The following is a 55,893-nucleotide window of genomic DNA, read 5'->3' on the forward strand; positions in this document are numbered from 1 at the left end:
CCTTCTCCTGGCCGACGTAGTGCGCCCAGCCGCCGCCGTTGACACCCTGGCAGCCGGTCAGCGTGACCAGCGAGATGAACGCGCGGTACGTCATGTCGGAGTGGAACCACTGGTTGGCGCCGGCCCCGAGGACGATCATCGAACGGCCGTGGCTGCGTTCGGCGTTGCGGGCGAACTCCCGGCCGATCCGGGCGGCCAGCTTCGCGTCGACGCCGGTGATCTTCTCCTGCCAGGCCGGGGTGTTCGGCGAGGCCGCGTCGTCGTAGCCCGCGGGCCACTCGCCGGGCAGGTCGCCGCGCTTGACCCCGTACGTCGCCATGACCAGGTCGAAGACCGTGGTGACCAGGTGCTCGCCGATCCGCCGGACCCGGACGCCGCGACGGATCGTGGCGCCGCCCTCGGTGTCACCGACGTCGAAACGGGCCATCTCGATCTCGACCGCCTCGTCACCGTCGATGCCGAGCGCCGGGACGACGTCACCGAGGTCGAGGTTCCACCTGCCCGGCTCGCCGTACCGGTAGCCGAGCGAGCCGTTGGGCACGACCGGCTCGCCCGTCGCCTGGTCGATCAGCACCGTCTTGTGCTCGCCGTCCTCGTGCCCGAGGTCGGCGGCGGTCAGGAAGCGGTCCGCTTTCCCGTCCACGACGGTGACCAGGAACGGGAGGTCAGTATATTTACGGACATAATCAGTGAAGTACGGGGTCTCCCGGTCCCGGAAGAACTCGGTCAGGATCACGTGGCCCATCGCCATCGCCAGCGCGCCGTCCGTCCCCGGATGCGGCGCCAGCCAGTCGTCGGCGAACTTGACGTTGTCCGCGTAGTCCGGGCTCACCGCCACGACCTTCGTGCCCTTGTACCGGGCCTCGGCCAGGAAGTGCGCGTCCGGGGTGCGCGTCACCGGGATGTTCGAGCCCCACATCATCAGGTAGGTGGCGTTCCACCAGTCGCCCGCCTCCGGCACGTCCGTCTGGTCGCCCCAGATCTGCGGCGACGCGATCGGCAGGTCCGCGTACCAGTCGTAGAAGCTGAGCAGCGTGCCGCCGAGCAGCGCGTGATAGCGGGTCCCGGCCGCGAACGACGCCATCGACATCGCCGGGATCGGCGAGAACCCGACGACCCGGTCCGGCCCGTACACCTTGGTGGTGTAGACGTGCGCCGCCGCCATCAGCTCGATCGCCTCGTCCCACGACGCGCGCACGAACCCGCCCCGCCCGCGCTGGGTCTTGTAGGCCATCGCCTTCAGCGGCGTCTCCACGATCTCGGCCCACGCGGCGACCGGGTCACCCAGGCGCTGCCGCGCCTCACGGAACATCTCGGCCAGGACCCCGCGGAGGTACGGGTGACGTACACGGCTCGGCGAATACTCGTACCAGGAGAAGCTCGCCCCTCGCGGGCAGCCCCGCGGCTCGTAGTCGGGCGCGTCCGGCCCGCTCTCCGGATAGTCGGTGGCCTGGTGCTCCCAGGTGATCAGGTCGTCCTTGACGAACACGTTCCACGAGCAGGAGCCGGTGCAGTTGACCCCGTGGGTGGAGCGGACCACCCGGTCGTAACTCCAGCGGTCACGGTAGAACGCGTCCCACTCGCTGTCGTCGATCCGGTGCAGGGTACGGCCGTGGTCGCCGACCGTCGCACGGGTGAGGAAGCGTCGTGCGCCCAGCAGAGGGGCGGGCCCGGGATCCAGTGACACGGTGGTTTCCTTCGCCGTGGAGCAGCCGCCCGGGCGGTCGCCCGGTGCTCCTTCACCCTTGCCGATCTTCGCCCCGGCCCACCTGAGCCGGCGGTCCCGCATGTCCCGGGACTTTGGTCCCGCCCTGACGAGCGCCCCGGGCATAGAGCGCGACCAGTTCGGCGCCGATGCGGGCGAGTTCCGCCCGTACCTCCGGCGGGTCGAGGACCTCGACGGCCGCGCCCCACCCGGAGAGGGTGCGGGCGAGATCGCGGGCGTTCGGGGCGCCCACCCGGACCCGGGCCCGGCCGCCGGTGAGCGGCTCCACCACGTGGCAGTGCCGGCCGAAGTGGTCCCGCAGCACCCAGACGAACCGTTCCTCGATCAGCACTGTCGCCCAGGTCCGGGCACGCCGGGCCTCGACCTCGCCGACGACCTGCTCCCAGGCTTCGTCGAGGGAGAAGTCCACCGGCCGTTCGAAGCCCCGGCCGGTGATCGTCACCTCGGCCATCCGGTCCACCCGGAAGGTCCGCTGCCCTCGCGGCGTGCCGGCGACCAGGTAGAACACGTCGTCCTTGCCGACCACACCCCACGGATCGGCCTCCCGATCCGCCTCCCGGTAGGTGAAGCGGATCCGGCGCCGCCGGACCACCGCGTCCTGGAGCACGCCGACGATCGCGGGTGGCCGCCGTTCCCGTTCACCCCAGCCGGACGGGTCGATCAGCGTCGCCTCGGCAGCCGCCCGCGCGTCGGTGCGAAACGGCTCGGGCAGCGCCCGGAGCAGTTTGCGCAGCGCCGTCCGCGCCTGGACGGAGACCGCGGCCGGACCGGCGAGCAGGAACAACGCCTGTGCTTCGGCCTCCGACAGCCCGGTCAGGTCGGTTCGTGCCCCGCCGACCAGCGACCAGCCGCCATGCCGGCCCGGCTGCGGATAGACCGGCACCCCCGCCGCGGACAGGGCCTCCAGGTCCCGGCGTGCGGTCGCCACCGAGACCTCCAGCTCGGCGGCGACCTCCGCGGCGGTGACCCGGCCACGGGACTGCATGAACAGGAGGGTGGCGACGAGCCGGTCCGCGCGCATGCCCTCAGATTGGCAGGGAAAGTGCTCAGAAGGTGAGCACTTAACGCGGAAACATGGGTTCCCTCAGGTCGGCAACGAGAGGGATGACGACGATGCTTCGCGGATTCACCACTGTCACGTTCTTCGCCGGCGACATGGCCGCGGCCCGGGAGTGGTACACGGCCGTCTTCGGCGCCGAGCCGTACTTCGTCCGGGAGGCCGGCGGCGAGCTCGCCTACCTGGAGTGGCGGGCGGGCGATCACCAGCACGAGCTCGGGGTGCTCAGCAGCCGTTTCGCACCGCATCAGCCGGCCGGGCGGCCGGCCGGGGCGGTGATCTACTGGGCGGTCGACGACGTCGAGGCCGCGTACCGGCGCCTGCTCTCGCTCGGCGCCACCCCGCACGACGAGCCGACCGAGCGTGGCCCCGGGTACGTCACCGCCTCGGTCACCGACCCGTTCGGCAACATCCTCGGCGTGATGTTCAACCAGCACTACCTCGACGTGCTGGCCGGGGCCTGACCGGGCGGGCTTGCGATGGGGGCGGTGGCGGCGCATAACGTTCGGGCATGCCTGAGATCCGCCAGTACCGGCGTGCCGACCGTGCCGCCCTCTACGACATCTGTGTGCGCACCGCCGACGCCGGAGCCGACGCCCGCGGGCTGTACTCCAGCGACGATCTGATGGGCGACCTGTTCGCCGGGCCGTACGCCCAGCTGGAGCCGGAGCTGGCCTTCGTGCTCGACGACGGTGGCGACGTCGCCGGGTACGTGGTCGGGACGGCGGACACCGCCCGGTTCGCCCGGCGGTACCGCGACGAGTGGATCCCGCTGCTCGGCGACCGTTATCCGGTGCCGCCGCCCCCGCCGCGCAGCCCCGAGCAGGACATGATCGCGTTGCACCACGACCCGGAGCGGATGCTGGTGCCCGGCCTGGACGGCCATCCGGCGCACCTGCACATCGACCTGCTGCCGCCGTGGCAGGGCCGCGGTTTCGGCCGCCGGCTGATCGGGCGTTTCCTGGCGGTGGTGGACGCGCCGGGCGTCCACGTCGGCATGGTCACCGCGAACGTGAAGGCCCGCGGCTTCTACGACCGGCTGGGTTTCACCGAGCTGCCGGTCCCGGACCCGGGGCCGCTCACCTACCTCGGCATCCGGACGGAGGGCCGCGCGCCTCACTGAGCGTCGCGACGGCCGGGCTCCGGCAGCAGCGCACGGGCCAGCCGGTCGAGCGCCGCCGCGATCTGCCGCCGGTCCAGGCCGTGGCGGCGCTGATGCTGGTACAGCTCGGGGGCCAGCGGCGCCAGCAGGATGTCGACGAGGGGTTCCGGGTCGGGCACGCCGGCGGCGCGCAGGAGCACACGGACGTGCAGGCGCCAGAACTCGTACGCCCCGGTGCGGAACCGGGCCGCGCCGGTCTCGCCGCTGAGCGCCAGCGGCAGATGCTCGTCGAGCAGGTCCAGCATGGCCGCGTAGAAGGCGGCCAGCCGGTCCGCCGGCGCCGCGCCGGGGCCGAGCGGCGGCGGGCCGCTGATCAGCTGCTCCTGAAGGCTACGGTCGTGCTCGTCGAGCAGGGCGACCGCGACGGCGGCCGGATCACGGTAGCGCCGGTAGAGGGTCGCCCGGCCGACTCCGGCGGCGGCCGCGATGTCCTCCATCGTGACGGTCCGCGGGTCCCGTTCCCGGTACAGCCGCCGGGCCGCGTCGAGCACCCGCTCCCGGTTGCGGGCGGCGTCGGCGCGCTCCCGGACCGGCCGGCCGGCGTGCGGCACGACGACCGTGAGCGTCGCCGAGTCTCCTTCACCGGTCCGGTTCGTACCGTCGTCCCCCATGCCGACACCCTACCTTCCCGGCCCACAAGCGAGACTCCATCTCACCTCTGTCCGGAGGTCGTGGGGTCGACGGCGGCGTCGGCGCGGGAGGTGGTCTAGCGTGTCAGCCACTCGCCCATCGTTCGCCCATCCGTTCGCCCATCCGTTCGCGCGGGAGGAACCCATGTCCGGAGCCGGACTCGCCCGACTGAGCTCGATCTACCGCCAGGGTGTGCTGGGCCGGCGGCCCGTGGTGCCGGCCGACTTCGCCGAACTGGAACGGCGTGCCCGGCGGGCCAGCAGCGCACGGGCCTGGGCGTACGTCGCCGGCGGCGCCGGTGAGGGCCGGACCATGCGGCGCAACCGGGAGGCGTTCGGCAGATGGGCGATCGTGCCGCGGATGGCGTCCGGCGCGGTGGACCGGGACCTGTCGGTGCGGTTGCTGGGCGCCCGGCACGGCACGCCGCTGCTGCTCGCGCCGGTGGGGGCGGGCGCGCTGATGGGGGCGGACAGCGACGTGAAGATCGCCCGGGCGGCCGCCGCGACCGGCACCACGTACGTCTTCTCCAATCAGGGCTGCAATCCGATGGAGGAGTGCGCGGCGGCGATGGGCGACGCGTCCCGGTGGTTCCAGCTGTACTGGAGCAAGGACGAGGGCCTGGTCGACAGCCTGATCGCGCGAGCCGAGGCGGCCGGCGCGGGCGCGCTCGTCGTCACCCTGGACACGACGGTGCTGGGCTGGCGGCCGCAGGATCTGAACCTGGGATCGCTGCCGTTCAGCCGGGGTGAGGGGATCGCGCAGTACACGTCGGACCCGCGGTTCCGGGAGATCGCGGCGGCCCGCCCGGCGCAGCCGGCCGGGGAGGTGACCCTGGGCGCGATCCGCACCCTGCTGGCGATGACCCGCAACCATCCCGGCGGGTTCTGGAACAACCTGCGCTCCCCCGCCCCGCGGGCGTCGGTGGAGACGTTCCTCGACATCTACTCCAACCCCGGCCTGAGCTGGGATCATCTGGCGACGCTGCGGGACCGGACCCGACTCCCGGTGGTGCTCAAGGGCATCCTGCACCCGGACGACGCCCGCCGCGCCTTCGACCTGGGCGCCGACGCGGTGGTGGTGTCCAATCACGGCGGCCGCCAGATCGACAACGCGATCGCCTCCCTCGACGCCCTGGTCACCATCCGGGACGCGCTCGGCCCGGATCCGGTGCTGCTGTTCGACAGCGGCATCCGCACCGGCGCCGACGTCTTCACCGCCCTCGCGCTGGGCGCGAACGCGGTACTGCTGGGCCGCCCCTACATGTACGGCCTGGCGCTCGCCGGTCAGCGCGGCGTCGAGGACGTGATCACCAACGTGGTCGCCGAACTGGATCTGACCATGGCGCTGGCCGGCACCCCGGACATCGCCGCGATCACCCGGAGTGCACTGGCCGCCGCCTGACCAGCCCGATCGCGCCCGCGGCGGCCGCGACGAAGACGGCCAGCGCCACCGGGATCCACAGCGCGGCGGACAGCCCGACCGCCGTGGCCGCCGCCCCGATGGCGACCGGCCCGAGCAGGAACCCGGCATAGCCGATGCTCACCACGGTGGACAGCGCACGCCCGGCCCGCTGCGGATCCGCGGCCGCCGCGGCCGAGAAGAACTGCGGAGCGACGCACGACAGGCCCAGCCCGAGCAGCCCGAACCCGAGGACGCCCGCCACCGGGTGCCCGATCAGCAGGGCGACGCCGAGCCCGGCCGCCGCGATCAGACCGCTGGCCCGGACCAGCGGCACCGGGCCGAACCTGACGGCGGCCCGGTCGCCGAACACCCGGCCGGCGGTCATCATGATCGCGAAGGCGGCGTAACCCCATGCCGCGAACGCCTCGGACGTGCCCAGCCCGTCGCGCAGGTAGACGGCGCTCCAGTCGGCCGCGGCCCCCTCGCCCACCAGCGTGCAGAGCACCACCATCCCGAAGAAGACCAGCAGCAGCGACCGGCCGCCCGGCCCCGCCCCGGCCGGTGCGGCCGGGGCCGGCGCCGACGGCAGCACCCACCGGGCGGCCAGGCCGGCCAGCACGAACACCGCGAGCCCCACCGTGGCCAGGGTGGCGCCGACGCTCACGCCGGAGTGCGCGAACAGGCTGCCGATGACGGCCCCGAGGAAGCCGCCGATGCTGTAGATCGCGTGGAACGACGACATCACCGGCCGCTCCATGGCCCGCTCGATCTCGGCGGCGTTCGCGTTCATCGCGATGTTGAGCGTGCCGTGCACGGCGCCGAACACGAACAACGCCACGCAGAGCGTCACCAGGCCGCCGGCCAGCCCGGGCGGCACCAGCAGCAGGCCCTCCAGCAGCGCGGCCGGCACGAGCACCCGCGAACTGCCGAACCGGTCGGTGAGGCGGCCGATCAGCGCCATCCCGGTGATGCAGCCGGCGGCGAAGGCCAGCAGCGCGACGCTGAGCCGCCCGTCGCTGAGAGCGAGGCCCTCTTTCACCGCGGGGATGCGCGCGGTCCACACCCCGAGGACGGCGCCGAACACGGCGAAGACGAGGGAGGTGGCGATCCGGCCACGGCGCACGGGATCCATACCGGGCACAGTAGACGGAATCTCTGACACTTTCGGCCCGCGAGGTGCTCTTGTACGATCGTACTTGTACATCCGTACAAGAAAAGATCGAAGGCTCTCCGTGCATTACCTCTTCCTGGCCGGTGCCATCGCCGCCGAGCTGTTCGCCACCAGCCTGATGAAATCCACCGAGGGTTTCACCCGCCTCTGGCCGACGCTGACCGTGCTGGCCGCCTACGGCACGTCGTTCGTGCTGCTCAGTCAGGCGGTCAAGCAGATCGAGGTGGGTGTCGCCTACGCGATCTGGTCCGGGGTGGGCACCGCCGCGATCGTCGCGATCGGCGCGGCCTTCCTCGGCGAGCCGCTGACCGCCGTCAAGGTCGGCGGGATCGCCCTCATCATCGCCGGAGTGGTCGTGCTCAACCTGACCGGCGGCGGATCCCATTGACCGCACGCCGCCCTCAGCGGGCCCGCGATCCGGAGGCCCGCCGCGCCGCCCTGGCCTCGGCCGCCATGGAGGTCATCGCCGAGTGCGGCGTCGGCCGCACCACGCACCGGGCCGTCGCCGCCCGCGCGGGCCTGCCGCTCGGTGCGACCACCTACTACTTCCCCACCCTCGACGATCTGATCGCGGCCGGCCTGCGGCACGCGCTGGACACCATGCGGGCCGACATGCAGGCGTGGGACGTGCGGTTGCGGGCCGCCCCGGACATGCCGGAGGCGCTCACCACGCTGGTCCAGGAGTACCTGACCGACCGCCGCCAGGTCCGCCTGGAGTACGAGCTGTTCGTCGCCGCCGCCCGCGACACCACGCTGCGCCCCATCGCCGAGGCGTGGATGGCCGGCCTCCCCGCGATCGTCGAGGACACCTACGGCCACGAGGCGGCCCACGACATCTGCGCTCTGCTCGACGGCGTCATCCTGCAGGCCATGGTCACCGGCAGCGAGCTGGACGCGCCCCGGCTCACCGCCGCCCTCCGCAAGCTGACCTCCTCCAGACCCTTCGTCCGCGGTACGCCGTGAGTCGCCCCCGCCGCCAGATCGCCCTGCTCGACGAGGTCTGCGCCGGGCGGGAACCGGGACCCGGGAACGCTCGCCCGCCTGGTCGTCCTCGGGTACGGGGCGAACGCCCGCTCGACTCGATCGAGGCCTTCCACGACTGCGCCGGCCGCTACGCCGCACTCGGCGTCACCACCCTCGCCGTCCTGTGGCCCCGCGGTGCACACGCCGCCCGGCGGCTCGCCGTCCTGGAGGAGGCCGCCGGCGGCTACGGCTCGATCAGTCCGGCGCGGATCCCGGTGGCGTGAGATTTCCCGCCCGGCCGCGACTTGAAGATCGAACAGGTGATCGACTACCGTCTCGCTCTGTGAATCTTGTGAAGGTTGCTTCCGCCGTCCTGCTCGGCGTTTCGATGATGGGCCTGGCCGCCTGTGGCGAGGAGGAGAAGTCGTCCTCGACCGCCACCGGCGCGGGCGCCACCTCCGCCGCCGCTCCGGCCGCCGAGGCCACCTCGGCCGCTCCCGCCGCCACCGCCGTGGCCGCCGGCCCGGCCCCGTCCGACAAGGACCTCTGCACGGCCGCCGAGAAGGCCAACGTCGCCTTCAAGAAGTCCGCCATGGACCTCATTCAGAAGACCGGCGGGGAGATCCCGCCCGCCCAGGCCGGGAAGATGCTCACCGACCTCGCCGCCGGCCTGACCGAGGCCGCCGGAAGCTCGACGACGAAGGCGGCCGCCACCGTCAAGGTCATCGCGACTCAGATGACCACCGCCGCCGGCGCCGCCGACCCGATCACCGCCGGCGACACCCCGGAGGCGACTAAGACCGGCAAGGAGTTCAACGCGGCCTGCAAGGCGGCCGGCGTCACGACCCACTTCTGATCCGTTCGGTGATGTCCCCGGTGCGTCGCACGCACCGGGGACGCCACCCGTTCAGGGGTTCGCGAACAGCGGAGTGCTCAGATACCGCTCGCCGGTGTCCGGCAGGACCACCACGACGGTGCGCCCGACGTTCTCCGCCCGCCAGGCCAGCTCCCGCGCGGCGTGCAGCGCGGCGCCGCTGGACACCCCGGCGAGGATCCCCTCGGTGCGGGCCAGCTGCCGCGCCGCCTCCCGGGCCTGCTCCACGGTCACCCGGACGACCTCGTCGTAGATGGTCGGGTCGAGCACCTCGGGCACGAACCCGGCCCCGATGCCCTGGATCCCGTGCGGCCCCGACACCCCGCCGGACAGCACCGGCGACTCGTCCGGCTCGACCGCGTAGACCCGCAGCTCCGGCTGTTTCTCCTTGAGGATCTGGCCGACCCCGGTGAGGGTGCCGCCGGTGCCGACGCCGCCGACGAACAGGTCGATCCGGCCGTCCGTGTCGTTCCAGATCTCCAGGGCGGTGGTACGCCGGTGCATGTCCGGGTTGGCCGGGTTGTCGAACTGCATCGGCAGCCACGCCCGCTGCTCCTCGGCGATCTCCAGGGCCTTCGCCACGGCGCCCTTCATGCCCTCCGCCGCGGGGGTGAGGACCAGCTTCGCGCCGTACGCCAGCAGCAGCGCCCGCCGCTCCGCGCTCATGCTGTCCGGCATCGTGAGGGTCAGGCGGTAGCCGCGCGCCGCCGCCACCAGGGCCAGCCCGATGCCGGTGTTCCCGCTGGTCGCCTCGACGATGGCGGAACCGGGGCGGAGTTCCTCGGTGGCCTCGGCGGCCTCGATCATGGCGAGGGCGATCCGGTCCTTGACGCTGCCGCCCGGGTTGGCGGACTCGAGTTTGGCGACCAGCTTGGCCGGCAGACCGGGCTCGAACCGGGACAACCGCACCATCGGGGTCCGGCCGATCAACTCGGTGACGTCGTTGTAGATCATGTCCTCGCTCCAGGGTTGGCGCCGGCGGTTGCTGTGAGAGTCGGCATATCAGAGGTCGTCGGGGAGTTCTCGGGCGGGCCGGAGGCGGGGACGGGCTCGGCGGCCGGAGCGCGGAGGCGGGCTCCGGCCGGAACGTCGGACACGACCAGAGCGAGCGCGCCGATCTCGGCGTCGTCGCCGATGCGCACCGGGCCGAGGACGGTGGCCCCGACGCCCAGCATGACGCGATCACCCACCTCGGGGTGCCGGCGGCTGCCCTTGGCGTCCCGCTGCCAGCCGCGCCCGCCGAGGGTGACCTGGTGGTACATGGTGACGTCGTCACCGATCCGGGCCGTCTCACCGATGACGACACCGGATCCGTGGTCGATGAACAGCCGCCTGCCGATCACCGCACCGGGGTGGATCTCGATGCCGGTGAGGAACCGCGTCACCTGGGACAGGAACCGGGGCAGGAACGGGATGCGGGCCCGGTGCAGCAGATGGGCCACCCGATGGCCCCAGAGCGCCCACAGGCCGGGATAGAGCAGCACCTCGGCCACCTTCATCCCGTACAGGGCGGGGTCACGCCGGCAGTAGGCGCGGATGTCTTCCAGCACGGGTCTTCCTCGGGTGATGAGCGGGGACGGCGCCGGCCCGGGGCGGGCCGACCGTGCCACCCACGGGCCGGTGGCGGCGGGGCGTCAGCCGCTCGGACAGCGCTCGTCGAAGACCCGGCGCACGTGCGGGCCCGCCATCGGCACGGCGAACCGGTAACCGGCCATCCGCCGCTGGGCCTCCCGCTCGTTCATGACGGCAAGGTTAGCCGATCCCGTGACAGGTGTTCAGGGGCTGAAGGGCCCGGCCACCACCGGCGAAAGGACGGGACCTCCGGCCCTGTCCGCGCCACCGGCCGGTCGTGTCATGGTGGCCTGGTGACCACCGTGACAGCCCGCCGCCGTACGGTCCGGCGGTTCGTCCCGCCGCAGCACGGCGCATGGGCGATGCTGCTGCTGCCGTACCTGGCCGGGTTGCTGGTGTCCGGCCCCCGCCGGCTGGATCTGCCGCTGCTGGGCGCCTGGCTGGCCGGTTACCTGCTGTCGTACTACGTGTTCCAGGCGGTCAAGACCCGGCGGTTCACCCGCTTCCGGGCCCAGATCCAGCTGTACGGGCCGATCACCGTGGCGCTGGCGTTCCCCGTCGTCATGGCCGTTCCGGAACTGCTGTGGTTCGCGCCCGCCTACGCCGTCCTGCTCGCCGTCAACGCCTGGTTCGCCTGGCGGCGCAGCGAGCGGGCCCTGCTCAACGACCTCGCCTCGGTCGTGCAGAGCTGCCTCATGGTGCCGATCGTCGCGGTGGTCGCCGGCACCGGGCCGCGCTGGGAGCCGTTCCTGATCGTCCTGCTGTATCTCACCGGGACGGTGCTCTACGTCAAGACCATGATCAGGGAGCGCGGCAGTGTGCCGTACCGTCGCGCCTCGGTCCTCTATCACCTGGCCGCCGTCGCCGCCGCGGCCACAGCCGGTGTCCTCCCCGCGCTGGTCTTCGCTCTGCTGCTGGTCCGGGCGTGGGCGCTGCCGGGCCGCCCACTGACCCCGAAGAGGGTCGGCTTCGTCGAGATCGGGGCGAGCATCCTGGTCCTGGCGGCCGCCGTGCCGGGCTGAGAAGGGCGCCGCCGTCTCAGGCGAGCAGGGCGCGGATGCCGTTCATGTAGAGCTGCCGGTCGACCGTGCCGAGCAGGATGCGCTGCAGGATGTAACCCTGCACCAGGCCGAAGAACGCCGCTCCGACACCGGCCGGATCGGCGTCCGGCGGGAGCTCACCGGCGGCCCGGGCACGCTCGGCCATGCGCACCGCCCGCTCCCGGACCCGCCCGTAGATCTCCGCGACCAGCAGCCCGACCTCGGGATCGTGCACCGCCTCGCCCCACACCTGAACGGCGATCCGCACCGGGCCGTCCTCGTCCACCGAGACGTCCACGATCTCGAGGATCCGCTCGATCACCGTCACGATCGGCGGCATCGGCTCCTGCTCGAGCAGCTGGTCCAGCACCCCGGTGACCGCCGAGATCTTCTCCGTCGCGATCGCGGTGATCAGCTCGTTCTTGCTCTTGAAGTAGCGATAGAAGGCGCCGACCGACAGCCCCGCCTCCTTGATCACGTCCTGCATCGACGTCTGATGGAACCCGTTGCGCACGAAACACCGTGCCGCCGCGTCGAGGATCTGCTGGCGGCGGGCGGCGAGGTGGGCTTCGGAGACGCGTGGCACGCCCAAACCTTAACCAGAGGGGCGCTACGGCTCTCCTGTCCACCCGGCCGACAGCGCGGGCGCCCCCTCGCCCGGGGCGCCGCGCTGTCGGCCGGGGTGTGGGTCAGCGGCCGAGGAGACGGACGATCGAGGCACGCCGCTCCCAGGCGATCCAGGCGAAGACGAGGCACAGGATCACCGGCGTGAGGACCAGCGCGCCGCCGTGCAGGATGAACGCCTGGGTGATCGCCGCACCCACCATGAGCAGCGCCAGTCCGGCGGCGGCGGGACCGGCGAGCCGGGCGACGAGCAGCCCGATGCCGCCGGCCAGTTCCACCACGCCGACGAACAGGCGGAACCAGGTGCCGCCGCCCATGTCGTCGAAGATCTGGACCGCGGTCGCCTCGCCCCACAGCTTGGGGGCGGCCGAGGCGACGATCATGAAGAGGCCGAGGACGATCTGGAAACCCCAGAGGGTACGGTCCAGGACACGGCTCTGCGGGACGGTCACGGTGTGGCTGCTGGTCATGATCTCGATCCTTCGCTCGTACGGGGAAGTAGGCGCGCCGACCTGTCCCGATCGGCTACACCCACTCAGACCTGCGAGCGCCCCGGAACTCATCGGTCCCGCCGCGTGATCCTGAAAAAGGTCTTGCCGACAGCGGCCGGTCTCCGGCTGAGGTCAGGTGGCGGCGATGGCGACGCGGCCCAGGTCGTCGGCGCGCAGTGCGGTGATGTGGCCGGGCGGGGCGGGCCGCGAGTACAGGTAGCCCTGGCCGTACTGGTAGCCCAGGGACCGCAGCACCTCCTGCTGCTCCTCCGTCTCGATGCCCTCGGCGACCGAGGAGAACTCCAGCGCCGCCGCCATCTGGCTGACCGCCGTGGCCACCGCCGCCTGCCGCCCCACCGTGGTGATCGACTCGACGAACGAGCGGTCCAGCTTCAGCGTGTTGACCGGGCAGGTGAGCAACAGGCCCAGCGACGACGCGGCCGTGCCGAAATCGTCGAGGGCGAGTTTCACGCCGAGCCCGCGCAGCGCCAGCATGGTGGCGTGGGACTCCTCGTCGTCCAGGACGGCGGTCTCGGTGACCTCGATGGTGAGGCTGGCGGCGGGCAGCCCGGAGGCGGCGAGTGCCGCGGTCACGTCGGCGACCAGCCCGGGGTCGCGCAGCTGACGGCCGGCCACGTTGACGCCGACGGACAGCGGGACGGCGCCGGGGAACTCCCGCATCCAGGCGGCGCCCTGCCGGCAGGCCTCCTGCAGCGCCCAGCGGCCGATGGCGACGATCTGCCCGGTCCGTTCGGCGACCGGGATGAACTCGACCGGCGGCACCGTGCCACGGGTCGGATGGTTCCACCGGATCAGCGCTTCCACGCTGGTCAGAACCCCGTCGGCGAGCCGCACGATGGGCTGGTAGACGAGGGTGAACTCGCCCGCCTCGATGGCCTGTCCCATCTCCCGGATGAGGACCGCTTCGGCGCTGATCCGGGCGCCCATCTCGTCGGTGTACGCGACCCACATGCCCTTGCCGCGCCGTTTCGCCTCGTACATGGCGATGTCGGCGTTGCTGAGCAGCGTGGACGGGTCGTCGCCGGCGCGGGCGGCGGTGAGGCCGACGCTGGCCCGGGCGACGACGGTGTGCTGCAGCAGCTCGATCGGCTCGGCGAGACCGCGCAGGATGTTCTCGGCGACGGTGCCGGCGCCGTCCGGGCCGGTACGGGGCAGCAGCACGGCGAACTCGTCGCCGCCGAGCCGGCACACCAGGTCGTCGGCGCGGACCGCGGCCCGCAGCCGGTTCGCGACGATGATCAGCAGCGCGTCACCGGCCGCGTGGCCCATCGTGTCGTTGATCGTCTTGAAGTCGTCCAGGTCGATCAGGAGAAGGGACGCGCCGCAGTCCAGGTCGCAGGCGTCGGCGAGCCGCATCGAGGCGCTGCCGGAGCCGGCCGGCGCGTCGAGCAGCCGGACCATCTCGGCGCTGAAGTGGGTGCGATTGGCCAGGCCGGTGAGCCCGTCCGTGCTCGCCTGTTCGCGGAGCAGGATCTCCTGGTCGCGCAGTTCGCCGAGGGCGACGTCGAGGCGGCCGATCAGGTTCATGTTGTCGTGGAAGGCGACCAGCTGCCGGCCGGCGACCAGGCAGACGATCACGACGACGCCGATGGTGGCGCCGACGAGCTGGGACGACGCGTTCACCGGCAGCATCATGAAGAACACCACGAAGGTGATCGCGATCATGCCGTACGGCAGCAGGCTGTAAGGGCGCCGCTTGGCGGTGTACCGCGGGTCGCCCACGCGCAGCACGATCACCTGGATCCACGGGCCGAGCGCGATCAGCACGGAGGGCAGGAGCCGGATCGCGTACACGTACGCGTGGTCGAGGGTCTGGAAATGACCCGGCAGGAACGTGCTGACCCCCTGCACCATCGCTGCGGACACCATCGGCCAGGCCGCGATCCGCGCCATCGGCGGGTCCTTGATCAACGCCACCTTGGTCGCGGAGAACGTGGCGACCAGCACGAGCGCCGCGGTGAGGCTGGCGTTGATCCGGTCGCCGTGCGCGCCGCCGAGCGGGTTGACCGCGAAGCACCAGGCCACCACGCCGCCGCCGACCAGGACGGTGGTGGCGTCGAGCCAGAAGATGAAGCGTTCCCGGGCGGTCCGCAGACCCTGCGGGAAGATCAGGCAGGCGATGACGTTGCTGCTCATCCCGATGGTGAAGAACACCGTCTGGACCAGGCCGCCGTTCAGGGACGGCTCGCCCGGGGAGATCAACACCGACAGGAAGTGGTACGTGTCACCGACGGTGAACGAACCCCCCGCGAAGCCGATCATCGTCCAGAACCGGCGATAGCGCTCGTGCGCGAGCCGGCGCAGCCGCCACCCGCCGAGCGCGAGCGCCGCGTCGAGCGGCACCTGGAACGCCCAGTAGATCTGCACCTGCAGGGTCTGCCGCCCGGCGAAGAGGAAGAACAGCGCGCACCCGAGCAGCGTGATGCCGGCCAGGATACGCAGCGCCGGATCCCGGCGCAGGTGGTCGACCGGCCGCCCGGCCGTTCCCGTGCTGCTCAACTGTCGTCCTCTCCGCTGGTCCTCCCCCGATAGATCGGACGGAAGCCGGAGAATCCGAGGCTTAGCGGCCGCCCCGCTGGGAGGAAGGGCGGCCGCGGCCCGGTCAGTCGCGCATCTCGTAAGCGCCGGCCAGCGCGAGGACCTGCTGCCAGACGGCGTCGTCGCGGGTGGGGTCGGCAACCGGGCGGCGGACGTGCGCGAGCGCCCACGCCGCCTGCTCCTCGGTGGTGGCGGTCTTGCCGTGCAGCTCGGTGGCGTACGCGGAGAAGTCCCGCACCAGGATCGCGAAGATCTCGTCGACCAACTCCGCGCCGATGCCCGCGAGCGACGCCTGCTCCAGGATCAGCTGACCGTAGACGATCAGCGCGAACAGGTGCCCGACGGCGAGCAGGAAGTCCAGGTCCTTCTGCTGCTCCTCGCTCGGCGCGTGGTTCCGCAGCAGCGCGCAGAACCCGTCGGCCTGCTCCCGGAACCGGGCGACGTTCGCGATGCCGGCGGCGCCGTCGTAGGCGGTGCGCCAGTCGTGGAACCGGATGGCGCCGAGACCCCGGGCCGGTCCCTGCCGGAACAGGAACTCGTCGTCGGCCGGGTCGTGCCGGGTGGGGACGGGCTCGTACGTCGCCGGGTCGAACAGGTAGTTCGGCATGAACTTCAAGATCAGGGCCAGATTGACGTGTACGGTCCCCTCGAGCTTGGGCAGCCCGCGGATGTCCATGGCCGCCTTGTCGAAGTAGGTGTCCGCCTCGAAGCCCTTGGCCGCGATCACGTCCCACATCAGGTCGACGACCTTCTCGCCCTCGGTGGTGACCTTCATCTTCGTCATCGGGTTGAACAGCAGATAGCGGCGGTCGTCCGGGCCGGCGCTGCGGAAGTAGTCGACGGCCCGGTCGCTGAAGAGCTTCATGGCGACCAGGCGGGCGTACGCGTCGGTCAGCTCCCGGCGCACGTGCGGGAACGCGGTGACCGGCCGCCCGTACAGCATCCGCTGGTGGGCGTGGGTGACCGCCTCGTACATGGCATGCTCGCAGATGCCGATCGCCGCGGTGCACAGGTTGAACTTGCCGACGTTGACCGTGTTGAGCGCGGCGTCGAACGCGGCCTTGCCGGTGTGCAGGACGTCCTCCTCGCGCACCGGGTAGTCGGTGAGCTCGAAGGTGCTCACGTACATCTGCTTGTTCACGACGTTCTTGATCAGGTGGTAGTTCTCGTGCCGGCTGTCGGCGGCGAAGAACACGTACCCAGCCGGGCCGTCGACGTCCGCCCGGCGGCCGAAGACGGACACCAGCCCGGCGACGTTGCCGTTGCCGATGTAGTACTTGGTGCCGCTGGCCGTGAATCCGCCGTCACCGGCCGGCGTGAGGATCATGTCGGTGGCGTAGATGTCGGCGCCGTGACTGCGCTCGGACAGCGCGAACGCCATCACGTGCCCCTCGTCGAGCAGCTCGGCCGCCCGCGTGCGCTGGATCCGGTTGGCACTCTGCCAGACCGGCCCGAGACCGAGAACGGTCACCTGCCACGTGTACCAGTAGTCGAGCCCGTAGAAGCCGAGGATCTCGCTGAGCGCGGCGTTGCGGGCGGTGTCCCAGCGCTTGTCCTTGTTCGGTGCGGCGTCCGCAGACGGCGTCAGGAACGTGGCGAACAGTCCCTCCTTGGCCGAGAACTCCAGGAAGTCGCTGTACCACGCCCGGTCGATGTAGCTCTTGACCAGGGCTTTCTTGCCGCGTTGCTCGAAGAAGGCGACGAGTGCCCGCAGCAGCCGCCGGCTCTCCGGGTCGAGATGCGCGGGGTCGTAGGTGTTGGGGTTGAAGAGCACGAAGCGTTCCTTTCAGAGTGCTCGAAGGCCATTCAGAGTGCTCGAAGGGTGCCGAGGACGTCGTCGAGCCAGTCGAGCAGCATCCGCTCGTAGGCGATGCCGCCACGCAGCACGACGTGCTGCAGGCGCTGCCCGTCGTCGTTGATCTCGGCGAAGTCCCGTTTCTCGCCGTTGAGGTAGCGGGCCAGCAGCGCCTCGTGCTCCGCGCGATAACGCTCGACCTCGCCGATCAGTGCGGCCCGCCCGGCCGCGTCGGTGAAGGCCGCCCCGCGGATCTTCACGGCCAGCTCGTGCCGCACCGCCTCCGGCTGCACCGGCGCGCGCAGCCACTCGACCAGCAGGGACCGGCCCGGTTCGGTGACCGAGAAGCTGCGTTTGTCCGGCCTGCCGTCCTGGCCGATCTCCTCGGCGGTCACCCAGCCGTCCGCCTCCATCCGCTTGAGCACGCGGTAGATCTGCTGGTGGGTGGCGGTCCAGAACCGGCCGATCGATCGCTCGAACCGCCGGGCCAGCTCATATCCGGATCCGGGCTGCTCCAGCAGGGAGACCAGGATCGCGTGTTCGAGGGCCATGCCCCGCATCTTGCTATGCAACGAGTTGCATAGCAAGCGGCCGCTGCTGCCGGGCGAGGGGTTCGGCGACCGGCCACGGGCCCCCTCCGCTCACCCCGGGCGACCGCATCGTGGCGGACACCCCGATCTCAGGATGCCGCCCGCCGCGACGCGGTGCCTGCCGACGGCGAAATCCGCCGGTCGCTCCCTAACGCCCGTCAGTGGTCAGCGGGTTACGCCGGCGGGCCAGCCGGCGGCGCAGGTCGCCGAGGTAGTGGTCCTTCGCCACGTCGCGCAGTCGCGCGGGCAGCCGCGGACAGGTCACCGCGGCGGCCCTGAAGAACGCGTCGAAGGCCCGCTGCCGGCCCGGCGACCAGGTGTACCCGAAACCGGCCCGGATCGGTTCCGGCAGCAGCCCGACGGTGACCAGGCGGTTCAGGGGTGTGGCCGGGCGCAGCACGAGCGGGATGTTCCGCGGTCTCATCAGCGCGGCGGCGATCTCCCGCGCCTCGTCGCCGACCCGGAGCGTGCCGACGGTGTGATCCCAGTAGGCGGTGAAGGCGGCCCGGTCCACCGGCCACGCCTCCTCGGGACAGCCGATCGACGTGGCGAGCACCCGGTACTGCCGGAAGCACTCGTCCAGCTCCGCCGCACCGAGCCGGCCGAAGACCCGCTCGTAGATCAGGACCGCGGTGTCGTAGAGGGTGGCGTTGACCCAGACCTGCAGATCGGGGTCGTCGGCGCGGTAGCCGGGGCCGGTCACCGTGCGATGCCTCGCCGCGACGGCCCGGCTGATCGCCCGGCCCTCCTCGACGGTGCCGAAGAGCACACCGAAGACGTAACTCATCGTGGTCCGCAGCCGGTCGAGGGGACGTTCGGCGAAGTCGCTGTGCTCGTAGACGCCCCGCGCGACGCCCGGGTGTGCGATCTGCAGCAGCGTTGCGCGGCCACCACCGGCCAGCAGGAACCCTTCCCGGGCCACCCGCCGGATGACCGCGGCATCATCGAAAAGACCGTCATCCATGCCCCGACCGTAAACCCGCGCCGACTTCCCCACGACCATCGTTTACGGCGGCCGGTCCGCTTCCGGTCCGCCGCGCTTCTCCCACACCGTGCCTCAGTACGGGCCACGCAACGTCCCGTGCCTCGCGGCGCCCCCGGCAGGCGTCCCCTCCCGACCGCCCGCGGGTGCGAGTCATGCATGCCCGTCCCGGTCACCCCCGGCTGGTTCTCACGGCTGTCTCCAGCAGCCCGAGACAGCGGTGGGAGCCAGCGACGTGCAGACGGCGACGTTCGGGCGTGTCCGTCACCTCGCGGAGCGCCGTGAGACAGCCGTGACCCTGCTGGCCAATCGCTTGCCCGCCGGCTGTCGATCTTGTGCGGTCGTGGTGAATCGGTTCGCCCGAAACTCACGAGATCTCGCGCGTAAGGGTGTCTCCGTCGCGGGGGGCGGGTTTTCGTCCGCCGGGTTGGATCCGGCGAGCGCGTGGCGGTGCGGACAGCGCATTTCCCACGATCAACAAGGGTGCGGCGAATCGGCCGACAGGGTCAGCGGTGAGAGCCGGCCGGGCAGAACCGCGACGGGCACGGAACCGCTCCACGCGGGGATCCGCCGTCGCAGTGCTATCGACCGGTCGCCGCGCCGAGGGGGATGTGGATGGACTCGATCCAGGAGGGCGGCTCCGGCGCGTGGTCGCCGACCAGGCCGGCGACGACGCGGACGCTGCCGGGGCTCGTGTCGGGCCACGGGGTGTGACCGTCGGTCAGGACGATGATGATGTGCGGACGTTCCGGGCCGCCTAGCGCCTGGTCGATGCCGACGCGCATGTCGGTGCCGCCACCGCCTTCGAGGGTCACCTCACCGACGGTGTTGACGCGCCGGACGGTGTGCACGTCGGCGTCGCACGACAGGACCGTCACCCGGTTCCGGCCGATGCCGACCGCACGCAGCACCCCGGCCACCTCGCCGAGGACCGCGCCCAGTTCGTCGGGGCCCATCGAACCGGAGGTGTCGACGACCACGGCGACCCGCGGCATCGGCCGGCGCAGGCTGGGGAAGACCACCCGGGGTACGGCGGCGCCGCGGCGCGACGGGCGCTGGTAGGTGTAGTCGACGGCGCCGGAGGCCCACGACGCGGCCTCGCGGACGGCGCCGGTGAGGGCGCGCCGCCAGTCGACGGTGGGTTCCAGGATCTCGTCGGCCCAGCGTTTCCAGCTGCCCGGAAGCCGTCCCCGGCTCTTGGCGTGGTTCCGCATCTCCTGGGCGATCTGCCGGCGGATCGCGGCGGCCTCGACCGGACTGACCTTGGCGCCGTCGGATCTCTCCCACGGCATCGCCCGGCCGTGCGCACCGGATCCGCACTCGGCGCGCCTTCGGTGTCCCCGGCGCCGGACCCGTCACAACCGCACGTACCGGTTCCCTCCGCTCCGGTCCCCCCTGCTCCGCCGGAACACTGCCGGCACAGATTCCGGGTCGCCGGGATACCCGGAAGGTACTGCTCGAACAGTTGCCCGTCGGGCAGGCCGAACCGGTCCGGCCGCATCGCGCCGGACGGCAGCGACGACAGATCGTCGTTGATCTCGCAGTCCTGGGCGATGTTGACCCGGCGATGATCGTCGCGCATGCCCGGTGGGAGCAGTTCGGCACGCGCGTGGTGGTCGCGCAGGAGATGCGCGACCTCGTGCACCCAGACCGCCGCCAGCTCCCGCACCGGGGTCGCGTCGACGAACCCCGCATTGACGTAGACCCGCCAGTGCCGGTCCACGCCCATCGTGGGTACGCCGTCGCTGGGCACCACGGTCAGGCTGTACAGCGCCGACGCCAGGTAGGGCTGGGTGCCGGCCGCTTTCAGCCGGGCCGCCAGCAGCTTCGTCCGGTCCAGCCGCGCCGCCGCACCCGGCCCCGACGGCTGGGCCGGGACCACGCCGCTCCCCGCCGCCGCTGCGGTTGCGGGTGGCGGTGCGGGCGCGGCCGCGGGAGGCGGCGGCGCGGGTGCTGGTGCCGACGCGGATGCCGGTGGCGACGCGGGAGCCGCTGCCGACGCAGATGCCGGTGCCGACGCGGGAGCCGCTGCCGACGCAGATGCCGGTGCCGACGCAGATGCCGGTGCCGACGCAGATGCCGGTGCCGACGCAGATTCCGGTGCCGACGCAGATGCCGATGATGGCACGGGAGCCGGCGGCGGTGGTGGGGAGCCGGCCGGTGGAGCCGGGGTCAGGTCAGGCGCCACCGGTCAGCAGCCCGGATGCGGTGAGGACGTCGAGGAAGGCGTCGATCGACGGCGGAACCGGCCACTTCGGATCGCGCATGCGGGCCAGGTCGAACGCGGCGCGGGCCGCCACGTCGGGGACTCCGGCGTCGACGGCCTTGGCCAGGACCACCCAGCCGGCCTCCCAGCGTTCGCGGGTGACCGACGCCTCGATCGCGGCGACCACCGCGGTCAGGAAGGCCAGCTGGCGGTCGCCGCGTTCGGGCAGGGCGAAGGCGGACGGGTTGGCCAGCACCCGCTCCGGGTCGGGCAGGTCCAGCTCGTCGAGGTAGGTGGTGAGCTCCAGCCCGGCGCCGTCACCGACCGCACCGACGACCGCGGTGGCGAGGGCCTCCCGGCTGGTGCCCGCGCAGAAGTGGAAGACGAGCAGCCGCAGCACCATGTCCCAGGTGCGCGGGGACGGCCAGGCGCCACCGCGGGCCTCGGCGTCCGACGGCAGGCTGTGGGTGAGGCCGGGCCGGGCGGTGAGGAAACCGGCGATCACACCGCGGGCCCGGGCCAGCGCGCTCGCCGCCCGGCCGGTGTCGACCGACGGGACGCCGATCCGCGGCCACACCCCGGCGAGGCCGCGGGCCACCACCCGGGGGTCGTGGGTCCAGTGCAGGTGGACGAACCGGTTGGCCAGCGGCGGGCTCAGATGCCAGCCGTCGGCGGCGCTGGCCGGCGGGTTCGCGGCGGCCACGATCCGCACCTCGTCGGGGAGGGTGAGGCTGCCGACCCGGCGTTCCAGGACGACCCGCAGCAGGGCGGCCTGCACGGCCGGCGGCGCGGACGACAGCTCGTCGAAGAAGAGGAGGCCACGGCCGCGGCGGGCGAGACGGACGGCCCAGTCGGGTGGGGCCATCGGCACGCCCTGCACGGCCGGGTCGTCGCCGACGATCGGCAGGCCGGCGAAGTCGGACGGCTCGTGCACGCTGGCGATGACCGTTTCGAGGGGCACGCCGAGGCCGTCGGCGAGCTGGGCGAGGGTCGCCGACTTGCCGATGCCGGGCTCGCCCCAGAGCAGCACCGGCAGGTTCGCGGCGACGCACAGCGCGAGCGCGGCGGCCCGGTGGTCGGTGACCGGTTCGGTCCGGGTGAGACGGATCTGCCGCAGCAGGGTGTCGGCGGCGTCGAGCCCGGTGGTCATGCGCACTCCCGCAGGTAGTCGATCAGTTTCTGAATCCCGGGGTCCTCGGTGTGTTCCTGGGACCGGAGGTAGTGGAGGGCGGACGACTCCCGCACCGGCAGGCCGGGGTCGGCGCCGGCGTCGAGCAACGCGATGATCAGCTCGACGGGCCAGTGCCGGTGCAGCGGGAACACCGCCTCGTACAGCGGGGTGACGCCCAGCTTGTCGCGGGCGTTCACGTCGAGCCCAGCCGCCAGCAGGCGCGGCAGCAGCCGGGCGTCACCGAGCTCGCCGAGCAGGTGCAGGAAGGTCCGGCCCAGCCCGTCACGCAGGAACGGGTCGAGACCCGCGTCGAGCAGCTCGTGCAGGAGACCGGCCCCGCCGTGCCGGAGCTGCTGGAAGAGGTCGCTGCGGTGGTGACGCAGGCGTTTGGGCAGGTGGCCGGTGCCGCCGAGCCACGCGGAACGGGCTTGGAAGCAGCCGCCCACCTGGCCGCCGAACGCGCCGAGAGCCTGCTCGCGGCGCTGTTCCTCCGGCGGGTGCTCGGGCGTCTCGATCCGCCCGGCACGAACCGTGACCGGATGCCACACCGCACGGCAGCGCACCCGGACCACCCGCTCCGCGACCAGCTCCGCGACGACATTCGCACGCCGGGACGAACCCGTGACGACGGCCGAACGAGCCGGCCGGCCGCCGTCGGGCGCCGGGACCGGCGCCACGGCGGAGGCGGGCGGCACGGCGGAGGCGGCTGGCGGGCCGGGAAAGAGGGCGGCGCGGACCAGCGGGTGCAGGTCGCGGGGGTCGACTCGCTGATCCGCGACCAGAGTCAGGTCGATGGGCCGGGACACGAAATGCGGATGCAATCGGAGCGAGGCCCGACACCAGCCGGCCAGTTCCGCGTCGGCGGAGAACGGGGCGACTTCCGGATGGCCGCCGTCGGTCACCAGGTGCATCGTCCGCTCGATGCCGGCGGCGGCGATCGCCCAGACCCGGCGGCGGAACTGGACGGCGAGCCGCCGCACCTCATGCGCCAGCAGCAGGGGATCCACACCGTACGGAAGCTGATAGGCCGCCAGGCTGGTCCGCTGCACGGCCGTCCACCCGGCCGTCTCCCACGCCTCGGCCGCGCCGGGCGCCACGAGGATCCGCTCCGCCAGCGCCGGCCCGTCGTCACCGACGCCGAGCAGCTCGGCCGGCAGCGGCTCGCCGCCCGGGGTGAAGCCGGGCACGCGGGCCTCCGATCCGTTCGCCGCGGCGCGCAGGTCACCGGCCCGGCGGGCGTCCCACAGGTACGACGGAACCGGATGGATCGGGCCCTCCCCGAGATCGCCGGCGCGGATCGCCTCCAGGGTGAGACGGTCCGACGGAATCGTTCCCGGCGTCCGGGCGACGAGCACGGCGGTGTCCGGTTCGACCGGACCGTCCGGGGCCAGCAGGTATCGCCGGCCCCGATCGAGGGTGGTCGAGCCGTCGAGGGCACGCGGCAGATGCCAGCGCAGCAGATCGGGCGCGAACCCGGCGAGCAGATCGGCCACCGGCCCGTCCGCGTCGATCGCGACGTCGATGACGGCTGCCTCGCAGGCGGCCCGCCAGTCGCCGCGCTCGCGCGCCGCGGCGCACTCCTCGATCATCCACGTGGGCACCGCGTATCGCCGGATGCGTTTCCAGTCGTGGAGGGAGCGCCACGGCCGGTCGCGGATCATCGGCCCGCCTCCGAACCACCGTGGCCGGATGTGATCATCCCGGCACCTCCCCCATGTCGCATTACGGCGGCGAGCCCGGCCGGAGCCGCACCGGCGTCCTCCCGATCCGCGGTCCGGCACGACGACCTCTGCGCCTCGACTTCGCCGCAACCTCTGCGCTTCGATCTCGCCGCGCCGGAGCATACGGGAGCCCTACGACATTTCTCGCGGGCGTTTCAGGCGTACCGCTCGAAGAACTCGATCACTGCGAGGGTTGCCGGGTCGGCGCCGCGCCAGCGCATCCGGCGGCGGATGTGGTCGCAGCGGTGGATCGGCACGTCCGGGTCGTCGGCGGACGGGGCGTACGGGTCCGCGCCGGCCGCGATCAAGCCCTCGATGAGGTCGAGGGACCAGGGGTACGACACCGCCCGCGCCAGTGGCGTGCATCCTTCCCGGTCACGGGCGTCGACCTCGACACCGGCCGCCAGGAGCACCGGCAGCACCCGGCGATGGTCGAACCAGCCGAGCGCGTGCATCAGGTTGCGCCCGCGGCTGTCGCGCAGGTCGGGGTCCATGCCGGCGGCGAGCGCGTCCAGCGCCGCCCGGGTGCCGCCGTGCTGGATGCGCAGCCACAGCGCGTCGCGGTCCGCGCGGAGCCGCCGCGGTAGTCGGCCGACCGGGCCGGTCCAGGCCTGTTCGACGGCGAAGCATCCGTGGGCGGCGCCGCCGAGAACCTGGAGGGCACGTTCCCGGCGGTGCTCGGTGGCGGTGTGGTCGAGCAGGTCGAGTCGTCCGGACCGGTTCAGCACCTCGTGCCAGCCGGAACCACAGCGGACCCGCACCGGTTCGCTGACCGGAGGGGTCGCCGGGACGGCGGCTGGTGCGGTCGGGAACAGCGACGACCGTACCAGGGGATGAAGGTCGTGGGGTTGCAGGAGACCGTGCCGGACCAGGTCGAGGTCGACCGACGGGTCCGGAAGGCCGCCCCGCTCCGGCCCGAAGCCGTCCCGGCGGTCCACGTGCCTGCGTTCGGCGCGTGCCGGGGCGTCGTCGCCGATCCCGAGCTCCGAGGGTGGCAGCGGTGACCCGCCGGGATCGAAATAGGGGACCCGCCGCGCGGAACCGCCGACCATGGTCCGCAACCGGTCGGCCTCGCGGGCGTCCCACAGGGGGCGGGGCAGGCGGACATGTCGCTGCCGGGTGATGTCGGCGCGGCGCATCAGGTCCAGGGTCAGCCGCTGGGAGCCGAGGAACGACACGGGCGAGCGCAGGACGAGGACGGGGTCCCCCTCGGTCAGCACGTAGGTCGTGCCGTTGAGCAGCGTGGTGTGCCCGCCGGCATGCCGCGGGAGGTGCCAGCGGAGCAGATCGGGTGCGAAGCCGGCGAGGTCGTCCAGCGGCGCGTCCCGCTCGTCGAAGGCGATCTCGACCTCGCCGATCGCGCAGGCCAGCCGCCAGTCGCCGCGTTCCCGGGCGGCCGTGCACTCCTCGATCATCCAGTCCGGGACCGTGTGGCGCCGGATCCGCAGCCAGTCGCTCAGTTCGAGCGGGTCGGCGCCACTCATGCCCGCCGGCGCAGGAAGTCCACGGCGGCCCGGAAGTCGGGGCCGAGCTGGCCCTCGCGGTAGGACAGGACGTCGTCGAGGTAGTCCATCACCGACATGTCGCCCTGGTTGGTGGCGTGCGGGTCGGCGCCCGCCTCGGCCAGCGCCCGGATCAGGGCGGCCGGGGCCTGGTAGACCACGGCCAGGTAGAGCGGGGTGTTGCCTTCCAGGTCGCGGGCGTTGACGTCGGCACCGTCGGCCAGCAGCCGGGGCAGCAGCACCTCGTGATCGAAGGACCGGAGCCGGTGCAGGAGGGTCTGCCCACGGCCGTCGCGCAGGTTCGGATCCATGCCGGCGTCGAGCAGTTCCAGCACGACCCGGGTGCCGCCGTGCAGCATCCGCTGCCACAGGTCGCGCCGGTGCGCCCGCAGCCGCCGGGGCAGGCGGCCGGCCGTGCCGTTCCACGTCTGCTCGACGGCGAAGCAGCCGGTGACGACCCCGCCGAACGCGCGCATGGCGCGTTCGCGCTGCTGCTCGGCGGCACTGTGGGCGATCAGCCCCAGCCGTCCCGACCGGACCTCGATCTCGTGCCAGTCCCCCCGGCAGCGCACCCGGACGGGGCCGGTGAGCCCGGCGACCGGCGCGGCGGTCATCTCCGCGGCGGACGGGAACAGGGCGGCGGACGGGAACAGTGCCGCGCGGACCAGCGGATGCAGATCGCCGGGGGTGAGCCGGCCGTCCCGCACCAGATCGAGGTCGACGTTGTAGCGCAGCAGCTGATGGTGCAGCCGGGGCAGGTCGCGCAGCTCGTCGCCGCGGGTGCTGAGCTGGGAGACCCGCACCTCGTCGCCGTCCACGTCGAACCGCAGGACCCGTTCCCAGTCGAACCAGAGGGCCCACGACGGCTCGCCGAACCACTCCGCCACCTGCCGCACCTCGCCGGCCAGCAGCACCGGGTCGATGTGCCACAGCCGATCGGCGGAGCCGGGCCACCACTGCTTGCCGACGATCGTGACGGGCAGGCCGGCGTCGGTCCAGGACGTGGGTTCACGGCTCGCGGCGGCGGCCAGGCCGGCGGATTGTCGGGCGTCCCAGAGGTACGGCGGCACGGGGTGCAGACGCCGCAACTGCTCGACGTCGACAGCCGGCACGGCACGCAGGGTGAGCCGCTGGGAGCCGTAGATCGACGGTGGCGCGTCGACGGCCAGCACGACCGAGTCCTCGGTGAGCGGCTCGACGGTGCGCAGCGCGTAACCGGTCGCGTCGATGGCCAGGGTGGTGTTGCCGCCGAGCGCGCGGGGCAGGTGCCAGCGCAGCAGGTCCGGCGCGAACCCGGCGAGCGCGTCGGCGGCCGCCGCGGCCTGGGTGTCGGTGAGGGCGACGTCGAACCGGGCGGCGGCGCAGGCGGCCCGCCAGTCGCCGCGTTCCCGCGCCGCGGTGGCCTCGGTGATCATCCGGGCCGGGACGGCGTAGCGGCGGATGCGCTGCCATTCGGCGAGCGCGAGACGGTCGTGGCCACTCACCGGTACACACTCACGATCGCGTTGATGTCCTCGTGCGGCGGGGTGTCCGCACGCGGCGCGAGCCGGCGCATCCGGCGCGGCACGCCACCGTTGATGCCCAGGTGGTCGAGGTCGCCGCCGGCGTCCAGCAGCAGCCGCGCGCCCCGGCCGCGGATCCCGGTGAACCGCACGTCGAGCCGTTTCAGGGCGCTGCCCGGCAGAGCCGCGGCGAGCAGCGCCGCCCCGGTGTCGCCGACGACGTTGGCGCGGCCGCCGAGGGCCCGCTCGGACGGCGGCCGGGAGAGGTCGAGGGCCGTCCAGGAGCGCAGGTTCGCGGCGAGGGCGGTGACGTCGGTGATGCCGTTGCCGCCCAGGCCGAGGGTCATCGGGAAGCCCGAGAGGTTCTCCGCGAGGGCGGCGGCTCCCTCGTCGCCGAGATGGTTGACGGCGAGGAAGAGCTCCCGCACGCCACCGTCGCGGACCAGGCGGGTGAGCACCGGCACCGCGTCGGGACGCAGGCCGTTGCCGCCGAGGAAGAGGCGCTCCATGACCGGCGGGCGGGCGGCGAGGGCGTCGGCGAGCGCTTCCAGCCCGGCGGTGGAGAGGCCGGTGTTGACCAGGTCGAGGGTACGCAGGGTGGTGTTGCCGGCGAGTGCCCCGGCGATCCGCCGGACCCCGGCATCCCCGATCGGATTCCGTTTGAGCCACAGCGCCCGGATCGCGCCGTCGGTGGCGAGCCGGTCGGCGAGAGCCCCGGCGCCGTCCGCGTCGATCCGGTTGCAGCCGAGGTAGACGGTGCTGATCCGGTGGCCGGGGATCAACTCCCCGGCGACCGCGCGGGCCCCGTCGGCGCCGAGGCCGTTGGTGCCGAGCAGCAGATGCGCGACGTGCGGCGATCCGGCCGCGACCCGCACCACGCGGGCCGCCACGTCCGGGCCGAGTCCCTGCTTGCACAGGTCGACCCGGCCGTCGGGGCGCAGCAGGCCGCGGGCGAACTCCTGCGGCGCGGTGACCGGTTCCGGCGCGGCGAGCCGGCCGAGGATGCCGTCGAAATCGGCGGGGTCGGCGAGCCCGCGGTCCGGGTCGCTGATCGCGGGGCAGCGCACGACGATCTCGTCAGCCACCGCCGCCACCTCCCCCGGACGTCACAGAAAGGGGCGAAGCCGACCGGATTCGAACCGGCGTCCTCCTGCTCGATGCCAAGGCGCGACGACCTCTGCGCTACGACTCCGCCGCGCCGGAGCATACGGCACCCCACCGACGGAGATATCAACCGGTCTCGACGGACACGACGTGGAGTTCGCGGCCGGTGGTGACGGTGACGTCGGCGCTGCCGCACGGGCAGAGCGGGATCCGGTCGGGCAGTCGCTGGTCGATCTTGCAGACCCGGCAGAACACCATGGCCGGGCGCAGGTCGAGGTCCAGGGCGGCGCCGTGCGCGGCCGTGCCCATGGCCGCCAGGTCGAAACAGAACCGCATGTCGTCGGGCACCACCGCGGTGAGCGCGCCGATCCGGACGGTGACGCGCCGGACCGGGCGGCCGGCGGCGCGCGTGCAGACCGTGTCGACGAGGTTCTCCGCTATCGCCAGCTCGTGCATCAGCGACCTCCCGCATCGGTGACATGCGCAGTCTCACACGCACGGAAGGCCGCTGTTACCGCTGTCACACCATGGGGCGTAATCAGGCACGTGCCGCGATCGCGGCGAGCGGAAGCCCCGGATCCAGCGCGCCGTACTCGAGGCCGCGGCCGGCGCCGAGCCGCGCGGCCACGAAACCGTCGGCCACGACGGACGGCGCCTCCTTGATCAGGACGGCGCCCTGCAGCGCCAGCGCCAGCGCCTCGACCACCCGGCGGGCCGAGCCGGCGGTGGCCGACCCGATCAGCGCGCGGGTGGCGGCGACGTGCGCGTCGAACTCCGGGTACACCCCCAGCGCGGACGCGATCTCGGCGTCGACGGCCTGCACCGAGTCGGGTTCGCGGGACATCGCGCGCAGCACGTCCAGGGCGATGACGTTGCCGGAGCCCTCCCAGACCGCCATCACCGGCTGCTCCCGGTAGCGGCGGGCGAGCGGGAAACTCTCCGTGTACCCGTTGCCGCCCAGGCATTCCAGCGCCTCGTAGGCGTGGTTCGGGCCGCGCTTGCACACCCAGTACTTGCCGACCGCCGTGGCCAGCCGGCGGAAGGCGACCGACTCGGCGCCGTCGTCGTCGTACGCCGCTGCCAGCCGCACCCCCAGCCAGGTCGCCGCCTCCGCCTCCAGCTGGAGGTCGGCGATGACCGCGGTCATCGCCGGCGCGTCGATCAGCACCGAGCCGAACGCGCTGCGGTGCCGCACGTGCCACGCCGCCTCGGCCACCGACTGGCGCATCCCGGCGGCGCTGCCGAGCACGCAGTCGAGCCGGGTCTGCGCGACCATCTCGATGATGGTCCGGACGCCGCGGCCCTCCTCGCCGAGCAGCCACCCGGCCGTACCGTCCAGTTCGATCTCGGAGGAGGCGTTGGACCTGTTGCCGAGCTTGTCCTTGAGCCGCTGGATCCGGAAGACGTTGCGCCCGGAATCCGGCAGCACCCGCGGCACCAGGAAGCAGGACAGCCCGCCGGGGGCCTGCGCGAGCACCAGGAACGCGTCCGACTGCGGGGCCGAGCAGAACCACTTGTGCCCGGTCAGCCGCCAGGTGCCGTCGCCTGCGGGGACGGCCCTGGTGGTGTTGGCCCGGACGTCCGAACCGCCCTGCTTCTCGGTCATCGCCATGCCGAACAGGGCGGACGCCTTGGGCTCCGCGAGCACCGGATCGTAGTCCCGGGAATAGACCCGCGGCAGCCATTCCTCCGCCAGGCCGGGCGTGAACCGCAGCGACGGCACCACCGCGTGCGTCATGCTCACCGGGCAGGCGTGCCCCGGTTCGATCTGCGCGAACAGCATGAACGTCGCCGCCCGCGCCACGTGTGCGCCGGGGCCCGGCGCGGACCAGCAGGCGGTGTGCGCGCCGTGCTCGATCGCCGCCCCGATCACCCGGTGGTACGCCGGATGGAACTCGACCTCGTCGACCCGGTTCCCCCACCGGTCGTGGGAGGCCAGGACCGGCGGATGGACGTTCGCGAGCTCCGCGTCCCGCTGGAAGCCCGCGGTCCCGACCAGCTCGCCGACCTCGGCCAGGCCGGGCCGGGAACCGCCGAACCGCTCGACCGCCTCCACCATCGCCGGGTTGATCAGGTACTCGTTGAGCCCGGCACGCGGCGGCGCCTGGTTGAACACCTCGTGGGTCATCGCAGCTCCCGCAGGAGAGAACGGGCGACGTCACCGGCGGCCTGCCGGGCGGCCCGCAACGCGACCTGGTCGCGTTCCAGGCGCGACGGCAGCGGATCGCCCAGGCCCGGGGTCAGCGCGACGGTGCTCATGCCGTGCGACCACCCGTCCCGGACCTGCTGCAACGTCTCCCGGTAGCGGTGCGGGCGGCCCCGGTACGCCGCCGCGAGCTCCGGGTTGAGCCGGCGCAGATAACGCTCGACCACCACATCGGCCGCCCCGTACGCCGGCTGGGTCCCGGCCGGCCGGGTCGCCAGCACGATCGCGTGGGTCGCCCCGCGCGCCGCCGCGGTCACCACCGGCACCGCCTCGACGATCCCGCCGTCCAGCCACCGCCGGTCCCGCCACACCACCGGATCGCCGGCCAGCAGCGGCAGCAGCCCGGACGCGTGCAGGCAGTTGATCAGGTCGTCCCGGTCGCGGAAGTCGGTGAGCGCCTCGGCCCGCCCGGTCTCCACGTCGGTGGCGACCATGGCGAGCCGCCCCGCCCAGTCGGTGCCGGCCGCCGCGCCGATGTCGAGCAGGTGGTCGACGTGGCCGACGATCCGCTCGCCGTCGATCACCGGCCGCCCACGGGCGATCCGGCGCACGTCGATGAACTCCGGCGAGGCGAACACCTCGGCGTACGACTCGGCCATCGCGCCGGCCGCCCCGACGGCCAGAGCCGCGGCGTTGACCGCGCCCGCCGACGTGCCCACGATCATGTCGACCGACTCGAGGAGTCCCTCCTCCTCGAGGACGGCCGCCATCGCCGCGCTCACGATGCCGCGCATGCCGCCGCCCTCGATGACCAGCGCGACGGTGGCGCCGTCGTCGTTGTCGCGGGTGCGGCGGCGTTCGGTGAGCACCTGCTGGACGGTCGGCGTGCCGATCCGCCCGAGCCGGAGCGCGGCCTTGCGGGTGGCCCGTTCCTCCTTGCGCTCCTGCGCCGGAGTCTGCCCGTCGGCCCGCTCCGGCGCCGGGGTGGTCTGCTCGGTGGTCCGCTCCGGCGCCACGATCGTGCCCTGCGCCACCGCGACGAGCGTCTCGGTCCCGTCGTCGGCGATGGCGTGCAGCTCGCAGCGGCAGGCCGCGCGGCGCCCCGCCGCCCGCATCACCACGCCGCTGGCCCGCAGGGTGCGCCCGACCGCCGGAGCGATGTAGTCGATGGTCAGCCCGGAGGTGACCACGTCCGGGCCGAGCGCCGCGCCACCCGCGAACGCCAGCGCGGTGTCCGCGGCGTACGCCAGGATCCCGCCGTGCACCGCCCCGTGGTGGTTGCTGATCTCCGCCCGGATGTCTAGCTCGACGACGGCGCTCTCCGCCCCGAAGGCGACGAGGCGGGTGCCGAACATGCGGCTGACGTTCTGGTCGGCCAGGAACCGCTGTGCGGTGGCCAGGGTGGGCGTCACGCTCACGGTCTTCCTCCGGTTCTCGGTTGTACGCTCGTCGCGCCCCCGCCGCCGAAAGAGGCCGCGAGGTCGCGCACGCCCAGGGCGCGGAAGCAGAAGTCCTGGATGCCGTCCATGACGCGCCGCTGCTCCTCCGCCGACGGCTCCGCGCTGTCCGGCCGGATCCACCCGACCAGCGCCTCGGACACCGCTCCCATCACCGCCGACGACGCGAGCCGGGCGTCCTGCGGCACGAACGTCCCGGCCGCCAGCCCGTCGGAGATGATCCGCTCGCCGACGTCGGTGTAGAACCGCCGGTACTCCAGCCGTTCCGCTTCCACGACCGGGCTGACCGGCTCGAACAGCAGCGCCCACGCCATCCGCCGGCCCGCCAGCGCCCGCCCGCTGAAGATCCGGATCAGCTCGCCGAGTCGCTGCGACGCCTGCTGTCCCGCATCGGCGACCGCCTCCCGCACGAGGTCGATCTCGTGGCCGGCCGCGCTGCGGAACACCTCGGCGAGCAGCCGGTCCCGGCTGTCGAAATACGAGTACACCGAGCCGACGCTGGCCTGGCACCGAGCGGCGATCGCCGCGACGGTCGCTGCCCGGAACCCGTCCGCGGCCACCAGCGTCCGCGCCGCGCGCAGGAACCCGTCTCGCTTGTCTTCCGCGTTCTTCCTGGTCAACGCGGTCGGCCGATAAGGCACCGGGATCCTCCAAGCTCTGAATCCGGATTCAACTGAAGGCAAGGAGTGAACCACGGTTCAATCCAACGCCACAACCGGGATCGCCGGCACATCGGTTGAGCCCGCTCCGGACCGGGCATGAAGACGAGCCATGAGTCCGGCGAAGAAGCGAACCAGGCTGATCACCGTGGACGGCGTCGTCTACCGCTGGCGGGTCCGTCGTCGCCCCGCCCACCAGGGCCCACTGTCCTTCGCGATCGAACGGGCCGACCGCCGCGGCACCATCCTGATCGCCACCACCCCCGGCACCCGCCCCACCGAGTGGATGGGCACCGCCACCCCGCCGGCGGTCCCGGACCTGGTGGCCACCCTGATCCGGCAGGCCCGCGACCGCGGCTGGCACCCCGACGACCCGGGCCCCGCCTTGCCCCTCACCCTGGACCCCACCACCGAACCCGCGTGTTGACCTCAGCCGTCATGGCCGCCCGAATCCACACGCCGTCCCGTCACTGCCGCACGGTCGCCTGAAGCAGAGCGGCATCGGCTCTCGTCCAGCACTCCGTCGTTCGGCCGATCCTGCGGCGTTCGCACCCACGATCGGATGAATCTCGGGACCTTCGCCGGCACCGGCTTCACGAGCCCGGCCGGACCGGCCACTGTACCGACGACGACGAAGGAGTGCGATGTTCACACCAGAGGTGATGACCGCGGGCGTGGCCCTGCTCGGCGCGGTGGTGTCCCTGACCGGGCTGTGGCTGCGGTTACGGTTCCGCTTGCAGGCCGAACGCGAGCGCCGGCACTATCTGACGGCCGCCGCCACCCTGCCTTTCGGCAGCAGGGTCCAGGAGCAACGCGGCGACGGCACACGGATCACCCTGGCGGTCGGTCAGCGGGACGAACCCTGATGGCCGGCCCGCCCGAGCCTCCCGGGGGCCCAGCCGTACGGACCAGCGGCGCCCGCAGCACCACGGAGACCGCGGCCTTCAGCGCCTTCTACCGCGCCGAAGCGGCCGGGCTGGTCAACTTTCTGCTCTGGATGGGCGCCGGTCTCGCCGACGCCGCCGACCTCACGCAGGAAACCATGATCGACGCCTTCCGCAGCTGGCCGGACATCGGCCACCCCGGAGCCTGGGTACGCCGGGTCGCGTCCCGCAAGTTCTTCCGGCGAACGTCCGACGCCGAACGACCCACCGATCCGGACCTGCTCAACCCCCTGCTGCCACCGCACCACGACGCCGCCGAATGGGAACAGCGGCACGACGTCCTGCGGTTGCTGGCGCTGCTCCCGTGGCGACAGCGGCAGGTGATGGCCTGGTCCTTCGACGGATACCAGCCGCAGGAGATCGCGGCGGAACTGGACATCTCACCGGAGACGGTCCGCTCCAACCTCAAACTCGCGCGGCGTGCCCTCGCTCTGCAGGTGGAACCGCCCGGCGGTGACGCGGAATGATCGCCGAGAACCCGCACAGCGCGATGTCCGAGGATCTGGCCCGCCGGCTACGCGTGGAGGCCGGGTTGCGGGAGATCCTGGTGACGGCGGCACATACCGATTCGGCGACGCGGCTGGGATCGGTCCTCGACATCGAGACCGGACTGCGTGCGATCGTCGGCCACGGTGCGGCCCCGGCAACCGGGCCCCTCCCGGACCGGACCGGCGAACACCGGTCCGTGATCGATGTGGTGATGGCCGCCGACATCGGGTTCCGGATCGCCGTCCGCGATCACCCGTTCTTCGGCACCTTCGCCGAGGCGCTGACTCTCGCCGGGGAGATCGGCGAGGTCGCCGGCCTCCTCGTATCCCTCGAGAGCGCCGCCGAGACCGCTGCCTTGATCGCTGATCATCTCGGGAGGTGCGCATGTGATCCACACCTGCACGGCTCCGACCACGATCTCATGAAGGGCCGCGTCATCAATCTCTCCAACGTCCTACGGCAGACGAGCGCCGTGGGGGCGCTGGGCGTGAAACACCGCAGACGCCTGGAATCGCCGCCTTTCCGGACCGCGGAGGCGAGCTTCACGCGGCACCTGGGCTACCTGTGGGCGGCCGTTCAAGGAGATCCGCAGCCCCGGCCGGGAATCCAGCATGCACATGCTCTGCAGCAGATCTTCGAAGGCGACCTGCCCACCTCGATCTCGTCACTCGAGGAGCAGATGACGGACGCCATGGCGCACATCCGCCTTCGTGTCGACAGAGACCTCGGCCTGCTCACGCCCTTGCCCGTACGTGCACTGCTCGAGCAAGCGGTCGCCCACGACGTCCGGGAGACCACCTCGCTCAAACATGCCAATGCCGGTATCGCTCGTCTCAACTCCCGGCACGACTTCACCGAAGCGGACCTCAGCGGCGTCGATCTCACTCGAACGACGCTCGAAGGCCTCCGCTGGTCGAAGCTGACTCAGTGGCCGTCGCCGGAATGGCACACGCACGTCGCAGCCAACTCGGTGGAGGTGGGCCCGGGAATCTTCGAGATCCGCCCCGGCTCGGCGTACGAACCCGTTCAGGTGCGGTAGGCGAGGACGAGCTGGAGCTCGAAGCGGATGCGGGGGTCGTCGAGGTCGTCGCCGAGGAGTTCACGGAGGCGGTTGAGGCGGTAACTGACGGTCTGCGGGTGGACGAACAACTCGGCGGCGACGGACGTACGCGACCCCCAATGCCGCAACCAGCTGGCGAGGGTGACCAGGAACGCCTCCCGCCGGCTCGCCCGCAGCCCCGCCAGGGGCGCCAGCCGGCGGGCGGTGAGCACCGCGAGCGCGCCGGGTTCGCCGCGCAGCGCCAGCGCCGCGAAGTGGTCCTCGACGAAGACCGGTTCCGGGCCCGGGGTGACCAGCTCGGCGGTCCGTTCCGCCAGCCGGACGGCCTGCGGCACCTCGGTCCAGTGCGAGGCGGGCCCGACCACCGCGGCCCGGTCCCGCAGCGCCTCCTCGAGGGCGGGCCGGGCGCCGGCTTGCAGCAGCAGGACCGCGTCCCGGCCGCGTTCGGCGACGATGCCCTCGGCGGAGAACCGGAACCGGGCGTCCCGCGCCTGGTCGGCCGGCAGCAGCACCGGCACGATCCGGTCGATCGCCGGCCACCCGATCGCGGCCGCCGCCTCCCGCACCACCTCGGCCGAACTGCCGCCGCTGAGCAGCAGATCCGCGAGCTGGCGGCGCCGCCGGTCACCTTCGCCGGCCTGTTCGCGCAGCTGCCGGGCGAGGCCGTCGGTGCAGGCCGCGGCGAGTTCGTCGATGAACGCGTTGGTGGCGTCGGACAGTTCCACCACCTCGGCGACGCTGACCGGCCGGCTCTCCTCCAGGGCGAGGGTCGCGGTGCGCAGCAGCAGGCGGCCGGCGATGCGCAGCGACGCGAGGAGGGTCTCCGGCCCGCGGTTCTCCCGGGCCTCGGCCGCGCCGAGAGCCACGAAGACCTCCCGGATGCGCGGTGGCAGGGCGGGCTCGTCGGTTCCGGCCAGTTCCAGGAAGCGTTCCAGAGCGACCTGCACGGCGGTACGCACGTCGCGCTCGAACTTCTCCCCGGCGCCGGTGGACACGGCGCCGACCGCCCCGGCGATCGCGGGCACCACGTCGGGCAGCCGGGGCCGCATCGCGTCCGCGAGATCGGCGGGCACGTGCAGCCACGGCAACTTTGTCACGCGGGGATAAGTCACGGGCCCATTCTTACTGTTTCCCGGACGATGCTTCGTCCGGGTGCCGGGACGACGATGGTGCGGGTAAGACCTCTCGCTCACGGACGGACCCGCCTGATGAAACACCGCCTCTCCCGCCAGCACGTCGTCGACATGTGCCGGACGATGCTCGAACGCGGCTATTTGAAGGCGACCGAGGGCAACGTCTCGGTCCGCGTTCCCGGCCACCGGCTCTATGCGGTGACACCGAGCAACTACGACTACGACAAGATGCGCGTCGAGGACGTCTGCATCGTCGACTTCGACGGCAAGCACGTGCCCGACCCGGACGGCGCCGGTGGCCTGGTCCCGTCGATCGAGTGCGGCATGCACGCCAACGTCTACCGCACGCGACCGGACGTCAACGCGATCGTGCACACCCACCAGCCGTACGCCTCGGCGCTGGCGTTCCTGCGCAAGCCGATCCCGGCGCTCACCGACGAGCAGGTGCGGTTCCTCGGCAAGCAGGTCGCGATCATCGGCTACGCGCCGTCCGGCACCGGCTTCCTCGCGAAGAACGTGCAGAAGAAGGTGGCGAGCGGCGACAACGCGTTCATCATCGCCAACCACGGTGTGGTGGCGCTGGGCACCGACCCGGACCGGGCGGTGTTCAACATGGCGTTGCTGGAGAAGGTGTCGATCGCCTATCTGATGGCCCTGGCCACCGAGGCCGGCAAGGTCTACCGGATTCCGGACACGATCCGCGAGATCGCGTTCAGCAAGCTGCGCAAGGACGAGAAGCGGATCGCCGCGCAGATCACGTCGGCGGTCGAGCCGATCCGGGTGCCGGTGGACGAGGAGCTGCCCAGCGTCCCCGCTGTCGCCGACATCGCTGAAACCGAGGACCCGGGCTACTCGATCAGCGAGTATCTCGACGTGGACGACACCATGCGGCGGCTCAAGGCCCTGGTGGCGCAGCCGCTGCGCGGGCTGCGGCACGACGCCCTGCTGGACACGCTGAACTACTTCGAGACGAAGTGCCGGGCGTCGAAGGAGATCACCGACCGGGCGAAGCGGTTCATCCCCGGCGGCGTCCAGCACAACCTGGCCTTCAACTACCCGTTCCCGCTCGCGATCGACAAGGCCGAGGGCGCCTACCTCACCGACCGCGACGGCAACGTCTACATCGACTTCCTGCAGGCCGGCGGCCCGACGATCCTGGGCAGCAACTACGCCCCGGTCAACGAGAAGGTCGCCGAGGTGATCAAGGACTCCGGCCCGGTCACCGGCCTCTTCCACGAGTACGAGCTGAAGCTCGCCGAGATCATCAACAAGTACATGCCGCACATCGAGATGTACCGGTCGCTGGGCTCCGGCACCGAGGCGGTCATGGCGGCGGTGCGCGCGGCCCGCGCCCACACCGGCAAGAAGATGGTCATCAAGGTCGGCGGCGCCTATCACGGCTGGTCCGACACGGTGGTGTACGGACTCCGCGTCCCCGGCAGCTTCCGGATGAACGCGAAGGGCATCCCGTTCGGCGCCACCGGCCGCACCCGCGAGTCGTTCCCGCACGACCTGGGCACGCTCAAGCGCAAGCTGATCGAGAACCGGGCCCGCGGCGGCACGGCGGCCGTGATCGTCGAGCCGCTCGGCCCGGAGTCCGGCACCCGCCCGGTGCCGAAGGACTTCAACGCCGGGGTCCGCAAGCTGTGCGACGAGTTCGGCGCGCTGCTGATCTTCGACGAGGTCGTGACCGGTTTCCGGATCGGCCTGGGCGGCGCTGCCGGCTACTTCGGCGTCACCCCCGACCTGACCGTCTTCGGCAAGGCCGTCTCCGGCGGCTACCCGATGGCCGGCGGGGTCGGCGGCAGCGCGGAGATCATGGCCGTGTTCGGTTCCGGCCTGGACGGCAAGCACGGCGCGCACATCCAGGTCGGCGGCACCCTCTCGGCGAACCCGCTGTCCTGCGCGGCCGGCTACTACGCGATCCAGGAGATGGCCCGCACCGGAGCCCCGGTGATCGCCGGCCGGGCCGGTGACCGGCTGACCCGCGGCCTGCAGCGCCTGATCGACAAGTACGGGCTGCCCTACGTCGCCTACAACCAGGGCTCGATCGTGCACCTGCAGTCCAGCGGCGTGCTGATGCTCGACATGCGCAACCCGATCAAGCTGTTCAAGGAGAACAAGGGCCGCAAGAGGCTGATGGAGCAGATGGGCGCCGCCTACGCCGCCCACGGCATCATCACGCTCGCCGGCTCGCGGATGTACACGTCGATGGCCGACACCGACGAGGTCATCGACGACGCCCTCGCCCGTTTCGACCAGGTCTTCGCGCAGGTCGAGGGGGTCTGAGTTGGGCGTGCCGCCGCAGGTTCTGGCGATCGACCTCGGGACGTCGGGGATGAAGGCCGCGCTCGTCGCGGCCGACGGCACGGTGACCGGCTGGGCCGAACGGCCGGTCCCGCTGGTCGTGCTGCCCGGCGGCGGCGCCGAGCAGGATCCGGTCGCCTGGTGGGACGCGCTCGCCGAGGTCGTCGCCGATCTCGGCCGGCTCTTCCCCGGCCACCTGCGCGCGGTGACCACGATCTGCTCGTCCACACAGGGCGAGGGCACGATCGCGGTGGACGCGTCCGGAGACCCGCTGACCAGGTGCATCAGCTGGCTGGACATGCGCGGGGCGGCTCATCTGCGCCGGCAGTTCGGGGGGTTCCCGGCCTACCAGGGCATGTCCGTCGCCAAGATCGCACGCTGGCTGCGGCTCACCGGCGGCATGCCGTCGGTGACCGGCAAGGATCCGGCCGCGCACATGCTGCTGATCCGCGACGAGATGCCGGAGGTCTACGACCGGACCGCGACGTTCCTCAACGTCCTCGACTGGATCAACCTGAGACTCACCGGCCGCACGGTGGCGACCGTCGACTCGATCCTCACCTCGTGGGTCACCGACAACCGCCGCGCCGGCGACATCCGGTACTCCCCGTCGCTGGTCGCGGCCAGCGGGATCGACCGGGACAAGTTCCCGCCGATCGTGCGATGCACCGAGGTGATCGGCACCCTCACCCCCCGGGCCGCCGATCACCTCGGTCTCCCCGCATCCGTCCGGGTCGTCGCGGGCGCGATCGACAACACCGCCGCCGCGATCGGCGCCGGCACCATCGGCGACAACGAGGCCCACCTCTACCTGGGCACCTCGTCGTGGATCGCCGCGCACGTGCCGAAGAAGAAGACCGACGTGCTGACCGGGATCGCGTCCATCCCGTGCGCGATCCCGGACCGCTACCTGATGACCGCGCTGCAGGCCACCGCCGGGGCGAACCTGACCTGGCTCCGCGACAAGATCGTGGAGTACGACGACCCGATCGTCAGCGCCGGCCACGTCAGCCGCGACGAGGGCACCATCTTCGACGCCTTTGACAAGATCATCCCCTCGGTCCCGGCCGGCGCCAACGGCGTCCTCTACACCCCCTGGCTGTACGGGGAACGCGCTCCCGTGGACGATCCCCACCTGCGCGCCGCCTTCCTCAACATCTCCCTCGACACCACCCGCTCCGACCTGCTGCGGGCCGTCTTCGAGGGCGTCGCGCTGAACACCCGCTGGCTGGCCGGAGCCGTCGACCGGTTCCTCGGCGCGCCCGTCCCGTCGATGGTGATCACCGGCGGCGCCGCCCGCTCCGAATCGTGGTGCCAGATCTTCGCCGACGTCCTCGGCATCGAGATCCGCCGTGACGCCAACCCGGTCATCGTCAACGCCCGCGGCGCAGGCTGGATCGGCGCGGTCGGCACCGGGATGATCTCGTTCACCGACATCCCGGCCCTGGCCCGCAACGACCACGTCTACACGCCGGGTCCCGAGCACAGCCGCTACCTGGAGATCTACGACATCTACCAGGACCTGCACAAACGACTGGCCCCGGTCTACCGCCGCCTGAACCGGCCGACCACCTGAACCGGCCGGCCCTCGGAAGGCCGGCCCTCGGAATCGGGCGGACCTCGGAATCCGCCGGCCGTCGGAATCGGCCGGCTTCTGAATCAGCCGGCCTTTGAGACGGCCGACCTTCAACGCCGGCCTTGAGACGGCCGGTCACCTCGGCCAGCCGGCCGACCGAATCGTCCCGAGGCCGCCGAGCCGCCACTCGCGCCCCCGGGCGCCCATCCCTTCGGTGTGGGGTGTTCGGGCGCGCACAGCGGCAGAACACCCCACACCGGACGTCCCGCGCCCGGCACCTTCAAGATCATCCGAAAGGACGGCGAAGTCCGGCCGTTCGCCGCTGTCCCGCAGCGGGCGGGTAGTGCGGGGTGGCCTGGCTACCGATCGGTAATCCGGACGAAATCGCCTAGCTTTGAAGATCATGATCGACCGGATCCTCCCCCGCCACGCCACCGACCCCGCCCTGCTCCGCGGACTGTCCCAGCGCCGCCTGGGCCGCCGCGACGCGCTCCGCATCGGTGGCCTGTCCGCGCTCGGGGCCGCGCTGGCCGCCTGCGGCGTCGAGGGCAAGGGCGAGCCGGACGCACCGACCGCCTCCTCGATCGCCACCTTCTGGGACGGCAAGGTCAAGAACGGCCGGGTCGACTTCGCGAACTGGCCGCTCTACATGGACCCGGCCAAGCCCGAACTGGCCGCGTTCACCAAGCGGACCGGCATCCAGGTGAACTACCAGGAGGTCATCCAGGAGATGGCTCCCTGGTTCGCCAAGGTGCAGCCGCAGCTGTCGGCGAGGCAGCCGATCGGCTTCGACCTCATGGTGATCACCAACGGCATCCAGTTCGGCCAGTTCCGGGCGGCCGGCTTCCTCGCCCCGCTCGACCACTCCCGCCTGCCGAACTTCGCCAAGAACGCCGCACCCAAGTACACCCAGGAGTCCTTCGACCCGGCGAACGTGTTCAGCGTCCCGTGGGCGTCCGGCATCACCGGCATCGCCTACGACCCCGCCAAGGTCAAGCGCCCGATCACCAAGCTGGCCGACCTGTGGGACCCGGCGTACAAGGGCCGGGTCGGCATGATGTCCGACCCCACCGAGCTGGCGAACTTCGGCCTGCTCGCCGAAGGCATCACCCCCGGCGAGTCCGGCGAGGCCGACTGGAAGAAGGCCGCCGCCCGGCTCCAGCGGCAGAAGGACGCCGGCATCGTGCGCAACTACTACGAACAGGACTACCTGGACGCTCTCGGCAAGGGCGAGATCTGGATCTCCCAGGCCTGGTCCGGCGACATCTTCCAGAAGAACCTCTCCGAGGGCACGAACCTGAAGTTCGTGATCCCGCAGGAGGGCGGGACGATCTGGACGGACAACTTCGCCATCCCGGTCACCGCCGCCAACCCGGTCGACGCCCTGATGCTCATCGACTTCTTCTACGAGATCGAGAACGCCGCGTCACTCGCCGAGTACATCAACTACGTCTGCCCGGTGCCCGCCGCGCAGGCCCAGATCCGCAAGGACGCCGCCGCGCTCACCGCCGACATGCGCGACGAGATGCTGGCCGTCGCGGCGAGCCCGCTGGTGTTCCCCACCGACGACGACTACCGGAAGCTGCACTACTACGTCGGCTTCGACACCGCCGAGGAGCAGCGGGACTTCAACCGTCTCTTCGAGCCGATCGTGCTGAGCTGACCCGATAATCGCTTGCCGCCGGCGGCGGCCGCTGGCACCGTCCGCGGGATGGGAGCCCTGGACGCGGTCGCCGCCCGGGTGGCCGCCGGCAGCACCGTGGAGTTCCGGCCGCGCGGGTCGTCGATGGTGCCGCTGATCCGCAGCGGCGACCCGGTGACGGTCGCGCCGGCCGATCCGGCCGCCCTCCAGGTCGGTGACATCGTGCTGGCCCGGGTCGCCGGAACGACGTACCTGCATCTGGTCTCCGCCGTCGACCACCCGCACCGGCGGGTGCAGATCAGCAACAACCGGGGCCGGGTCAACGGCTGGACCGGCCACTCCCGCGTCTACGGCATCTGCCTCACCGTCGCCGGCCGTCCCCGCCCGCGCACCGCGGGGAAACAACGGCCGCCATGACGGACACGTAGCTGATCGCCGCGGCCGGTGCGTTCGCCATCCTCCCGGGCATCGACGGCGGACGGGCGTACGCCTCCTGGACGCCCGCCCCCAGCCCGCTCACCGCGGCGGAGGTCGCCCTGATCGCCCCGGAATGCCGGGACAGCCTGCGCGATCCGGTCCTCGATCGGGCGTCCGTCGCGCTGGCCGAACGGCATGACGACTACGTCATGCTGTTCCTGCACCACGCCGACCCGGAACGGGCCGGATCCTGCCTGGTCCACAACGTCCCCGGCAGCGACGAGGTCGACGACGTCCGGGCGGGGGCAGCTCGGGCCCGGCACAGACGGTCACCGGCAGCCGATTCACCCAGGGCGCGATCACCGACTTCATCGACGCGTCGGTCACCAGCGGCGCGGTCGGCGAGGACGTGGCCGGTGTCACCGTCCGGGCCGGGAGGTTCACCGCCCAGGCGACGGGCGAGGACGGCCGGTACGTCGTGTGGTGGCCGGGACCGGCGTTCGCCCGCAACCCGGACCGGGAGAGTGGACCACGGCTGATGCTGAGGTACGACATCATCCTGCGCAACGGCACCATCATCGCCGACGCCCAGCCGAGCCGCCCCCGCTGACTTCTCCACAGGCGGACCGGCCGATCGGCTCGATCCACGGCACAATTCCTGAAGTCACCGGCCGGGATGCCGAACTATGCCGCCATGCCACGCTTCGAACCCCTCACCTTCCCTGCCGCAAGCCCGCAGGAGCGGATCGTGAAGACCGTCCGGGCACACGGCCGCATCATGTACCCACCGGCGAGACCAGAAGAGGATGTGAAGCAGGTCTCAGCGGCGTGACGTCACAGAAGGGCGGGTCGTCCTGTCAAAGAGGGCGAGCAACGTACAACGGCAAAGGAGTCGGACATGCAAGCTCGCCTCGATCTGCTCGACAACCCGCACGCCTCCCGGATCCTCAAGCACTTCACCGCGGCCGGGAGAGCCGTCCAGGACACGGGCCTGCCGGATTCGACCCGTGAGCTGGTGCTGCTGCGGGTCAGCCAGATCAACGGCTGCGCGTTCTGCGTCGACATGCACACCAAGGACGCCGCGGCCGCCGGGGAGACCGCGCAGCGCCTGCACCTGGTCGCGGCCTGGCGGGAGGCGACGGTCTTCACCGACGCCGAGCGGGCCGCGCTCGACCTGGCCGAGCACGGCACCCGGATCGCCGACGGGGCCGGCGGCGTCCCGGACGAGGTGTGGGCGGCCGCCACCAAGCACTACGCCGAGAGTCAGCTGTTCGCCCTGGTGGCGACGATCGCGACGATCAACGCCTTCAACCGGCTGAACGTGATCACCCAGCAGCCCGCCGGGTGGTACCAGCCGGGTCAATTCGCGTGACCTCGATCGACGACGAGACGGCGGCGGCCGGCTATCGGCCGCTGCTGTTCTCCATCGCCTACGGCATGACCGGTTCCGTCGGTGACGCCGAGGACATCGTGCAGGACGCGATGCTGGGCCTGATGCGGGCTCGGCGGGCGGGCACCGACGTCGCCAACGTCAAGGCCTACCTGACGACCGCGGTCACCCGGCTCGGCATCAACCATCTCGGTTCGGCCCGCAGGCGCCGGGAGACGTATGTGGGCGCCTGGCTCCCCGAGCCGATCGTCATCCCGGTCGGCGAGCCCGGTCCGGCCGAGCACGCCGAGCTCGCCGATTCGCTGTCGATGGCCTTCCTGGTCCTGTTGGAGGCGCTGTCGCCGGTCGAGCGGGCGGTGTTCATGCTGCGCGAGGTGTTCGGTTACAGCTATGCCGAGGTGGCCACGGTCGTCGGCAAGTCGGAGGCGAACTGCCGCCAGATCTTCGTCCGCTCCCGCCAGCGGATCACCACCTCCGGCCGTGACCTCGACACGTCACCGGCCCGCCGAGGGGAGGCCGCCGAGCTGGCCGAGCGGTTCTTCGCGGCGGCGTCCGGCGGCGACATCGACACCCTGCTGGAGATGCTGGCCCCCGACGTGGTCCTGGTCGGCGACGGCGGCGGCAAGACCCAGGCCCTGTCCACCCCACCAACCGAGCGGCTCGGGATGGCACGGCTGTTCGCCGGCCTATTCCGCCGCTTCCACCGACTCGGCGTCACCGTCCACCCGGCCTGGGTGAACGGCCGCCCCGGCGCCCTGTTCCGCGACGCCGCCGGCCGGGTGGCCTCCGTGATCTCCCTGGACATAGCTGACGGCCGTGTCCAGGCCGTCCGCTCCGTCGTCAACCCCGACAAACTCCAGCACCTCGGTCCGGTCTCCGACGTCGCCCTCCGCCCCACCCCGGCCGACCCACACGTCCCCGCAACCCTCCAGCGATGATCATGGCGATCACGGGCTGCCTGATCGAGTCGCGTGATCGGGCCGCCTGATCGCGGCCACCTGATCCGGCCACCTGATCGGGCCGCGTGATCCGGCCGCGTGATCCGGCCGCGTGATCCGGCCGCGTGATCCGGCCGCGTGATCGGCGCCGCGTGATCGGCGCCGCGTGATCGGCGCCGCGTGATCGGCGCCGCGCCGGGTCAGGCGCCGCCCAGATCCCGCAGACGCCGGGTGACCTGGAGCTCCAACCGGTCGCGACAGGTCCGGGCGACTTCGGTCAGGCGGTCGATCTCGGCAAGGGCAGCGGCACGCTGGTCCACCAGATCGCTGACCGCCTCGGTGTGCCGGTGCCGGGCGTCGCTGTCGATCGTGGAGGCTCGCAGGGCGGCGTCGCTCGTCAGCCGGTCGGCCTTGGTTCGGGCGATGACCAGCAGGCTTCGTGCGGTGTCACCGGCATCACGCAGGTATTCGTCGGCTGTTCGCCGCGCCAGCGCCACCACACGATCCTCCTGGTCGCCGGCGGGCTTCCGGGCGGTGCGGGCACGTTCGAGCTCGTCCCGCAGGTCGCGGGCCTGCTGTTCCGCTCGCGCTTGTTCGGCCTTCAGACGCTCCAGCCGGGCCGCGAGCGCAGCCATCTGCCCCACGCGGGCTGATCGCCGTGGCCCCCGGACGAACGGCTCCCCCGTGGGTTCGCCTCGATCCTCATGCCCGGACAGCCCTTGATCTCCCTGCCGGCGCCCGGCGGCATCCCCTCCTTCGTGCCGGCGCCCGGCGGCATCCCCACCTTCGTGCCGGCGCCCGGCGGCATCCCCACCTTCGTGCCGGCGCCCGGCCACATCCTGACTGGCGCGCTGCGCCTCGGAGACCTCCTGATCCCTGCGCCGATTGCCGGCGTGCTCGGTGACAGCGTCCGCCGGGGTGAAGGGACTGTCCTGCGGAGAGGGTGACGCGAGCACACCGACGGCGGAATGGTCCAGGCGTCCGCGGAGAGCCCGGTTCTCGGCGGTCAGGCGGGCGAACTCCTGGGCGGCACGGTCGAGGAAAGCGTCGACCGCGACGTCGTCGTAGCCGCGTCTTCCCAGTGCTGGTCTGCGGAACTCCACACTGTTGATGTCCGCCGGGGTGAGAGGCATGGGCTTCCTGTCAGTCAGTTCGGTGGCAGCGCACGGCCGGCCGGGTCGGGATCGGCGTTCGCCGGATCGAGTCGGCACCGGCGCTTGCCGGACGGGATCGGCACCGGCGCGCTACTGGACGGGGTCGGGGCCGGCGTGCTGCCGGGCAGGATCGGAGCTGGCGCGCTACCGGGCGGGATCGGGACCGGCGCGCTACCGGTCACGTCGGAGACAGCCTGCGGCTGACCGAAACGGAGCCGGCACGCTCCCGATCGGTCGAGACGAGCGCACAACCGGTCAGGTCGAGAGCGACGCCCCACCGGTTCACATCAGGGACAGCACGCGGCGGGCCGACCGGGGCCCGGCCCGCGGCCGGCCAGCCGAGGCCCGGCACGCGGCCGGACGACCGAGGCCCGGCACGCGGCCGGACGACCGAGGCCCGGCACGCGGCCGGACGATTCGAAGCCCACTCGCTGCCGGTTCGTACCAGGCCGGCACGCTGGGGACCGGCTCCGAGCAGCGCACAATCCGATGGATCGAGGATCGACGGGCTGCCGGGTCACGTCGGAATCCGCACGCGGAGGGCCGGACCGAGGCCGGCGCGTCACCCGCTGGATCGGGATCGACACGCTGCCAGGGCCGGCGCGCTACCCCCCGGACCGCGATCGACGCACCGCCGGAGCCGACGCGCTGCCAGCCGGACCGGGACCGCCGCGCCAATGGCTCAGATCGGGGGCACGGCGTGGAAGACGGTCGCCTGGCCGGGCGCCGAGGAGATCAGGCGGAGCAGGCCGCCGTCCTGGATCAGGTGGTGGCTCGGGTAGTTCGCCGAGCGCAGAACGAAACCCGTACCGGCCTGGGCGGAACAGAAGGTGGCGTCGTGCTGGAACAGCATCGTCGGCTCGGCGGGTTCCAGACGCAGGACGAAGTCGCGGTGCCGCAGGTAGAAGCCGGGATGTTCGGCTGATGCGAAGGACAAGCAGCGCGGGTCGGCCCGGCCGGTCTCCACCACGAACCGGGCGGCGCGGCGGTCCGCGGGGCTGCTCGCCGTCGTGACGGGTTCGACGCGGGCGAGATGGTCGCGGTGCCGGACCAGGTAGCCGGGCCAGGCCGGGAACGCGAGGCCGATGGTGTGCCCGACGACGAGGACGGGGGTGGGGGAAGTGCTGGGGGTGGCCGGTTCGCGGCTGGCGTGTGCGGCGCTCCGGGACGCCCGGGGCGGGATTCCGGCGCTGATGGCACGGATGCTCCGGCCTGCCTGCGGCGACCCGGCGGACAGCGCCGGTGACGGGAGGATCGAAACGGGCGGCGAGGCGGGCGCCGAACCGACCGGCAGCGCGAACACCGGTGGGGCGGGGCGTGGCGGAGGCGGCGGCGTCTCGCGGTCCAGCAGTATCACGGCGACAGCGGAGTAGCCGAGGATGGCGACGGTGGTCGCCGCGGCAAGCGCCACGATCGGCGAGTGCCGGCGCGGTGGCGGCTGGGGCAGACCCTGCAGCGACGGCACGGCGCCACCGGCTCGACTCGGCTCACCACGGAGGAACGCACCACCGGTTCGGGCCAGCTCACCACGGAGGATCGCATCACCGGTTCGGGCCGACTCACCACGCAGGAAAGCACCACCGGCCCGGGCCGGCTTCTCGCGCGGGTCGAGTCTGCCGGGACGCGGCGGTCGGGGGGCAGCCGTCATGGGTTTCGCAGCTCCTGTCATCACGCGAGGGACGTCACAACGCCGCTCATGACAACGTTGTCAGAGGAGTGAACGTGAGCCTATGGATCTTGTCAACAACACATTTCAATAGGTTTCTTTACGATCAGTTACGTACCGGGTGATACCGGCCGACCAGGCATGATCAGGCTGTGTCTTCACCGGTAGACGGCGGCGCAGATTCGCGACAATCGGGCTGAAGTGGGACCGCGCCGCCCGCCGTCGTCGGCGCACACCGCCTTCCCCGAAGACGGGGAGCGGGACGTCGAGATCGCCGCATCCACCGTCCGCAGCCTGGCAGCACCTGCCGACCACGATGCCTGCCTGATCGGACGGCACCTAGGATCATGGCCATGGCTTCCGATCTCGTCGAACGCCTCGGTCTGCGGCCGCATCCCGAAGGCGGTTGGTACCGGGAGACCTGGCGTTCCCCGGTCCGGTTCGAACCCGACGGCTACGACGGGCCACGGCACGCCGCCACCGCGATCTACTTCCTCCTGCACCCCGGTGAGCGGTCGGCATGGCATGTGGTCCGTTCCGCCGAGCTGTGGTTCTGGCACTCCGGCGGCCCGCTGCTGCTGCGCCGCGGCGGCGACGGCGAGGAGCCGGGCGACGGCGACGAGGTGCTGCTCGGGCCGGACGTCGCGGCCGGCCAGGAACCGCAGGTACTGATCCCGCCGGGAGTCTGGCAGGCCGCCGAGCCGGCCGGCGGCGAACCGGTCCTGGTCAGCTGCGTGGTGGCACCCGGCTTCGACTTCGCCGACTTCCGGATGCTCTAGCGCTACGGAACGGCGACAGCGCTACGGAAGTCGGCGACAGCGCTACGGAACGGCGACCTTCACGAACCGCCCCGGCTCGACGGTCAGAAACGTCTTCGCGCCGGGCAGGTGCAGCGGCGTGCCGGCGTACTCGCAACTGTCGGCGACTGCCAGCACCCGGCCGGTCAGCGGTTCGCTGCGCACCGCGACGCCCCAGTTGCTGAGGGACAGCAGGCTGGCGCTGTCCGGGCTGAACGCCACCGAACGCATCATCGGCATGGCGTACTCGACGACGACCGACCGGTTGGTGCCGAGTTCGACGACGCGTGACCTGCGGTCGTTCGAGACGGCCGCGAGGTACTTCCCGTCCGGGCTGAACGCGAGCGTACGAACGCCGCCTCCCGGGATGTACGGCTCCGCCTCCGGTCTCCAGTCCTCGGTCCGGAAGATCAGCACCTTGCCGCCCTCGCCGGTTGCGGCCAGACGGGTGCCATCGGCGTCGAACAGCAGCCGGCTGTCACCGTCGTAGCCGATCGAGAACCCGAACCGCTCCTGGATGTCCTTGACGTGACGGCCGGTCCGGAGGTCCCGGATCCGCACCAGGTCCTCGCTTCCGGTGGCGACGTACCGCCCGTCCGGGCTGATCGCCACCGCCTGGAGGATCCGGATGCCGTTCTTGCGGCCGGCGACCCCCAGATCGTTCGGCACCGGCCAGGTCCGGACCGTCTTGCCGGTGTCCACGTTCCACACCACGGCCGCGTTCACCGTTCCGGCGAAAGTCTCCGCCTGCACCTCGCCGTACGAGACCATCAGTTTGCCGTTCGGGGTGAAGACCGGCGAGGTGGTCATCCGGTTCATGTCGAAGGTGCGCACCTTGCGGCCGGTGCCGACGTCGAACAGCGTCATGGCGTGCACGTCGACCACGAACCGCCCGTCCGGGCTCGCCACGACCGGGTGGTCCTTCCCGCCGAACTCGGCCGGCACCACGCCCAGCGGCTGCCCGCACGGGTCCTTCTCCAGACCGCCGGTCAGCCCGAACCAGTCGGTGGTCGCGCCGACCACGATCGTCCCGGCGCCGCAGAAGACGGCCGCCACGGTCAGGAGAATGAGGAGGAGACGCCTTCCCCGCGACACCGGCTGCGCCGGCGGTCCCTCGGCAACCATGCGAAACTCCCCGTCCGCCGCCCATCGAAGACGGTCACCCTAAACCCCTCGATGTCGTACGGGTGAAGCGGCCCCCGGCGCGGCAGCGCGGATCATTCCTTGCGTCTCACGGGTAGCCACAGGGCGGACTCCGGAACGAGCACCTCGGTCAGGTCGCTGCAGAGAATGACATCGTTGTCCGGACCCCGCAGCTGTCGGGGACCGGCCCGGAACCGTCGCTAAGCTGGTCCGGAAGCGTCACCCCGGCCCGCGAGGAGCAGCTTGTCCCCCGATCGGACGTCCGGTGGCCGCCGCAGCAGCCGGCCCACCATGAACGACGTCGCCCGTGCCGCCCGTGTCAGCCTCAAGACGGTGTCCCGCGTCGTCAACGGCGAGGAGAACGTCTCCCCCGTCCTGGTCGCCCAGGTCCGCAGCGCGATCGAGCTGCTCAACTACAGTCCGGACGTCGGCGCCGGCGCGCTCCGCCGCAGCGACCGCCGGACCGAGATGATCGCCCTGCTGCTGGAGGATGTCGGCAACCCGTTCTCGGCGTCACTGCACCGGGCGGTGGAGGACGAGGCCCGGGCCCGGGGCGTCCAGGTGCTCACCGGCAGCCTCGACGAGTGCCCGGCCCGCGAGCGGGAGCTGGCCCGCGCCTTCACGATGCGCCGCACCGACGGTCTGATCATGGCCCCGGTCGGCCCGGACCAGGGCTATCTGGCGACGGAGCTGCGGGTGGACACTCCGGTGGTGTTCGTCGACCGGCCGGGTGCCGGGTTCCCCGGCGACACGGTCCTCGCCACGAACGTCCTCGGCGCCGGTGAGGCGACCCGGCACCTGCTGGCGCACGGGCACCGCCGGATCGCCTGCCTCGGCGACTACAGCCGGATCTCCACGGCCCGCCTGCGTCAGGAGGGGTACCTCGCCGCGTTACGGGAGGCGGGCATCGAGCCGGACCCGCGGCTGATCGGTTCCGAGTTGCACACCGCGCTGATGGCCGAATGCAAGGTCATCGAGCTGTTCCACCGGCCGGACCCGCCGACCGCCCTGTTCACCAGCCAGAACCTGGTGACCGCCGGCGCGGTCCGGGCGCTGCGCCGGCTCGGCCTGCACCGCACCGTGGCGCTCGTCGGTTTCGACGACTTCCCCATGGCCGACCTGCTCGAACCGGCGATCACCGTGGTCGCCCAGGACCCGGTCGTGATGGGCCGCACCGCTGCTCAGGCCCTGTTCCGCCGGATCGACGGCGACAGCACCCCGCCCGCCGAGCACTGGATCCCCACCACCCTGATCCGCCGCGGCTCCGGCGAGATCCGCCCCGGCACCCACACCACGGGCGACCGGCTCGCCGGCTCCCTCTGAGCAGACCCGAACCCGTCCTCCGGTACGGGCCACACACGCTCCCGTGACTCGGAACGACGAGCGGAGGGAATGCCTGCCGCGCCCGCTGCGGCTTCGGCAGGCGGGTGGGCCGGATGCTAGTCGGTGGTTCCCAGTTGGACGGTGAGGATGGTGAGGCGGTCGCGGCCGGGCAGGTCGACGAGGTCGGTGGTGCGGAAGCCGCAGTGGATGTAGAAGTCGGCGGGGTGGCCGCCGGTGGACACCCACAGCCGTTCGATGCCGGTGCGGGTGGCCCACAGTTTGAGGCCGGTGAGCAGGGTTCCGCCGACGCCCCGGCCGCGGCGGTCGGGGCGGACGACCGCGCCGACGACCCACGGGCCGCGGTCGGCGAGTTCGGGGTGTTCGACGGGGACGAGGCCGATGCCGCCGGAGGCGTTGCCGGTCTCGTCGATGGCGACGAAGGTGACCGGGGGCAGGGCGCGGCCGGTCTCGCGGCGGGTGGTGTCGATCCACCACTGCGGATCCTCGCGGCCGGGGTGGCGGCTCCACTCGTGCCAGCGGAGCCGGGCCAGTTCGGCGATCAGGTCCGGGCGATCAGCGAGCAGTTCGATCGCTATCGATGGCTGCGTCAGTCGGTCCACCCCTCTGACGCTACGGCTGCCGGGCCGGTTGGAACATATCCGGAATTGCCGCCGGTAGTGTTTCGATCATGAAGGTACGCGAAGAAGAGGTTCGGATCGGTGACATCCGGACAGCGGTGCTGCGGCCGGCCGGCGACGGGAAGTGGCCGGGCCTCCTGCTCTACACGGACATCTTCCAGCTGACCGAGTCGACGTTGCGGACGGCGCGGCGGCTGGCCGCGGCCGGGTTCGTGGTGGCGGTTCCGGAGATCTATCCGCACGGGGAGCTGGCCGGGGTCGCCCTGGAGTTCGACGACGAGGGCAAGCAGCGCGGGCTGGCGGGGGCGGCGGCCACCACCGCCGCCGAGTTCGACGCGGACCGGGTGGCGGTGCTCGACCATCTGGAGCAGCGCGACGATGTGACCCGGCTGTTCGTGACCGGTTTCTGCATCGGCGGGCATCTGGCGTTCCGGGCCGCGTTCGATCCGCGGGTGGCGGCGACGGTCTGCTTCTACCCGACCGGCCTGCACAACGGGGCGCTCGGCCGGGACGACGACGCCGGTTCGATCGCGCGGGCCGCCGAGATCCAGGGCCGCCTGCTGATCGTCTTCGGCAGCCAGGATCCGCACGTGCCGGCCGACGCACGGCTGTTCATCCTGGAGCGGCTGTACGCGGCCGGGCTCACCGATCTCGAACTGCACGTCTACACCGGCGGGGAGCACGCGTTCATGCGGGACGTCGGCCCGCGCCACGATCCGGCGCTCACCGACCGGGCCCTGATCGAGGCGGTCGCCTTCTTCCACGAGAGTTGAGACGGCGGCGGCGACCCGGCATGCGGGACGGAATCCCGTACGGATCAGGAGAAGCGTGCTCGCCGCCGTCGCGTCCGGCGACGGCGGCGTGGGCGGACCTGCCGCTCGCCGCCGGCGCCGCGCGGTGTGTCCGGCTGACCGGGGTCACCCGCGCCAACCGGTACGGCCGGTCCGTCCACGAGCGGGAGACTACCGCTGTCAGGCCATGACCGAGATGCAGAACGGGTGGCCGGCCGGGTCGAGCAGGACCCGCCAGCGGTCCGGCATCGGCTGGAACTCCGGCTTGGTGGCGCCGATCCCGAGGATCGCCGCCTCGCCGGAGTCCAGATCGGTGACGCCGCATTCGAGGTGGGCCTGCTTCGGCACGTCCGCGGACGGCCAGGTCGGTGGCACGTACTCGTCGACCTTGGCGAAGCCGAGCCCGCTGCCCATCTCGCCCACGTAGACGAACTCGTCGCTGGTGTAACTGATCTCCAGGCCGAGCAGCCTGCTGTAGAAACCGGCGAGAGCGGCCGGGTCGTCGCAGTCCAGGGAGAGCCCGGCGAGAGTGGCGAGTGCCATGGTGGTGCTCCTTTCGTCGGTTCCCACCCTGCCCGGGGATGACTGACACCCTCTGTCAGTCATCTGTGGCAGTCTTCGGACATGCGTGCGAGCCGGTTGCTGTCGGTGGTCCTGTTGCTGCAGGACCGTGGGCGCCTGACGGCTCAGCAGATCGCCACGGAGCTGGACGTCTCGGTGCGGACGGTGTACCGGGACATCGAAGCGCTCGGGGCGGCGGGTGTGCCCATCTATGCGGAGCTCGGGGCGGGTGGCGGATATCAGCTGGTCGACGGGTACCGGACTCGCCTGACCGGCCTCACTCCGCAGGAGGCCGGGACGATCTTCCTGGCCGGGGTGCCGGAGGCGGCCGCCGAGCTCGGGCTCGGTGCGGTGCTGACGACGGCGGAGCTGAAGTTGCGGGCGGCGCTGCCCGCCCGGCTCAGCCGGCACGTCGACGAGATCCGCGACCTGTTCCACCTCGATGCGGCCGGCTGGTTCCGCGAGACCGAGACCCACCCGCATCTGGCCGCCCTGGCCGCGGCGGTGTGGAACCGCCGACGGGCCCGCATGCGTTACCGCCGCTGGCGTGAGCCCCGCGAGGTGGACCGCGACATCGAGCCGCTGGGCATCATCCTCAAAGCCGGCGTCTGGTACTTCGTCGCCAACGTCTCCCGCTCCCCCTCCGCCGCCCCTGAGCAGCGGACCTACCGGGTGGCGACGATCCTCGAACTGACCGTGCTGGACGAGACGTTCGAGCGCCCGGAAGGATTCGATCTCGCATCGTCCTGGGCCGCGTGGGCAGCGGACTTCGAGCGGCGCCTGCACCGGGACGAGGCGACGGTCCGGCTCGCCCCGGCGGCGCTGGACCGGATCCCCCACCTGATGACGCGGGCCATGGCCCGCAACGTCCGCGACGGCGTCGGCCCGCCCGATCCGGACGGCTGGACCACGGTGACCCTCCCGATCGAGTCCGTCAAGCACGCCCACGCCGAGTTGCTGCGGCTCGGCGCGGACATCGAGGTGGTCTCCCCGCCCGCTCTGCGGGAGATGATGCGGTCCAGCGCGCTCGCCATGACGGCGTTGTACGGGTGAGCGGCCGTCTCCGCCGGTCCGGCGGTTCTGTCGGACCCTGCTGTTAGCGTCCCCGGCATGCCGATCGACACCGGACTGGGCAGGGAGCCGCTGCCCGTGGAGACGCCTGACGATGTCGCGGTGCTCGTCGAGCACCTGCAACGGGGCGACCTGGAGAAGCGCTTTCTGGGCGACCACTTCGCCTATCTGGCCGGCACTCGTCCGGAGCTGTTCCGGCCCTATCAGGAGCTGGTGATCGACGGGCTGCTGGACCGGTTCGAGGTCGTCTTCGACGATCTGTGCGTGCTCTTCGGCGGGGCGCCGGACCGGTGTGTGGAGATCCTGGCCGGGCGGCTGCGATCCGACCGTTCCTTACAGGACGCCTGGGTGCTGGGGTCGATCGGCACCGGCGCCGCCCTGGCCGCCGTCGCCGAGGACGTCCGTGACGGTGGGGACCGCTCCGACTACGAGGACTCCGGCATCTGGATCCCCCCGACCGGCCCGGCGGAGTTCCGCTTCACCCCCCGGCGGCAGGCCGTCTTCCTGGAGCTCGGCGACTTCCCCGATGCCGCGCACCCGGTGGGCCTGCCGGTGGACCGGGTCGTTCGTGATCCCTCGACCAGCCCGGTCGCCTGGCACTACGTGTCGTTGCGTCTCGCCGACGTGCCCGGGCTGCCGTCGTGGCCGGCCTCGCACGCGCATCTGGTCGGCCCGGCCTCCCGCGACCCGGGGGTGCTGTTCGCCGGCATCGGGCCCGACGGCCGCTATCAGGACGAGCGGCTGATCCTGGACGAGGAGCCCGAGGAGGACTGGTTCGAGGACGACCCGGAGTTCGGCCGGGGCCGAGCGGTCCTGCGCCCGTATGGTCCGGACCTCGTCTACACCAACGGCCACACGCACGCCACACCCGGCCTGGTCGGCACGGCGGGCGGCCCACCCATCGGCCTCTATCCGAACCCGCTCTGCCCCTCCTGCAAGCGCCTGATGTTCCACGCCGCCACGGTGACCACCGACATCCGCGAGCACGGTTCCGGCTTCCGCAGCCTCTTCCTCTGCGAGGACTGTCACCGGACCGCCACCACCGCCAGCGGCTGGAACTGACCGACCCCGAGGACAATCGTACCGTCGGCATAATTTCTTGTGTGCACTAAAATTTCTGTGCATACTGTGCCCATGACGCGATCGGTTCTCATGGTGCTCACCTCACACGACACGTTCGGCACGACCGGGCAGCCCACCGGATTCTGGTGGGAGGAGCTGGTGGTCCCGCTGCGCGCGTTCCAGGGAGCCGGGCTGGCCGTCGACATCGCCTCGGTGCGCGGCGGGCGGCCACCGGTCGATCCGGCCAGTACCGCCGGCACCGCCACCGCGCCCGATCTCGACGCCCTGCTCAACGGCGCCGTGCCGCTGAGCTCCGTCGATCCGGCCGGCTACGACGCGGTCTTCCTGGTCGGCGGGCACGGCACCATGTGGGATTTCCCCGGCGACGAGTCCCTTGCCCGGATCGTCGACGTGATCGGCCGTGCCGGTGTCGTCGCCGCCGTCTGCCATGGCGCGGCCGGGCTGCTCGGTGCGACCACCGCGGCGGGGGATCCCCTGGTGGCGGGGCGGACCGTGACCGGCTTCAGCGACGCCGAGGAGGCGATCGCCGGCGCGACCGCCGCGCTGCCCTTCTCGCTGGAGCAGCGGCTCAAGGATCTCGGCGCCATCGTGGAGGTCGGCGAGCCGTTCACCCCGACGGTGCGCCGGGACGGCCGTCTGCTCACCGGCCAGAACCCGGCCTCGTCGGCCGGCGTCGCCGCGGCCGTCATCGACGCTCTGGCACTGCCGTGACCACGGCCGCCGACCGGTTCGCGGCGCTGCCGCTGCGTGAGCGCAAACGAGCCCGGCTCCGTGTCGCGCTGTGGCAGGCTCTGCGCGAGCGCGTCGAGCACACCCCGTTCGCCGACATCCCGGTGCGAGAGCTCGCGGCGGCGGCGGAGGTGTCCGAGCCGACGTTCTTCGGACACTTCGGGTCCAAGACCGAGCTGCTCGCCTACCACATCTGCATGTGGCGCATCGGCACCGTCCTCGCCGCCGGCGCCGCGACGGACGGCGTCGACTTCATCCGGCGGTTCTTCGACGAGACAGCGGTGTCCATCATGGCCGGCCCCCGGATGTGGTTCGAGATCACCGCCGAGGTGGCCCGGGGCGGCGGTGTCTGCGCCGTGCTGGACATCAGCGAGGCCGAGCGACTGCTGGTCTTCGACGACCCGCGCGCGCTCGACATCGCACTGACCCCGCAGGCCGACCTGTTCCGCCGTCATCTGGCGCCCTCGCCCGGCTCCGAGGCGGCGGTGACCGGCCTGCTCGCCGGTTTCTACGGCGTTCCGCTGGCCCTCGGCGCCGACCGGCTCGACGAGCTGCGCGACGCCTACCGCGCCCATGTCGACCGGCACACCGCGGCGGCCCTCGGGTGACCGGCGCGCGCGCCGTCGCCGAGCAGGTTCTCCACCGTCTCGGGCCCTCCTCCGGTGTCGATCTCGCCCCGTTCTTCGGCGGCTGGTCGCTACGCCACGACGGGGAGCAGATCGGCATCGTCATGGACACCGTCTACGCCAAGGTCCACCTCGCGGATCGGGAGCGCTGGCACGCCGCCGGCTCGGTCCCGTTCCGGTACACGGCCCGCGGCCGGACGGTCACGGTCGAGGCGTACTGGAGTGTTCCCGCCGGCGCCCTCGACGACCCGGACCTGCTCTCGGATCTGTTCCTCGGAACGGATCACGGGCCCTCGACGCCGGCGCGTCG

General features: G+C 72.1%; 56 protein-coding genes, 1 tRNA gene and 2 pseudogenes (2 of these 59 only partly in view). 28 read left to right on the forward strand and 31 right to left on the reverse strand.

What is annotated here, in order from left to right:
• Nucleotides 1-1,660, reverse strand: the 5' end (the start) of a protein-coding gene (locus Aut01nite_RS28995) for a nitrate reductase subunit alpha (protein ID WP_043524386.1). It extends 1,931 nt beyond the left edge of the window; the window shows 1,660 of its 3,591 coding nt (coding positions 1-1,660); the start codon lies at nt 1,658-1,660; its stop codon lies beyond the left edge, outside the window.
• A gap of 79 nt (nt 1,661-1,739) precedes the next feature.
• Nucleotides 1,740-2,747 (reverse strand): helix-turn-helix transcriptional regulator, encoded by a 1,008-nt coding sequence (locus Aut01nite_RS29000; RefSeq protein ID WP_083998764.1) that lies wholly within the window; start codon nt 2,745-2,747, stop codon nt 1,740-1,742.
• Between the two features lie 92 nt (nt 2,748-2,839).
• On the opposite strand from Aut01nite_RS29000, the gene Aut01nite_RS29005 reads away from it, so the two are divergent.
• Together Aut01nite_RS29005 and Aut01nite_RS29010 are read left to right on the forward strand one after the other, a co-directional pair.
• Nucleotides 2,840-3,247, forward strand: coding sequence for a VOC family protein (locus tag Aut01nite_RS29005; protein ID WP_043524384.1), 408 nt, complete (start codon nt 2,840-2,842; stop codon nt 3,245-3,247).
• Between the two features lie 47 nt (nt 3,248-3,294).
• Complete coding sequence (locus tag Aut01nite_RS29010; RefSeq protein WP_043524306.1) at nt 3,295-3,906, forward strand: GNAT family N-acetyltransferase; 612 nt, start codon at nt 3,295-3,297, stop codon at nt 3,904-3,906.
• On the opposite strand, the gene Aut01nite_RS29015 is transcribed toward Aut01nite_RS29010, so the two are convergent.
• Nucleotides 3,900-4,556, reverse strand: a complete 657-nt coding sequence (locus Aut01nite_RS29015; protein WP_052163538.1) for a TetR/AcrR family transcriptional regulator — start codon at nt 4,554-4,556, stop codon at nt 3,900-3,902. The genes Aut01nite_RS29010 and Aut01nite_RS29015 overlap by 7 nt on opposite strands.
• A 163-nt stretch (nt 4,557-4,719) precedes the next feature.
• On the opposite strand from Aut01nite_RS29015, the gene Aut01nite_RS29020 reads away from it, so the two are divergent.
• The gene (locus Aut01nite_RS29020) at nt 4,720-5,976 is read left to right on the forward strand and encodes an alpha-hydroxy-acid oxidizing protein (protein ID WP_043524305.1); all 1,257 of its coding nucleotides are present in this window, start codon (nt 4,720-4,722) and stop codon (nt 5,974-5,976) included.
• Here Aut01nite_RS29020 and Aut01nite_RS29025 read toward each other — a convergent pair.
• Nucleotides 5,948-7,108 carry an MFS transporter gene (locus Aut01nite_RS29025; protein ID WP_043524304.1) on the reverse strand — a complete coding sequence of 387 codons (1,161 nt, stop codon included), beginning with the start codon at nt 7,106-7,108 and terminating at the stop codon, nt 5,948-5,950. The two genes, Aut01nite_RS29020 and Aut01nite_RS29025, sit on opposite strands and share 29 nt — an antisense overlap.
• Nucleotides 7,109-7,208: 100 nt before the next feature.
• On the opposite strand from Aut01nite_RS29025, the gene Aut01nite_RS29030 reads away from it, so the two are divergent.
• From Aut01nite_RS29030 to Aut01nite_RS29045, 4 genes are read left to right on the forward strand one after another with little or no spacing between them, the layout of a single operon-like run.
• Nucleotides 7,209-7,535, forward strand: a complete 327-nt coding sequence (locus Aut01nite_RS29030; protein ID WP_043524303.1) for a DMT family transporter — start codon at nt 7,209-7,211, stop codon at nt 7,533-7,535.
• The gene (locus tag Aut01nite_RS29035; RefSeq protein ID WP_043524302.1) at nt 7,532-8,110 is read left to right on the forward strand and encodes a TetR/AcrR family transcriptional regulator; all 579 of its coding nucleotides are present in this window, start codon (nt 7,532-7,534) and stop codon (nt 8,108-8,110) included. Before Aut01nite_RS29030 ends, Aut01nite_RS29035 begins: the two co-directional genes overlap by 4 nt.
• The gene (locus Aut01nite_RS29040) at nt 8,107-8,394 is read left to right on the forward strand and encodes a hypothetical protein (protein ID WP_043524301.1); all 288 of its coding nucleotides are present in this window, start codon (nt 8,107-8,109) and stop codon (nt 8,392-8,394) included. Before Aut01nite_RS29035 ends, Aut01nite_RS29040 begins: the two co-directional genes overlap by 4 nt.
• 59 nt (nt 8,395-8,453) lie before the next feature.
• The gene (locus Aut01nite_RS29045) at nt 8,454-8,966 is read left to right on the forward strand and encodes a hypothetical protein (RefSeq protein WP_152628627.1); all 513 of its coding nucleotides are present in this window, start codon (nt 8,454-8,456) and stop codon (nt 8,964-8,966) included.
• 51 nt (nt 8,967-9,017) lie between these two features.
• On the opposite strand, the gene cysK is transcribed toward Aut01nite_RS29045, so the two are convergent.
• Complete coding sequence (gene cysK, locus Aut01nite_RS29050) at nt 9,018-9,938, reverse strand: cysteine synthase A (RefSeq protein WP_043524298.1); 921 nt, start codon at nt 9,936-9,938, stop codon at nt 9,018-9,020.
• Nucleotides 9,935-10,534, reverse strand: coding sequence for a serine O-acetyltransferase EpsC (gene epsC, locus Aut01nite_RS29055; RefSeq protein ID WP_063958751.1), 600 nt, complete (start codon nt 10,532-10,534; stop codon nt 9,935-9,937). The genes cysK and epsC overlap by 4 nt, the downstream gene beginning before the upstream one ends.
• Before the next feature lie 312 nt (nt 10,535-10,846).
• Between epsC and Aut01nite_RS43790 the strand changes: the two genes are divergently transcribed.
• Entirely contained in the window at nt 10,847-11,578 is a 732-nt protein-coding gene (locus tag Aut01nite_RS43790) for a YwiC-like family protein (protein ID WP_043524380.1), read from the forward strand.
• 16 nt (nt 11,579-11,594) lie between these two features.
• Here the strand turns inward: Aut01nite_RS43790 and Aut01nite_RS29065 are convergent, their stop codons facing one another.
• The 18 genes and pseudogenes from Aut01nite_RS29065 to Aut01nite_RS29150 form a co-directional block, all read right to left on the reverse strand.
• Complete coding sequence (locus Aut01nite_RS29065) at nt 11,595-12,182, reverse strand: TetR/AcrR family transcriptional regulator (protein WP_043524297.1); 588 nt, start codon at nt 12,180-12,182, stop codon at nt 11,595-11,597.
• 103 nt (nt 12,183-12,285) lie between these two features.
• On the reverse strand, nt 12,286-12,690 hold the full coding sequence (locus tag Aut01nite_RS29070) for a DoxX family protein (RefSeq protein WP_043524296.1): 405 nt from the start codon (nt 12,688-12,690) through the stop codon (nt 12,286-12,288).
• A 153-nt stretch (nt 12,691-12,843) separates the two neighbouring features.
• Complete coding sequence (locus Aut01nite_RS29075; RefSeq protein WP_052163536.1) at nt 12,844-15,231, reverse strand: putative bifunctional diguanylate cyclase/phosphodiesterase; 2,388 nt, start codon at nt 15,229-15,231, stop codon at nt 12,844-12,846.
• 103 nt (nt 15,232-15,334) lie between these two features.
• A complete protein-coding gene (locus Aut01nite_RS29080; RefSeq protein WP_043524295.1) occupies nt 15,335-17,044 on the reverse strand; it encodes an acyl-CoA dehydrogenase family protein in 1,710 nt (569 codons plus the stop codon).
• Between the two features lie 32 nt (nt 17,045-17,076).
• On the reverse strand, nt 17,077-17,616 hold the full coding sequence (locus Aut01nite_RS29085) for a PadR family transcriptional regulator (protein ID WP_043524294.1): 540 nt from the start codon (nt 17,614-17,616) through the stop codon (nt 17,077-17,079).
• Between the two features lie 187 nt (nt 17,617-17,803).
• Nucleotides 17,804-18,619, reverse strand: coding sequence for an oxygenase MpaB family protein (locus tag Aut01nite_RS29090; protein ID WP_043524293.1), 816 nt, complete (start codon nt 18,617-18,619; stop codon nt 17,804-17,806).
• Nucleotides 18,620-19,218: 599 nt separating this feature from the next.
• The gene (locus Aut01nite_RS44920; RefSeq protein ID WP_373871556.1) at nt 19,219-19,632 is read right to left on the reverse strand and encodes a VWA-like domain-containing protein; all 414 of its coding nucleotides are present in this window, start codon (nt 19,630-19,632) and stop codon (nt 19,219-19,221) included.
• A 75-nt stretch (nt 19,633-19,707) separates the two neighbouring features.
• Nucleotides 19,708-20,825 (reverse strand): annotated as a pseudogene (locus tag Aut01nite_RS44925) (vWA domain-containing protein); the annotation flags it as partial.
• Nucleotides 20,815-21,993 carry an AAA family ATPase gene (locus Aut01nite_RS29105; protein ID WP_043524292.1) on the reverse strand — a complete coding sequence of 393 codons (1,179 nt, stop codon included), beginning with the start codon at nt 21,991-21,993 and terminating at the stop codon, nt 20,815-20,817. The pseudogene Aut01nite_RS44925 and the gene Aut01nite_RS29105, both read right to left, overlap by 11 nt.
• Nucleotides 21,990-23,675, reverse strand: coding sequence for an ankyrin repeat domain-containing protein (locus tag Aut01nite_RS29110; RefSeq protein WP_043524291.1), 1,686 nt, complete (start codon nt 23,673-23,675; stop codon nt 21,990-21,992). Before Aut01nite_RS29110 ends, Aut01nite_RS29105 begins: the two co-directional genes overlap by 4 nt.
• Before the next feature lie 215 nt (nt 23,676-23,890).
• Nucleotides 23,891-25,219 (reverse strand): ankyrin repeat domain-containing protein, encoded by a 1,329-nt coding sequence (locus Aut01nite_RS29115; protein WP_043524290.1) that lies wholly within the window; start codon nt 25,217-25,219, stop codon nt 23,891-23,893.
• Entirely contained in the window at nt 25,216-26,721 is a 1,506-nt protein-coding gene (locus tag Aut01nite_RS29120) for an ankyrin repeat domain-containing protein (RefSeq protein WP_052163534.1), read from the reverse strand. Before Aut01nite_RS29120 ends, Aut01nite_RS29115 begins: the two co-directional genes overlap by 4 nt.
• Nucleotides 26,718-27,824 carry a leucine-rich repeat domain-containing protein gene (locus Aut01nite_RS29125; RefSeq protein ID WP_043524376.1) on the reverse strand — a complete coding sequence of 369 codons (1,107 nt, stop codon included), beginning with the start codon at nt 27,822-27,824 and terminating at the stop codon, nt 26,718-26,720. The genes Aut01nite_RS29120 and Aut01nite_RS29125 overlap by 4 nt, the downstream gene beginning before the upstream one ends.
• Before the next feature lie 34 nt (nt 27,825-27,858).
• A tRNA-OTHER gene (locus Aut01nite_RS29130) sits at nt 27,859-27,931 on the reverse strand.
• Between the two features lie 38 nt (nt 27,932-27,969).
• A complete protein-coding gene (locus Aut01nite_RS29135; protein WP_043524289.1) occupies nt 27,970-28,299 on the reverse strand; it encodes a hydrogenase maturation nickel metallochaperone HypA in 330 nt (109 codons plus the stop codon).
• A gap of 82 nt (nt 28,300-28,381) precedes the next feature.
• Nucleotides 28,382-29,971, reverse strand: a complete 1,590-nt coding sequence (locus Aut01nite_RS29140; protein ID WP_043524288.1) for an acyl-CoA dehydrogenase family protein — start codon at nt 29,969-29,971, stop codon at nt 28,382-28,384.
• The gene (locus tag Aut01nite_RS29145) at nt 29,968-31,407 is read right to left on the reverse strand and encodes a patatin-like phospholipase family protein (protein WP_152628626.1); all 1,440 of its coding nucleotides are present in this window, start codon (nt 31,405-31,407) and stop codon (nt 29,968-29,970) included. Before Aut01nite_RS29145 ends, Aut01nite_RS29140 begins: the two co-directional genes overlap by 4 nt.
• Nucleotides 31,404-32,087 carry a TetR/AcrR family transcriptional regulator gene (locus Aut01nite_RS29150; RefSeq protein ID WP_083998762.1) on the reverse strand — a complete coding sequence of 228 codons (684 nt, stop codon included), beginning with the start codon at nt 32,085-32,087 and terminating at the stop codon, nt 31,404-31,406. The genes Aut01nite_RS29145 and Aut01nite_RS29150 overlap by 4 nt, the downstream gene beginning before the upstream one ends.
• A gap of 130 nt (nt 32,088-32,217) precedes the next feature.
• Here Aut01nite_RS29150 and Aut01nite_RS29155 point away from each other — a divergent pair, with 130 nt between their 5' ends.
• From Aut01nite_RS29155 to Aut01nite_RS29170, 4 genes are all read left to right on the forward strand, one after another.
• Nucleotides 32,218-32,532, forward strand: coding sequence for a hypothetical protein (locus Aut01nite_RS29155; RefSeq protein ID WP_043524287.1), 315 nt, complete (start codon nt 32,218-32,220; stop codon nt 32,530-32,532).
• 217 nt (nt 32,533-32,749) lie between these two features.
• Complete coding sequence (locus Aut01nite_RS29160; protein WP_043524286.1) at nt 32,750-32,971, forward strand: hypothetical protein; 222 nt, start codon at nt 32,750-32,752, stop codon at nt 32,969-32,971.
• Complete coding sequence (locus Aut01nite_RS29165; RefSeq protein ID WP_052163533.1) at nt 32,971-33,516, forward strand: RNA polymerase sigma factor; 546 nt, start codon at nt 32,971-32,973, stop codon at nt 33,514-33,516. Before Aut01nite_RS29160 ends, Aut01nite_RS29165 begins: the two co-directional genes overlap by 1 nt.
• A 65-nt stretch (nt 33,517-33,581) precedes the next feature.
• A complete protein-coding gene (locus tag Aut01nite_RS29170) occupies nt 33,582-34,577 on the forward strand; it encodes a hypothetical protein (RefSeq protein WP_204037720.1) in 996 nt (331 codons plus the stop codon).
• Here Aut01nite_RS29170 and Aut01nite_RS29175 read toward each other — a convergent pair.
• Complete coding sequence (locus tag Aut01nite_RS29175) at nt 34,565-35,695, reverse strand: PucR family transcriptional regulator (RefSeq protein WP_043524370.1); 1,131 nt, start codon at nt 35,693-35,695, stop codon at nt 34,565-34,567. The two genes, Aut01nite_RS29170 and Aut01nite_RS29175, sit on opposite strands and share 13 nt — an antisense overlap.
• A 111-nt stretch (nt 35,696-35,806) precedes the next feature.
• On the opposite strand from Aut01nite_RS29175, the gene Aut01nite_RS29180 reads away from it, so the two are divergent.
• The 7 genes from Aut01nite_RS29180 (at nt 35,807) to sigJ (ending at nt 44,001) form a co-directional block, all read left to right on the forward strand.
• Nucleotides 35,807-38,020, forward strand: a complete 2,214-nt coding sequence (locus Aut01nite_RS29180) for an aminotransferase class III-fold pyridoxal phosphate-dependent enzyme (RefSeq protein WP_043524281.1) — start codon at nt 35,807-35,809, stop codon at nt 38,018-38,020.
• A gap of 7 nt (nt 38,021-38,027) precedes the next feature.
• Nucleotides 38,028-39,614: a xylulokinase gene (locus Aut01nite_RS29185; RefSeq protein WP_236642646.1), complete on the forward strand. Its 1,587-nt coding sequence runs from the start codon at nt 38,028-38,030 to the stop codon at nt 39,612-39,614.
• A gap of 403 nt (nt 39,615-40,017) precedes the next feature.
• The gene (locus Aut01nite_RS29190) at nt 40,018-41,277 is read left to right on the forward strand and encodes a polyamine ABC transporter substrate-binding protein (RefSeq protein WP_052163552.1); all 1,260 of its coding nucleotides are present in this window, start codon (nt 40,018-40,020) and stop codon (nt 41,275-41,277) included.
• 48 nt (nt 41,278-41,325) lie between these two features.
• The gene (locus Aut01nite_RS29195; protein ID WP_043524368.1) at nt 41,326-41,673 is read left to right on the forward strand and encodes a S24 family peptidase; all 348 of its coding nucleotides are present in this window, start codon (nt 41,326-41,328) and stop codon (nt 41,671-41,673) included.
• A gap of 409 nt (nt 41,674-42,082) precedes the next feature.
• Nucleotides 42,083-42,283 (forward strand): hypothetical protein, encoded by a 201-nt coding sequence (locus Aut01nite_RS29200; RefSeq protein ID WP_043524277.1) that lies wholly within the window; start codon nt 42,083-42,085, stop codon nt 42,281-42,283.
• Between the two features lie 288 nt (nt 42,284-42,571).
• Nucleotides 42,572-43,045 (forward strand): carboxymuconolactone decarboxylase family protein, encoded by a 474-nt coding sequence (locus Aut01nite_RS29205; protein WP_043524276.1) that lies wholly within the window; start codon nt 42,572-42,574, stop codon nt 43,043-43,045.
• On the forward strand, nt 43,042-44,001 hold the full coding sequence (gene sigJ, locus Aut01nite_RS29210; RefSeq protein ID WP_236642645.1) for an RNA polymerase sigma factor SigJ: 960 nt from the start codon (nt 43,042-43,044) through the stop codon (nt 43,999-44,001). The genes Aut01nite_RS29205 and sigJ overlap by 4 nt, the downstream gene beginning before the upstream one ends.
• A 200-nt stretch (nt 44,002-44,201) precedes the next feature.
• Here the strand turns inward: sigJ and Aut01nite_RS43800 are convergent, their stop codons facing one another.
• A complete protein-coding gene (locus Aut01nite_RS43800; RefSeq protein ID WP_052163532.1) occupies nt 44,202-44,636 on the reverse strand; it encodes a hypothetical protein in 435 nt (144 codons plus the stop codon).
• A gap of 69 nt (nt 44,637-44,705) precedes the next feature.
• Between Aut01nite_RS43800 and Aut01nite_RS43805 the strand changes: the two genes are divergently transcribed.
• Nucleotides 44,706-44,948, forward strand: coding sequence for a hypothetical protein (locus Aut01nite_RS43805; RefSeq protein WP_043524274.1), 243 nt, complete (start codon nt 44,706-44,708; stop codon nt 44,946-44,948).
• A gap of 33 nt (nt 44,949-44,981) precedes the next feature.
• Here the strand turns inward: Aut01nite_RS43805 and Aut01nite_RS43810 are convergent.
• Nucleotides 44,982-45,134, reverse strand: a pseudogene (locus tag Aut01nite_RS43810) (DivIVA domain-containing protein); the annotation flags it as partial.
• A 703-nt stretch (nt 45,135-45,837) separates the two neighbouring features.
• A complete protein-coding gene (locus tag Aut01nite_RS29220; RefSeq protein WP_161790608.1) occupies nt 45,838-46,803 on the reverse strand; it encodes an AbfB domain-containing protein in 966 nt (321 codons plus the stop codon).
• Nucleotides 46,804-47,168: 365 nt separating this feature from the next.
• On the opposite strand from Aut01nite_RS29220, the gene Aut01nite_RS29225 reads away from it, so the two are divergent.
• Nucleotides 47,169-47,600: a cupin domain-containing protein gene (locus tag Aut01nite_RS29225; RefSeq protein WP_043524270.1), complete on the forward strand. Its 432-nt coding sequence runs from the start codon at nt 47,169-47,171 to the stop codon at nt 47,598-47,600.
• Nucleotides 47,601-47,642: 42 nt separating this feature from the next.
• Here the strand turns inward: Aut01nite_RS29225 and Aut01nite_RS29230 are convergent, their stop codons facing one another.
• Nucleotides 47,643-48,743, reverse strand: a complete 1,101-nt coding sequence (locus Aut01nite_RS29230; protein WP_043524268.1) for a WD40 repeat domain-containing protein — start codon at nt 48,741-48,743, stop codon at nt 47,643-47,645.
• A 261-nt stretch (nt 48,744-49,004) separates the two neighbouring features.
• On the opposite strand from Aut01nite_RS29230, the gene Aut01nite_RS29235 reads away from it, so the two are divergent.
• Complete coding sequence (locus Aut01nite_RS29235) at nt 49,005-50,084, forward strand: LacI family DNA-binding transcriptional regulator (protein WP_236642644.1); 1,080 nt, start codon at nt 49,005-49,007, stop codon at nt 50,082-50,084.
• 116 nt (nt 50,085-50,200) lie between these two features.
• On the opposite strand, the gene Aut01nite_RS29240 is transcribed toward Aut01nite_RS29235, so the two are convergent.
• Nucleotides 50,201-50,704: a GNAT family N-acetyltransferase gene (locus Aut01nite_RS29240; protein WP_043524267.1), complete on the reverse strand. Its 504-nt coding sequence runs from the start codon at nt 50,702-50,704 to the stop codon at nt 50,201-50,203.
• A 68-nt stretch (nt 50,705-50,772) separates the two neighbouring features.
• On the opposite strand from Aut01nite_RS29240, the gene Aut01nite_RS29245 reads away from it, so the two are divergent.
• The gene (locus Aut01nite_RS29245; protein WP_043524266.1) at nt 50,773-51,495 is read left to right on the forward strand and encodes a dienelactone hydrolase family protein; all 723 of its coding nucleotides are present in this window, start codon (nt 50,773-50,775) and stop codon (nt 51,493-51,495) included.
• A gap of 198 nt (nt 51,496-51,693) precedes the next feature.
• Here the strand turns inward: Aut01nite_RS29245 and Aut01nite_RS29250 are convergent, their stop codons facing one another.
• Nucleotides 51,694-52,056, reverse strand: a complete 363-nt coding sequence (locus Aut01nite_RS29250) for a VOC family protein (protein WP_043524264.1) — start codon at nt 52,054-52,056, stop codon at nt 51,694-51,696.
• 81 nt (nt 52,057-52,137) lie between these two features.
• On the opposite strand from Aut01nite_RS29250, the gene Aut01nite_RS29255 reads away from it, so the two are divergent.
• The 5 genes from Aut01nite_RS29255 to Aut01nite_RS29275 all read left to right on the forward strand — a co-directional run.
• Nucleotides 52,138-53,127, forward strand: coding sequence for a helix-turn-helix transcriptional regulator (locus tag Aut01nite_RS29255; RefSeq protein ID WP_043524263.1), 990 nt, complete (start codon nt 52,138-52,140; stop codon nt 53,125-53,127).
• A gap of 57 nt (nt 53,128-53,184) precedes the next feature.
• A complete protein-coding gene (locus Aut01nite_RS29260; protein WP_043524262.1) occupies nt 53,185-54,207 on the forward strand; it encodes a hypothetical protein in 1,023 nt (340 codons plus the stop codon).
• Between the two features lie 72 nt (nt 54,208-54,279).
• On the forward strand, nt 54,280-54,939 hold the full coding sequence (locus Aut01nite_RS29265) for a type 1 glutamine amidotransferase domain-containing protein (protein WP_043524261.1): 660 nt from the start codon (nt 54,280-54,282) through the stop codon (nt 54,937-54,939).
• Nucleotides 54,936-55,565 (forward strand): TetR/AcrR family transcriptional regulator, encoded by a 630-nt coding sequence (locus Aut01nite_RS29270; protein ID WP_043524260.1) that lies wholly within the window; start codon nt 54,936-54,938, stop codon nt 55,563-55,565. The genes Aut01nite_RS29265 and Aut01nite_RS29270 overlap by 4 nt, the downstream gene beginning before the upstream one ends.
• Nucleotides 55,562-55,893 carry the 5' portion of a TfoX/Sxy family protein gene (locus Aut01nite_RS29275; protein ID WP_052163530.1) on the forward strand. Its footprint extends 70 nt past the window's final position, so only the first 332 of its 402 coding nucleotides appear in the window; the start codon lies at nt 55,562-55,564; its stop codon lies off the right edge, out of view. Before Aut01nite_RS29270 ends, Aut01nite_RS29275 begins: the two co-directional genes overlap by 4 nt.

The organism is Actinoplanes utahensis (assembly GCF_016862455.1).
GTDB lineage: Bacteria > Actinomycetota > Actinomycetes > Mycobacteriales > Micromonosporaceae > Actinoplanes > Actinoplanes utahensis.

Coding starts and splice junctions, on each gene's coding strand:
- Aut01nite_RS29000 (WP_083998764.1), bottom strand. CDS start 2,747: ATGCGCGCGGACCGGCTCGTCGCCACCCTCCTGTTCATGCAGTCCCGT.
- Aut01nite_RS29005 (WP_043524384.1), top strand. CDS start 2,840: ATGCTTCGCGGATTCACCACTGTCACGTTCTTCGCCGGCGACATGGCC.
- Aut01nite_RS29010 (WP_043524306.1), top strand. CDS start 3,295: ATGCCTGAGATCCGCCAGTACCGGCGTGCCGACCGTGCCGCCCTCTAC.
- Aut01nite_RS29015 (WP_052163538.1), bottom strand. CDS start 4,556: ATGGGGGACGACGGTACGAACCGGACCGGTGAAGGAGACTCGGCGACG.
- Aut01nite_RS29020 (WP_043524305.1), top strand. CDS start 4,720: ATGTCCGGAGCCGGACTCGCCCGACTGAGCTCGATCTACCGCCAGGGT.
- Aut01nite_RS29025 (WP_043524304.1), bottom strand. CDS start 7,108: ATGGATCCCGTGCGCCGTGGCCGGATCGCCACCTCCCTCGTCTTCGCC.
- cysK (WP_043524298.1), bottom strand. CDS start 9,938: ATGATCTACAACGACGTCACCGAGTTGATCGGCCGGACCCCGATGGTG.
- Aut01nite_RS29070 (WP_043524296.1), bottom strand. CDS start 12,690: ATGACCAGCAGCCACACCGTGACCGTCCCGCAGAGCCGTGTCCTGGAC.
- Aut01nite_RS29085 (WP_043524294.1), bottom strand. CDS start 17,616: ATGGCCCTCGAACACGCGATCCTGGTCTCCCTGCTGGAGCAGCCCGGA.
- Aut01nite_RS29090 (WP_043524293.1), bottom strand. CDS start 18,619: ATGGATGACGGTCTTTTCGATGATGCCGCGGTCATCCGGCGGGTGGCC.
- Aut01nite_RS44920 (WP_373871556.1), bottom strand. CDS start 19,632: ATGCCGCGGGTCGCCGTGGTCGTCGACACCTCCGGTTCGATGGGCCCC.
- Aut01nite_RS29105 (WP_043524292.1), bottom strand. CDS start 21,993: ATGACCACCGGGCTCGACGCCGCCGACACCCTGCTGCGGCAGATCCGT.
- Aut01nite_RS29110 (WP_043524291.1), bottom strand. CDS start 23,675: ATGATCCGCGACCGGCCGTGGCGCTCCCTCCACGACTGGAAACGCATC.
- Aut01nite_RS29115 (WP_043524290.1), bottom strand. CDS start 25,219: ATGAGTGGCGCCGACCCGCTCGAACTGAGCGACTGGCTGCGGATCCGG.
- Aut01nite_RS29135 (WP_043524289.1), bottom strand. CDS start 28,299: ATGCACGAGCTGGCGATAGCGGAGAACCTCGTCGACACGGTCTGCACG.
- Aut01nite_RS29140 (WP_043524288.1), bottom strand. CDS start 29,971: ATGACCCACGAGGTGTTCAACCAGGCGCCGCCGCGTGCCGGGCTCAAC.
- Aut01nite_RS29155 (WP_043524287.1), top strand. CDS start 32,218: ATGAGTCCGGCGAAGAAGCGAACCAGGCTGATCACCGTGGACGGCGTC.
- Aut01nite_RS29160 (WP_043524286.1), top strand. CDS start 32,750: ATGTTCACACCAGAGGTGATGACCGCGGGCGTGGCCCTGCTCGGCGCG.
- Aut01nite_RS29165 (WP_052163533.1), top strand. CDS start 32,971: ATGGCCGGCCCGCCCGAGCCTCCCGGGGGCCCAGCCGTACGGACCAGC.
- Aut01nite_RS29180 (WP_043524281.1), top strand. CDS start 35,807: ATGAAACACCGCCTCTCCCGCCAGCACGTCGTCGACATGTGCCGGACG.
- Aut01nite_RS29190 (WP_052163552.1), top strand. CDS start 40,018: ATGATCGACCGGATCCTCCCCCGCCACGCCACCGACCCCGCCCTGCTC.
- Aut01nite_RS29195 (WP_043524368.1), top strand. CDS start 41,326: ATGGGAGCCCTGGACGCGGTCGCCGCCCGGGTGGCCGCCGGCAGCACC.
- Aut01nite_RS29205 (WP_043524276.1), top strand. CDS start 42,572: ATGCAAGCTCGCCTCGATCTGCTCGACAACCCGCACGCCTCCCGGATC.
- Aut01nite_RS43800 (WP_052163532.1), bottom strand. CDS start 44,636: ATGGCTGCGCTCGCGGCCCGGCTGGAGCGTCTGAAGGCCGAACAAGCG.
- Aut01nite_RS43805 (WP_043524274.1), top strand. CDS start 44,706: ATGCCCGGACAGCCCTTGATCTCCCTGCCGGCGCCCGGCGGCATCCCC.
- Aut01nite_RS29220 (WP_161790608.1), bottom strand. CDS start 46,803: ATGACGGCTGCCCCCCGACCGCCGCGTCCCGGCAGACTCGACCCGCGC.
- Aut01nite_RS29225 (WP_043524270.1), top strand. CDS start 47,169: ATGGCCATGGCTTCCGATCTCGTCGAACGCCTCGGTCTGCGGCCGCAT.
- Aut01nite_RS29230 (WP_043524268.1), bottom strand. CDS start 48,743: ATGGTTGCCGAGGGACCGCCGGCGCAGCCGGTGTCGCGGGGAAGGCGT.
- Aut01nite_RS29245 (WP_043524266.1), top strand. CDS start 50,773: ATGAAGGTACGCGAAGAAGAGGTTCGGATCGGTGACATCCGGACAGCG.
- Aut01nite_RS29250 (WP_043524264.1), bottom strand. CDS start 52,056: ATGGCACTCGCCACTCTCGCCGGGCTCTCCCTGGACTGCGACGACCCG.
- Aut01nite_RS29255 (WP_043524263.1), top strand. CDS start 52,138: ATGCGTGCGAGCCGGTTGCTGTCGGTGGTCCTGTTGCTGCAGGACCGT.
- Aut01nite_RS29260 (WP_043524262.1), top strand. CDS start 53,185: ATGCCGATCGACACCGGACTGGGCAGGGAGCCGCTGCCCGTGGAGACG.
- Aut01nite_RS29265 (WP_043524261.1), top strand. CDS start 54,280: ATGACGCGATCGGTTCTCATGGTGCTCACCTCACACGACACGTTCGGC.